This window comes from Collinsella aerofaciens (assembly GCF_039758965.1).
GTDB classification, from domain to species: domain Bacteria; phylum Actinomycetota; class Coriobacteriia; order Coriobacteriales; family Coriobacteriaceae; genus Collinsella; species Collinsella aerofaciens_BR.
Genome location: NZ_JBDMSL010000008.1, coordinates 1 through 57,671, shown reverse-complemented (window position 1 = coordinate 57,671; position 57,671 = coordinate 1). Strand labels below are relative to the sequence as shown.

General features: G+C 60.7%; 45 protein-coding genes and 1 tRNA gene (1 of these 46 running past the window's edge). 13 read left to right on the top strand and 33 right to left on the bottom strand.

From position 1 onward, the window contains the following. The 6 genes from ABHU32_RS03720 to ABHU32_RS03695 form a co-directional block, all read right to left on the bottom strand. On the bottom strand, positions 1-217 hold the 5' portion of the coding sequence (locus tag ABHU32_RS03720; protein WP_346979009.1) for a type II secretion system F family protein. Its footprint begins 632 nt before the window's first position; 217 of the gene's 849 nt are visible here — the first part of the coding sequence; its start codon is at positions 215-217; its stop codon lies off the left edge, out of view. A gap of 50 nt (positions 218-267) precedes the next feature. Beyond that, positions 268-1,596 (bottom strand): TadA family conjugal transfer-associated ATPase, encoded by a 1,329-nt coding sequence (locus ABHU32_RS03715; protein WP_346979008.1) that lies wholly within the window; start codon positions 1,594-1,596, stop codon positions 268-270. Positions 1,597-1,598: 2 nt separating this feature from the next. Then, positions 1,599-3,242 carry a CpaE/TadZ family protein gene (locus ABHU32_RS03710; RefSeq protein WP_346979006.1) on the bottom strand — a complete coding sequence of 548 codons (1,644 nt, stop codon included), beginning with the start codon at positions 3,240-3,242 and terminating at the stop codon, positions 1,599-1,601. Further along, positions 3,242-3,901, bottom strand: a complete 660-nt coding sequence (gene cpaB / locus ABHU32_RS03705) for a Flp pilus assembly protein CpaB (RefSeq protein WP_342995957.1) — start codon at positions 3,899-3,901, stop codon at positions 3,242-3,244. The genes ABHU32_RS03710 and cpaB overlap by 1 nt, the downstream gene beginning before the upstream one ends. Before the next feature lie 252 nt (positions 3,902-4,153). Then, entirely contained in the window at positions 4,154-5,107 is a 954-nt protein-coding gene (gene rsgA / locus ABHU32_RS03700) for a ribosome small subunit-dependent GTPase A (protein ID WP_430393427.1), read from the bottom strand. A gap of 478 nt (positions 5,108-5,585) precedes the next feature. After that, positions 5,586-8,267, bottom strand: coding sequence for a cation-translocating P-type ATPase (locus tag ABHU32_RS03695; protein ID WP_346979004.1), 2,682 nt, complete (start codon positions 8,265-8,267; stop codon positions 5,586-5,588). 441 nt (positions 8,268-8,708) lie between these two features. On the opposite strand from ABHU32_RS03695, the gene pyk reads away from it, so the two are divergent. After that, entirely contained in the window at positions 8,709-10,169 is a 1,461-nt protein-coding gene (gene pyk / locus ABHU32_RS03690) for a pyruvate kinase (protein ID WP_138374409.1), read from the top strand. A 758-nt stretch (positions 10,170-10,927) separates the two neighbouring features. Continuing rightward, complete coding sequence (locus ABHU32_RS03685; RefSeq protein WP_138374408.1) at positions 10,928-11,665, top strand: hypothetical protein; 738 nt, start codon at positions 10,928-10,930, stop codon at positions 11,663-11,665. Here ABHU32_RS03685 and ABHU32_RS03680 read toward each other — a convergent pair. From ABHU32_RS03680 to pheS, 6 genes are all read right to left on the bottom strand, one after another. Further along, positions 11,662-12,510, bottom strand: coding sequence for a hypothetical protein (locus ABHU32_RS03680; protein ID WP_052044001.1), 849 nt, complete (start codon positions 12,508-12,510; stop codon positions 11,662-11,664). The genes ABHU32_RS03685 and ABHU32_RS03680 overlap by 4 nt on opposite strands. 79 nt (positions 12,511-12,589) lie before the next feature. Beyond that, on the bottom strand, positions 12,590-13,360 hold the full coding sequence (locus ABHU32_RS03675; RefSeq protein WP_052044000.1) for an energy-coupling factor ABC transporter ATP-binding protein: 771 nt from the start codon (positions 13,358-13,360) through the stop codon (positions 12,590-12,592). 44 nt (positions 13,361-13,404) lie between these two features. After that, complete coding sequence (locus ABHU32_RS03670) at positions 13,405-14,241, bottom strand: energy-coupling factor transporter transmembrane component T family protein (RefSeq protein WP_035136805.1); 837 nt, start codon at positions 14,239-14,241, stop codon at positions 13,405-13,407. Further along, positions 14,219-15,304: a cobalt transporter CbiM gene (gene cbiM, locus ABHU32_RS03665; RefSeq protein WP_035136804.1), complete on the bottom strand. Its 1,086-nt coding sequence runs from the start codon at positions 15,302-15,304 to the stop codon at positions 14,219-14,221. Before cbiM ends, ABHU32_RS03670 begins: the two co-directional genes overlap by 23 nt. A gap of 246 nt (positions 15,305-15,550) precedes the next feature. Beyond that, positions 15,551-18,004 carry a phenylalanine--tRNA ligase subunit beta gene (gene pheT, locus ABHU32_RS03660; RefSeq protein WP_346979003.1) on the bottom strand — a complete coding sequence of 818 codons (2,454 nt, stop codon included), beginning with the start codon at positions 18,002-18,004 and terminating at the stop codon, positions 15,551-15,553. Positions 18,005-18,188: 184 nt separating this feature from the next. Further along, positions 18,189-19,265, bottom strand: a complete 1,077-nt coding sequence (gene pheS / locus ABHU32_RS03655) for a phenylalanine--tRNA ligase subunit alpha (protein WP_035136801.1) — start codon at positions 19,263-19,265, stop codon at positions 18,189-18,191. Between the two features lie 502 nt (positions 19,266-19,767). On the opposite strand from pheS, the gene ABHU32_RS03650 reads away from it, so the two are divergent. Continuing rightward, positions 19,768-21,342: a carboxypeptidase M32 gene (locus tag ABHU32_RS03650; protein WP_346979002.1), complete on the top strand. Its 1,575-nt coding sequence runs from the start codon at positions 19,768-19,770 to the stop codon at positions 21,340-21,342. Between the two features lie 97 nt (positions 21,343-21,439). Here ABHU32_RS03650 and glmM read toward each other — a convergent pair whose 3' ends face one another. From glmM to ABHU32_RS03635, 3 genes are all read right to left on the bottom strand, one after another. Then, positions 21,440-22,771, bottom strand: coding sequence for a phosphoglucosamine mutase (gene glmM / locus ABHU32_RS03645; protein WP_346979001.1), 1,332 nt, complete (start codon positions 22,769-22,771; stop codon positions 21,440-21,442). An 83-nt stretch (positions 22,772-22,854) separates the two neighbouring features. Next, on the bottom strand, positions 22,855-25,167 hold the full coding sequence (locus ABHU32_RS03640) for a DUF4012 domain-containing protein (RefSeq protein ID WP_346979000.1): 2,313 nt from the start codon (positions 25,165-25,167) through the stop codon (positions 22,855-22,857). Between the two features lie 149 nt (positions 25,168-25,316). Further along, entirely contained in the window at positions 25,317-26,339 is a 1,023-nt protein-coding gene (locus ABHU32_RS03635) for a DMT family transporter (protein WP_346978999.1), read from the bottom strand. Positions 26,340-26,628: 289 nt separating this feature from the next. On the opposite strand from ABHU32_RS03635, the gene ABHU32_RS03630 reads away from it, so the two are divergent. Together ABHU32_RS03630 and ABHU32_RS03625 are read left to right on the top strand one after the other, a co-directional pair. Continuing rightward, positions 26,629-26,703 (top strand) — tRNA-Val (locus tag ABHU32_RS03630). 60 nt (positions 26,704-26,763) lie between these two features. Beyond that, complete coding sequence (locus ABHU32_RS03625; protein ID WP_346979024.1) at positions 26,764-27,105, top strand: ATP-binding protein; 342 nt, start codon at positions 26,764-26,766, stop codon at positions 27,103-27,105. Between the two features lie 228 nt (positions 27,106-27,333). On the opposite strand, the gene ABHU32_RS03620 is transcribed toward ABHU32_RS03625, so the two are convergent. Continuing rightward, complete coding sequence (locus ABHU32_RS03620) at positions 27,334-27,483, bottom strand: hypothetical protein (RefSeq protein WP_175406107.1); 150 nt, start codon at positions 27,481-27,483, stop codon at positions 27,334-27,336. A 224-nt stretch (positions 27,484-27,707) separates the two neighbouring features. Here ABHU32_RS03620 and ABHU32_RS03615 point away from each other — a divergent pair, with 224 nt between their 5' ends. Together ABHU32_RS03615 and ABHU32_RS03610 are read left to right on the top strand one after the other, a co-directional pair. Then, positions 27,708-28,766 carry a GmrSD restriction endonuclease domain-containing protein gene (locus ABHU32_RS03615; protein WP_346978998.1) on the top strand — a complete coding sequence of 353 codons (1,059 nt, stop codon included), beginning with the start codon at positions 27,708-27,710 and terminating at the stop codon, positions 28,764-28,766. A 5-nt stretch (positions 28,767-28,771) separates the two neighbouring features. Beyond that, positions 28,772-29,578 carry an MAE_28990/MAE_18760 family HEPN-like nuclease gene (locus ABHU32_RS03610; protein WP_138113936.1) on the top strand — a complete coding sequence of 269 codons (807 nt, stop codon included), beginning with the start codon at positions 28,772-28,774 and terminating at the stop codon, positions 29,576-29,578. On the opposite strand, the gene ABHU32_RS03605 is transcribed toward ABHU32_RS03610, so the two are convergent. From ABHU32_RS03605 to ABHU32_RS03595, 3 genes are all read right to left on the bottom strand, one after another. Then, the gene (locus ABHU32_RS03605; RefSeq protein ID WP_117765512.1) at positions 29,575-30,651 is read right to left on the bottom strand and encodes a DNA cytosine methyltransferase; all 1,077 of its coding nucleotides are present in this window, start codon (positions 30,649-30,651) and stop codon (positions 29,575-29,577) included. The genes ABHU32_RS03610 and ABHU32_RS03605 overlap by 4 nt on opposite strands. 285 nt (positions 30,652-30,936) lie before the next feature. Continuing rightward, the gene (locus ABHU32_RS03600) at positions 30,937-31,185 is read right to left on the bottom strand and encodes a PriCT-2 domain-containing protein (protein WP_117765514.1); all 249 of its coding nucleotides are present in this window, start codon (positions 31,183-31,185) and stop codon (positions 30,937-30,939) included. Between the two features lie 162 nt (positions 31,186-31,347). Continuing rightward, positions 31,348-31,485, bottom strand: a complete 138-nt coding sequence (locus tag ABHU32_RS03595) for a helix-turn-helix domain-containing protein (RefSeq protein WP_138113932.1) — start codon at positions 31,483-31,485, stop codon at positions 31,348-31,350. Positions 31,486-31,915: 430 nt separating this feature from the next. Here ABHU32_RS03595 and ABHU32_RS03590 point away from each other — a divergent pair, with 430 nt between their 5' ends. Then, positions 31,916-32,614, top strand: coding sequence for a DUF5710 domain-containing protein (locus ABHU32_RS03590; RefSeq protein WP_346978997.1), 699 nt, complete (start codon positions 31,916-31,918; stop codon positions 32,612-32,614). A gap of 155 nt (positions 32,615-32,769) precedes the next feature. On the opposite strand, the gene ABHU32_RS03585 is transcribed toward ABHU32_RS03590, so the two are convergent. Next, on the bottom strand, positions 32,770-34,275 hold the full coding sequence (locus tag ABHU32_RS03585; protein ID WP_346978996.1) for a Sau3AI family type II restriction endonuclease: 1,506 nt from the start codon (positions 34,273-34,275) through the stop codon (positions 32,770-32,772). Positions 34,276-34,424: 149 nt separating this feature from the next. Here ABHU32_RS03585 and dcm point away from each other — a divergent pair, with 149 nt between their 5' ends. Beyond that, on the top strand, positions 34,425-35,687 hold the full coding sequence (gene dcm / locus ABHU32_RS03580; protein ID WP_346978995.1) for a DNA (cytosine-5-)-methyltransferase: 1,263 nt from the start codon (positions 34,425-34,427) through the stop codon (positions 35,685-35,687). A 126-nt stretch (positions 35,688-35,813) separates the two neighbouring features. Next, complete coding sequence (locus ABHU32_RS03575; protein ID WP_316365714.1) at positions 35,814-36,305, top strand: hypothetical protein; 492 nt, start codon at positions 35,814-35,816, stop codon at positions 36,303-36,305. 100 nt (positions 36,306-36,405) lie between these two features. On the opposite strand, the gene ABHU32_RS03570 is transcribed toward ABHU32_RS03575, so the two are convergent. Then, positions 36,406-37,872: an ATP-binding protein gene (locus ABHU32_RS03570; protein ID WP_148332381.1), complete on the bottom strand. Its 1,467-nt coding sequence runs from the start codon at positions 37,870-37,872 to the stop codon at positions 36,406-36,408. Between the two features lie 621 nt (positions 37,873-38,493). Between ABHU32_RS03570 and ABHU32_RS03565 the strand changes: the two genes are divergently transcribed. After that, a complete protein-coding gene (locus ABHU32_RS03565) occupies positions 38,494-41,532 on the top strand; it encodes an insulinase family protein (protein ID WP_346978994.1) in 3,039 nt (1,012 codons plus the stop codon). A 350-nt stretch (positions 41,533-41,882) separates the two neighbouring features. Then, entirely contained in the window at positions 41,883-42,479 is a 597-nt protein-coding gene (locus tag ABHU32_RS03560; RefSeq protein WP_346978993.1) for a 5-formyltetrahydrofolate cyclo-ligase, read from the top strand. A gap of 42 nt (positions 42,480-42,521) precedes the next feature. Here the strand turns inward: ABHU32_RS03560 and metA are convergent, their stop codons facing one another. Beyond that, positions 42,522-43,448 (bottom strand): homoserine O-acetyltransferase MetA, encoded by a 927-nt coding sequence (gene metA, locus ABHU32_RS03555; protein WP_117773265.1) that lies wholly within the window; start codon positions 43,446-43,448, stop codon positions 42,522-42,524. A 211-nt stretch (positions 43,449-43,659) separates the two neighbouring features. Here metA and ABHU32_RS03550 point away from each other — a divergent pair, with 211 nt between their 5' ends. Beyond that, the gene (locus ABHU32_RS03550; protein WP_346978992.1) at positions 43,660-44,637 is read left to right on the top strand and encodes an L-lactate dehydrogenase; all 978 of its coding nucleotides are present in this window, start codon (positions 43,660-43,662) and stop codon (positions 44,635-44,637) included. A gap of 379 nt (positions 44,638-45,016) precedes the next feature. Here ABHU32_RS03550 and ABHU32_RS03545 read toward each other — a convergent pair whose 3' ends face one another. From ABHU32_RS03545 to ABHU32_RS03495, 11 genes are all read right to left on the bottom strand, one after another. Continuing rightward, positions 45,017-45,985, bottom strand: coding sequence for an SIS domain-containing protein (locus ABHU32_RS03545; RefSeq protein ID WP_346978991.1), 969 nt, complete (start codon positions 45,983-45,985; stop codon positions 45,017-45,019). A gap of 144 nt (positions 45,986-46,129) precedes the next feature. After that, a complete protein-coding gene (locus tag ABHU32_RS03540) occupies positions 46,130-46,885 on the bottom strand; it encodes a GntR family transcriptional regulator (protein WP_346978990.1) in 756 nt (251 codons plus the stop codon). 2 nt (positions 46,886-46,887) lie between these two features. Continuing rightward, on the bottom strand, positions 46,888-48,870 hold the full coding sequence (locus tag ABHU32_RS03535; RefSeq protein ID WP_346978989.1) for a RecQ family ATP-dependent DNA helicase: 1,983 nt from the start codon (positions 48,868-48,870) through the stop codon (positions 46,888-46,890). Positions 48,871-49,203: 333 nt separating this feature from the next. After that, positions 49,204-49,923, bottom strand: coding sequence for a GntR family transcriptional regulator (locus ABHU32_RS03530; protein ID WP_346978988.1), 720 nt, complete (start codon positions 49,921-49,923; stop codon positions 49,204-49,206). A 219-nt stretch (positions 49,924-50,142) separates the two neighbouring features. Further along, a complete protein-coding gene (locus ABHU32_RS03525) occupies positions 50,143-51,150 on the bottom strand; it encodes a YitT family protein (RefSeq protein ID WP_346978987.1) in 1,008 nt (335 codons plus the stop codon). Between the two features lie 355 nt (positions 51,151-51,505). Next, positions 51,506-52,135 (bottom strand): HAD family hydrolase, encoded by a 630-nt coding sequence (locus tag ABHU32_RS03520; protein ID WP_346978986.1) that lies wholly within the window; start codon positions 52,133-52,135, stop codon positions 51,506-51,508. Between the two features lie 156 nt (positions 52,136-52,291). Beyond that, complete coding sequence (locus tag ABHU32_RS03515; RefSeq protein WP_346978984.1) at positions 52,292-53,284, bottom strand: SIS domain-containing protein; 993 nt, start codon at positions 53,282-53,284, stop codon at positions 52,292-52,294. A 190-nt stretch (positions 53,285-53,474) separates the two neighbouring features. Next, a complete protein-coding gene (locus tag ABHU32_RS03510; RefSeq protein ID WP_161115155.1) occupies positions 53,475-54,308 on the bottom strand; it encodes a PTS system mannose/fructose/sorbose family transporter subunit IID in 834 nt (277 codons plus the stop codon). A gap of 13 nt (positions 54,309-54,321) precedes the next feature. After that, entirely contained in the window at positions 54,322-55,116 is a 795-nt protein-coding gene (locus tag ABHU32_RS03505; protein ID WP_195246997.1) for a PTS mannose/fructose/sorbose/N-acetylgalactosamine transporter subunit IIC, read from the bottom strand. A gap of 36 nt (positions 55,117-55,152) precedes the next feature. Continuing rightward, positions 55,153-56,076: a PTS sugar transporter subunit IIAB gene (locus ABHU32_RS03500; RefSeq protein WP_346978983.1), complete on the bottom strand. Its 924-nt coding sequence runs from the start codon at positions 56,074-56,076 to the stop codon at positions 55,153-55,155. 183 nt (positions 56,077-56,259) lie between these two features. Further along, on the bottom strand, positions 56,260-57,342 hold the full coding sequence (locus ABHU32_RS03495) for a DMT family transporter (RefSeq protein WP_346978982.1): 1,083 nt from the start codon (positions 57,340-57,342) through the stop codon (positions 56,260-56,262). Between the last annotated feature and the right edge of the window lie 329 nt (positions 57,343-57,671).

The following is a 57,671-nucleotide window of genomic DNA, read 5'->3' as shown; positions in this document are numbered from 1 at the left end:
TTAGCAAAACGCAGCAGACACCGCTCGATAGCAGCAGAAACGCCAAACGCCCCGAAGCATCCTCGATCGCGAGGCCAAGGCGACGCGCCGGAGCCAGCGATGCCCACGAACGGGCGATCTTTTTCAGCAGATCGTTTTCCACCAGCTCACGCGGCAGCTTCTCTGCCACCGTCTCGAGCGCCTGACGCGCCAGCTCCGCCGGCGGTACCTGCGGCACACGAGGTTCCGCCCCGCACGCCGTCGCAACAGAAAACCCTGCCAAACCCCCTACGACGAGGGGCACAGCGACCTCCATTCGTCCACCTCCTCTTGTGTGAGCGTCCCCGACCGCAGGCCTTCTGCGATAAACGGCGGCTCGCGGTCAAGCTTCCAGGTGCGCTCGGCGGCATCGAAAGTCACATAGCGCTCGAGCTCTACGCCGCCCGACGCGGCGCGACGCACCCCCGAATACGAGGAGACGAAACGCCTGCCATCGGCGTGGCGCTCGGACATCACGATGCCGTCGAGCGCCATGGCAATCTGCTCCTCGATGAGCTCGCTCGGCAGATCGATGCCATAACGTGCAAGCAACGTCAGACGCACCACGGTCTCCTGCTCGGAACCCGCATGAAGCGTGGTGAGCGACCCGTCGTGGCCCGTGTTCATGGCCTGCAACATGTCGCAGCACTCGGCACCGCGCACCTCGCCCACCACGATGCGGTCGGGGCGCATGCGCAGGGCATTGGTCACCAGGTCGCGGATCGTCACCGCGCCCTCGCCCTCAATTGAAGCCTCGCGCGCCTCTAGGCGCACCACGTGCGGATGATGCGCAAACTTGAGCTCAGCAGAGTCCTCGATCGTCACGATGCGCTCGCCGGTGGAGATCTCGCATGACAACGCGTTGAGCAGGGTGGTCTTACCAGATCCCGTGCCTCCCGCAACCGCCAGGTCCTGTCGCAGCGACACCGCGCACGACAGCAGCTGCGCATACCAAAGCGGCAGCGACCCCAGCCCCACAAGCTCGTCCAGCGAGCAGATACGGTCCGAGAACTTTCGGATGGTGAGAATCGGTCCGTCAATCGCCACAGGCGGAATCACCGCGTTGACGCGATAGCCCGTTTTGAGGCGGGCGTTGACGATGGGGCTGCGCTCGTCGATACGGCGGCCAAGTGGCGAGATGATGCGGTCGATAAGCACCCGGATCTGCTCATCATCCTCAAACGCATGCTCGATGGGGTACAAGACGCCGCCGCGTTCAAAGAAAGCCGAGCGGCAGCCGTTGATCATGATTTCGGTAACGGTGTCGTCCTCGATGAGCGGCTGCAACGGCCCCAAGCCCACCACGTCATCCAAAATCTCGTCGATGATGGTCTCGCGCTCGGGCGTCGCGAGATCGGTCGGCTCCTCAACATTGAGCGCCGCCTCCACCGCGGGACGCAATTCCGAGCGGGCAAGTACCGGGTCGACATAGGCGCTGATACGCGCCACTTCGTCGTAACCCATGCGGTCCATCACGGCGCGCTTAGTGCGTCGTTTCACCGCGCGGCGACGCCCCGCATCTACAGGCGCTGCCGCCGCTGCAGCGCCGGCAGTCTTAATCCTCGTTTGCAGGCTCATCGCTAATCACCCTCGCGCGACCAGGGAAGGCGGATACGCGGGCGTTCGGTGCGCGTTGCACGGTCGGCGACCATATCGCTCCAAGGGCCGACGGCGCACCCCAGTTCCACGAGCATCTCGCGCGTGGCCTCGCGCACGCTGGTCGCAAAAGCGCTGGTCTGCCCCACTGCCTCGTCAGCGCGCCCAAACGCCATGAGCGCGGCGAGATCCTGCCCGCCATCGGCGATACGAATCTTGGAGCTCAACGCACAGGCAATCTCAAAGCGCATGGCGACGTCCTCGTCTGCCCCGCGCGCACCGAACCGGTTGAACACGGCGCTCATGCGCGTGCGCGGCACACCTACTCGACTTGCCAGTTCAATGACGCGCGATGCCGATGTCGCGGACGACACCGCAGCATCGCCAACGATCAGGCAACGGTCGCTCGCCGCCACCGCAGCCGCCATGGCGTCGCCCCAAAAGACCGAGGTATCGATAAAGACCACGTCGGATTCGCGACGCAGGACATCAAGCAGTAGCTCCACCGGACGTGCCATGAGCTCGGCTTGCTCGGGCGCCGCGACGGGACCCCAGAGCGTAACGCCCGGGGCGACGCGCATCGATGCGGCTACGATATCCGGCTCGGTGAGCGTGCCCGCCGCCGACGGCTCGATAAGTGCCGCCATATCGCGCGGAGCATCGACGCCTAACAAGTCGTAAAGGTTTCCAAACATCAGGTCCAGGTCGAGCACGGCGGCACGCAAGCCCAACAGCGACGATGCGTGTGCCATGGTGGCAACGATCGTCGACTTGCCGCAACCGCCCGAGCCCGAAATGACGCAGACGACCGGAGCTCGATGCGGCGAAGCGGCAGCGTCTGCCGGCGGCATCGGAGGCGGCGGGGCGGGCGTCGGTGACAGCGTCCCCGTCTCCCCCGCCGCAACTACACGCTGCGTCCAAGCCGGCATGTCAGCTTGTTCGGTCTGCGAGGCAGGCTCGTTCTGCGCAATCTGCTCATGCTGCATCAGCGACAACTCGCCGCACCCGGCAAAGCCCTCAACTTCGTCGAGTTCATCCGCCAGATTCACGCCGTGCACGTATCCCATATCTACAGCCGGGGAGTCGCCAGCATGCTGCGCCGGCCCTCCAGCGTCATCGCATACAAGGGGGTTCCGGGGGCGCCGACCATGCTCGGCTTCCGCTTTTCCATAATCATCAACACGCGGGCCTCTTGTAGCGCGAGGCGCCCCGGGTTCCCTATCAACAAAAGCATCGGGCTCAATCGTCATGCGCCGATCGGAATCAACCGCTCCCTCGCCCGCGCGCCCGTTGCCGCATATACTGTGCGCAGCGATGACCTCGGTCGCCCCCGCGCGAAACAACCCCTCGATATCCGACGGATCGAGCGCTTCTATCAAGACGACCACGCGACTCACGCGGCCTTCGGCCGTCAGGCGCGCAACAGTCTTGCGCACATCTTCGGTATCAAACAGAGACGCTGCGATGATGGCAGCCCCGCGGCGCGACGGAAACGCCCGAGCCATGGAAACCAGCCCGTCCAGGTCACCCACGCGAAGCACCTGTGCACCCGCATCACGGCCCTCGACTTCCCGCTGCAACAGCCCGTAATCGCCGCACGCGCAGCACGCAAGCCAGATCGCCTTCATCACTCGTCGCCTCCGCTCTTTTTGCCGCGCGCCGTGGCGGGAATCGTCAAGCTGACCGTTCCCTTGCCCGAGGCTCCCAGCAGTTCCTTGACGTCTTCGGGGTCAGCTGCCAGCGTCACCCATTCGATCTTGCCCTCGCGCGTAGCACCAGAATCCTCACTGGTATCGATCACGTGCGCGCCGCACAGTCGATCGGTTACGCCGTCTTTTTGCACATACACATCCACGTAGCTGCCCACGCCCGTAGCACCGCCGACCGAGTGCTCGGCATCGACCGCCACCGAAACGGCGACCTTGCCCTTAGGCACCTCGAGCTTGTGGCTCTCGGCCTTGGTGTAGACATTGCAGATCACGGCGTTTTTGGGAATACGCGAAGTCGTCACGTCGCCGCGCACCTGGCGCAGCTCGGTCGCCGCGTCACGCGGCAGCAGACTCGTCAGCCATTCCTGGGTTATGACATTGGTCTCATCGAGGGTCTCGCCCACATCGATATCGCGCGCCGCGACGCATACCTCGACGCGATCGCCACCGTACTTGGCCAAGGTCTCAGCCTGGACCTGTTCGGCTTGCGAGCGGATCGACGAGCCGTAAACCATGCAGAGCAGAGCAGCGAGCACGCCCGCGACCAGACTGATGGCGATGCGCTTGCTCTTGTTCACGGCCGCTCCTCTCATGGCAGTGCCGGGCGAATGCCCGTACCACCATTGTCTGGGCGGTCAGAGTGCAAAGCGGTGCAATCGCGATCTTGGTTTTCGATGTCAAACCAATCGCTGACCAAAAGCTGACCAGCCCGTCAAGCTCGTGGCAAAGTTTTGGTCAGCACGTCAGCAAACTGCATGTTTCGAGGCTTTTCCGCAGCAAAAAAGCCGTCTCCCGACCAGTTGGGAGACGGCTGTCATAGGAAAAATCAATTACAGATGGACATCGGGATCGAGCATTTGAGCGCTCACGCGCATGGATGACGCCAAGTTTTGGAACGTTTCCAGACGCAGACTGTCGATCTGCCCGGCGTCCTCGGCCTCGCGAACGGCGCAACCCGGCTCATGGGTATGTGTGCAATCGCCAAACCGGCACGCGCGCGATGCCTCGACAATCTCGGGGAAGGCGCGCGCCAGACCCCGCTCGTGACCCACGAGCGGTAGGCTGCGCAGGCCCGGGGCATCGGCGATCACACCGGCGTCGCCCGGCAGCGCCACCATCACGCGCGCGACGGTAGTGTGACGGCCCTGGTCGTCGCGTTCGCGCACACCGCCGGTCGCCAACGTATCGTGGCCCAGCAGTGCATTGAGCAGCGTCGACTTGCCGGCACCCGACTCGCCCAGAATCATGGCGCAGCTCCCGGCAGGCACGCAGACACGGACCTCGTCCAGGCCGCGGCCCTCAGCAGAGGACGTCACGATCACGCGCACGTCCGGACCCACCAGGCGGCGCACGCGGTCCAGATCGCGCTCGAGCTCCTCGGCATCGCAGCGGTCAGCTTTGGTGAGTACCACCACCGGCTCGGCATCGCAGTCGAGCGCCAACACCAGCGAGCGCGCCACGCGGTCGAGCAGCACCTCACCGGCACCGAGCGCCTGCACGATTAGCACGCTATCCACGTTGGAGCAGAGCACCTGACGCTCTCCGCGGGCACGGCCGCGCCAACGCTCAAAGCTCGTACGGCGCGGCAGAACGCACTCAATCACGCCCATATCGTGCCCGGGAGCGCGGCGCACCGCCGCACGGTCGCCCACGGCGGGCAGCAGCACCTCGTCCTCGCCGCGCGACTTGGCAAACCCCACGGCATGCTCGGCACGAAAGGTATCGTCGGCCGTCACCACCAGCGGAAACCCGCGATCTAAGCGCACCACGGCGCCAAGCTGCATCTGCTCGGGCTCCTCAGCATGTGCGCAGAAATCATCAAAGGCAGTCTGCTGGGTTTCATCGACTGGCAGGTCATCAAACGCCGGAACGTCCTGCAGCGCGTCAAGCCCCGGCACGCTTGCCAGCAGCTCCTCAGCAGATACGGGAGCCTCGGTCGCGAGCTTCCGACGACGATCGCGCTTAGCCCGCGCCCCCGTTGTCTTTTTCTTCGCCTTAGCCTTAGCCTTGCCCACAAGCGCCTCCCAGCACCACAAATCACAACTGAGCAGGTATTTTAAATCAAAAAGAACTGGCCGGGCAAAGCCCGACCAGCTCACAAACTTTCCCTCAGCCCTTTTCATCCGCACGGGAGAAAAGCCAGCAAGGATACCGCAGGGCCCGCCCGCCGGGAGGGGTTTCCTAAGGGCACATCCCGCAGCCGCAAAGCGGCGAGGACGTGCCCGTGGAAACCCCGCAGGCGGTAGGGCCCGGACAGGTACGTTACTCCTTCTCGACCGCGCGCATGATCGCCTTGTAGATCTCCATCAGCGGGATGATCAGGAAGGCCAGGCCCAGCGCGGCAAGAACGCCCTTGAGCTCAAGCGTCACGGGGCCAAAGAACATCTCGGCAAGCGTCGGCTGCACGGTCACGATCACCGTCAGCACCAGTGCCAGCGCGGCGGAAGCCCACAGCCACTTGTTCTGCTTCTTCATGGTGAACAGCGACGCACGACGGCTGCGCATATTGAAGCAGTGGAAAATCTCGACCATGTTGAGCGTGATGAACGCCATCATCACGCCTTCCTCGTCGGCATTGCCGGCGATCATATCGGCGATGTGGATGTAGCCCATGTCAAAGTACACGCCCACAAAGAAGCTCGCCAGCACCAGCACGGTGATGATCAGGCCCTGGACCACGCAGTCCAGACCCATATTGCCGGCAAAGACGCCATCCTTGGCGTTGCGCGGCTTGCGCTTCATGATGTCGCCCTCGGCATCCTCCATGCCCAGCGCAAGCGCGGGGAAGCAGTCGGTAACCAGGTTCACCCACAGCAGCTGCACCGGCTGGAAGATGGTAAAGCCGATGAGCGTGGCGATAAACACCGAGAACACCTCGGCAAGGTTGGCCGAAAGCAGGAACTGGATGACCTTGCGGATGTTGTCGTAGATGCGGCGACCCTCTTCGCAGGCACCGATGATGGTGGCGAAATTGTCGTCGGCGAGCACCATGTCGGCGACGTTCTTGGTGACGTCGGTGCCGGTGATGCCCATACCGACGCCGATGTCGGCGCGCTTGATGGACGGGGCGTCGTTGACGCCGTCGCCGGTCATGGCGACGATCTGATCGCGCGACTTCCAGGCCTCGACGATGCGCGTCTTGTGCTCGGGCTGGACGCGGGCGTACACGCCGTAGTCCTCGATGTGCGCGTCGAGTTCCTCGTCGCTCATGCGATCGAGGTCGGCACCGGTGATGGCATGGCTGCGATCGGTGACGATGCCCAGCTGCTTGGCGATGGCCACAGCGGTGTCGATGTGGTCGCCCGTGATCATGACGGTGCGGATACCGGCGTCGTGCGCCTCGCGGATGGCGTCGGCGACCTCGGGGCGGACCGGGTCAATCATGCCGGACAGGCCGCAGAAGACCAGGTCGTGCTCGAGCGCAGCGGGGCTGCAGTCGGCCGGGACCTCGGTGTAGGTGCGGCTTGCCAGCGCCAGCACGCGCAGGGCCTCGTCGGCCATGGCCTTGTTGGCGGCCACGAGCTCGGCGCGACGCTCCTCGGTCAGCGGAACGACCCTGTCGCCGTCGTAGATATGGGTGCACAGGCCGATCACCACGTCGGGCGCGCCCTTGGTGTACTGCTCATACTCGCCGTCCAGGGTCTCGACGACCACGGACATCATCTTGCGGCCCGAGTCGAACGGGGCCTCGCCCACGCGCGGGTGCTCGGCAGTCAGGCCAGTGAGGCCCGCCTTGCCGGCGTCGTTGACGAGCGCGCACTCAGTCGGCTCGCCCACGGCCTCGCCCAGCTCCTCGTCCCACTGGGCATCGGAGCACAGAGCCATGCCGGCCAGGAACTTCTCCTTAGGTGCGGCGAGCTCGTGCTTGACGACGGTCATCTTGTTTTGGGTAAGGGTACCGGTCTTGTCGGAGCAGATGGTCTGCGTGCAGCCGAGAGTCTCGACGGCAGAGAGCTTGCGGATGATTGCCTGGCGCTTGGCCATCTTGGTCACGCCAAGCGACAGCACGATGGTCACGACGGCGACCAGGCCCTCGGGGATGGCAGCGACGGCGAGCGAGACGGCAACCATAAAGGTATCGAGCAGGGCGGTCGGGTCGGTAAGAACGTTGCCCACGCCGTGGCGGATGATATCAACGCCAAAGATGACGACGCAGATAACGATAACCATGATAGTGAGGATGCGGCTGAGCTCGGCAAGCTTCACCTGCAGCGGCGTGAGCTCTTCCTTGGCCTCGGCCAGGGCGCCGGCGATCTTACCCATCTCGGTGTTCATACCGGTACCGACTACGACGGCGCGGCCACGGCCGTACACCACGGTGGAGCCCATGTAGCACATGTTCTTGCGGTCGCCGAGCGGCACGTCGTCGGTGCCGGCGGCGAGCTCGATCACGTTGGCATGCTTCTCGACGGGCACGGACTCGCCGGTAAGGGCGGCCTCCTCGATCTTCATCGTGGCGCTCTCGAGCACGCGGCAGTCGGCCGGGACGGAGTCGCCCGCCTCGAGCATGATCACGTCACCGGGCACGAGCTCGGCGCTCGGCAGGTGCACGAGCTTGCCGTCGCGCAGCACCTTGGACTGCGCCGCGCTCATCTCCTGCAGGGCCTCGAGAGCCTCCTCGCTTTTAGCCTCCTGGACCACGCCCAGCACCGAGTTGACGATAACGACGAACATGATGATGGCGACATCGGCAAAGTCCGCCTCGCCCTTGACCATGCCCGTGAGCGCGCTGATGACGGCGGCAACGATCAGCATGATGACCATGGGGTCGGCCATCTGCTCAAAGAAGCGCTTCCACAGCGGCGTCTTCTCGGCTTCCTCGAGCTTGTTAGGGCCTGTCTTAGCGAGGCGCGACGACGCCTCGTCGTCGCTCAGGCCGAGGTTCTCATCGACACCTTGGTCGCTGAGCACCTCCGCCGCGGCGGACAGGTATTCCTTTTGCATATAGAGTCCCCTCCTGGGATTCGGGCCACTCAGCAGATTGATGCCCGATCATAATTCCCAGGAGAAGGGCAAGGGCTCATCAAGGCTGCCGTGCTGAGCGGCAGTTGATAGTGGAGCTATGGTACCCCAAAGCAACGCGTCTAGCCAAAACAATCCATTTGGAAATATGGTCCATAAGCAACGGTGCAGACCGTGTGATGCTCAATACTGATAAAACGTTTTTTCTTCGGCGCATCATCAAATTGAAATATCGCCCAGATAGCAGCGGTTAGAACGGTTGGTAAAGTTTTTGCATATACCGTTTTTCCGCAAAAAATGAACTTCTAATTCGGCATACGGTCGATTTTTTGGGGTATTCGGACGCCATTTCGTTATAATCAACTCGGTTTTATTTCTTATGGTTTATCTATCAGCGCAAGACGATGTCAGATGGAGGTCTGAATGTACAAGCGCACCAAGATTGTATGCACCATGGGTCCCGCCTGCGATAGCGACGAGACCATCCGCGAGATGATCAAGGCGGGCATGAACGTCGCCCGTTTTAACTTCTCGCACGGCTCCTACGACGAGCACCACGGTCGCATCGAGCGCGTCCGTCGTATTTCCAAGGAGCTCGGTATGCCCGTCGGCATCCTGCTCGACACCAAGGGCCCCGAGGTCCGCACCGGCCTTCTGGTCGACGGCAAGAAGGTTGCCGTCAAGACCGGCGACAAGATCGTCGTCACCGCTCAGCCCACGACCGAGGATTTCCACGGCACCTCTGAGCACATCTCCCTCGACTACCTGGCTCTGCCCTCCGAGGTCGAGAAGGGCTCCCTCATCCTGATCGATGACGGCCTGGTTGCCCTCGAGGTCGAGTCCGTCGACGGCCAGGACATGACCTGCGTCGTTAAGAACGACGGCCTGATCGGCGAGCGCAAGGGCGTCAACATGCCCAACGTCAACATCTCGCTGCCCGCCATCACCGAGCGCGATCGTCAGGACATCCTCTTTGGCCTGACCGAGAACATCGACTACATCGCCGCTTCCTTCATCCGCGACGGCGAGTCCGTCCGCGGCATCCGCGAGCTTTGCCGCGAGAACGGCGGCGAGCACGTGACGATCTTCCCGAAGATCGAGTGCGCCCTGGGCGTCGAGAACTTCGACGAGATCCTCGAGGCTTCCGACGGCATCATGGTCGCCCGTGGCGACCTGGGCATCGAGATCAAGCCCGAGCTCGTTCCGCACATCCAGAAGGAGATCATCGCCAAGTGCAACGCGGCCTACAAGCCCGTTATCACCGCTACGCAGATGCTCGACTCCATGCAGCAGAACCCGCGCCCGACGCGCGCCGAGGTTGCCGACGTTGCTAACGCCATTTACGACGGCACCGACGCCGTTATGCTGTCCGGCGAGTCCGCTGCCGGTAAGTACCCGGTCGAGGCCGTCAAGATGCAGGCCAGCATTGCTCTCGAGACCGAGAAGTACCTCCCGGCTCACGCTCCGCTCGAGGTTCCGGCTGACGCTCACGGCACCCGCGTTGTCAACAACGTTGTGGGTATGTCCGCTGTGAACATGGCCACCACCGTTGGCGCCAAGTGCATCACCGTGCCGACGACCACCGGCCGTACTGCTCGCCTGATCTCGCACTTCCGTCCCAACATGCCGATCTGCGCGTTCTCCCGCCACGAGTGGGCCGTCCAGCAGATGATCATGTACTGGGGCGTTATCCCGCACCAGGCCGAGATTACCCAGGGCACCGTCAACGGCACGATCGTCAAGGCGATCGAGACCGCTAAGGAGCTCGGCTACGTCGAGGCCGGCGACCTGACCGTCGCCACCGCTGGCGATCCCCGCATGAGCGTCCAGCTCGAGGACAAGGTCTCCTCGACCAACGTCGCTTACGTCGCTCAGGTGCGCTAAGTCGTACTTGCAAGCACACTTGCATCGCAAAGGGCCCGGAAGGCGAAGCCTTCCGGGCCCTTTTTCTGTGCCAATGCCGGCGCACGGCAAAACACACACTCATTTCTTTACCAAAAGCGCGAAATCCACCCTTCGAGACCCAATGAATAAAGTCCCAAGCGCTAAAAGTGTTCGCCCGGTGGCAAACCCACACCTTAACCGACGCTGCTAAATCGTTTTAGCAAGAGCCGGATTGACCTGCTTTTCGGAAGTATGCGGCAAATTCTGATACCTCCGAGCACACCCCGTTTTTTCGCAACAAAATGCCTGATAAACTAGCCTCAAAAGCCAGGTCTGCTCACAAGGTTTAGATTTTGCCGCATACTTCCGAATTGACACTGGCATCGCACGGTCCAAAAGCATATTTCGACCAGGAGGACGTCATGGACCTGACGCTATGCGGTCAATCCGCTTTTTACTATCACCGTATCCCGCCACAGATATTAGGCCTTTACCCTGCCATTAGCCTTGGCAATATGGATCGCAGATGTTGCGGCCTCGGAAGTCATGCAGTTGTAAAAGACCTGCTTCACGCACCGCTTCACAGGATTGTATTCACTCGGGCACAATCCGGGTCGCGAAGCCTGTTTAAATCGCACCTCCTGACCCAAGAGCCGCCTCCCGGGTCGTTTAGGCAAACCGAGCATGGGTTTGATGTCACATCGCCCGAGTTCACACTGCTCAACCTTGCTACGCAGGTCTCACGCAACCAGCTGCTTATGGCGTGTTATGAGATGTGCAGCTCGTTTGCTGTGTATACACCCTGCAAACGAGCGCAGCGGCAACTTGATGAAGCTATTTCGCTTAAGCTCATTCCACCCAACTGCGGCTGGGAGCGGGTTATCGACGTCAACGGCAAGGATACCAACCTGTGGAAGCGCACGCCGCTTCTTTCCGCAGCGGATATCGCCGCGTTCGCCAAGCAGGCCGCAGGCCTGCGCGGTGTTAAGCAGCTCCGCTGGGCCGCCGAACGCATGACAGGACAGACCGCCTCGCCCTTCGAAGTACAGACCTCCATGCTTATCTCGCTCCCCCGCGACGAGGGCGGCATGGGCATCAACATCGCAAACAACGTGCGCATCCCACTCAGCGACGCCGCGCGCTCGCTGTATGACAAAACCTGCTGCTACGCCGATATCCTCATCGAAAGCGCCACCGACAGCATGGGTGTCATTCTGGAATGCCAAGGCCGCTCTGCCCACGACAGCGAAGCCGCGAGCCTCTCCGATGCCGAGCGCGCCACCGCACTCACAAGCATGGGCTACGACGTCATCCAAATTACCTTTGGCCAGATTAAGGATAAGAAGAGCTTCGACCACATAGCCGAGCTCATCCATAAAAAGGCTGGACTTTCCTACACCCCAAAGACCAAACAGGAGCGCGCCGCCGAAGTCACCCTGCGGCAAGAGCTACTTGTCAATTGGGTTGAGCTATTCACCGCCAAGCCGGCCAGCTAGCAGCTAGCAATCAGGGGAAGCGCAGGCATATCGGGCGATTCGACGCGAGCCGCAAATCCCGCCTCGGTTAGCTCGATGACCTCGGTAAACGTTGTATCGAAAAACTCCTCGGTTAGCAGGCGATACGGCGGATGATCGGACTCGCCGGGGTTTTCGCGTACAATCTCGTGCATAACGCCGATGGTCTTGAGCACATACTCCTTATGGATGGGATACTGACCAAAACGGGTCGCCGCAGTATACAGGCGATCGGTCGCGCGCGGTATCGAAACGATGCCGAGTGTCTTGCCAAACCAGTCAAAGTCGCCTTGCTTTTTAATGCGGAATTCCTCGCACGGCTTGCCGCCGTGCGCCTCCAGGTACTGATTCACACGCGTATTCCATACGGTATCGGCCACCAGATGCGACCAAACGCCCAGCGTCAGATCGAGCAGCGACTGCGCCACGTCATCGGGCGCGAGCGAAAGCTCGCTAGCACCGGGACCGGCGACCGGCTCGGCGTCCTTGTAACGTTGGGGATAATGCACCCGATTGAGTCGCTCGCGCTCCTCGACAATCGAGGTCGCGGCAGCTGGCGCACCGGTGGGCGAACTTTTAAGCAACGGTGCCACATAGGTATCCCAGAACTCATGCTCACGAGGCTTAGGGATAGGCTCGGGCTTTGCAAAGTGCGTAATGCGGTACGGGATGGGATCGGCGATGCCAGGGACCATATAGCCCACGAAGATATCCGGAACCACGCAGCCAAACAAAAAGGCATTGCGGTCGCGCACGCTATTGGCAAGCGCACCGGTGCGCTCCAGCAAACGCTCCGTCTGAGCGATATGAATGTTCCAGCTTGGCATAGCCACCCCCATAAAAACCTGGATAACTATACCATCACGGCAAAGCCGCGCGGGCGGCTACGCACGCTCCACGCAGCAACTATTCCACAACGCCGCTCTCGGTTCCATACGACGATACCGGCGCCTCGACCACATGGTGATATCGATCGATAAAGATTGCACGGGCACCCAGGCGTCGTACCAAATCCTGATGGTGCGTGCTCATCAAGACCGTCTTACCGGCAGCAACATAGGCCAGTAGAAAGTTGACCACGATGTCGCAAGAGTCCTCGTCAAGTCCGTTGGTAGGCTCGTCGAGCACCAGGATATCCGGGTTCATCGACACGACGGCAGCCAGCGCCACGCGCTTCTTTTGCCCGCCCGAAAGCTGATAGGGCGAGGCATCGACCAGATCGGCAACCTGGAACAGCTCCATGGCGTCGCGGACGCGACGCTCGAGCTCGTCTGCCGGCAGCCCCATTTGAGCCGGGCCAAACGCGACCTCCTCGCCCACCGTGGCGCAAAAGAGCTGCGCATCGGCATTCTGGAACACAAAGCCCACGCGCTGATGGAACCGCTGGGCCGTCGCGGAATCCTTGAGATATGCCGCATCGACCGCATGCCCGTCAAACAGATACGCACCCGCGTCCACAAGTTCAAGGCCGTTGATAAGGCGCATGATCGTCGTCTTGCCGCAGCCGTTGGGACCGAGCAGAGCAACGAGCTCCCCACGGTTCACCTGCAATGAAATGCCGTCGATCACCGTATGACCCGCATAGGAAAACAGCACGTCGCGAAACTCGATGATCGGCGTGACCTCGGTGCCGGCAGCACCGCTCGCACCCATCGCGTTATTCGTATCGTTTGCCAAAACGTCGCCCTTCCCTACTCACATCGACGGTTCGACCGTCCGCGCTACAGCACCGCGCACAACACGGCGAGCAACGCAACGCCGGCCGCGTAAACCGCATCGCGCCAGCCAAAGCCGCTCCGTGCAGGCGCCGGATACACGCCGGCGAAGCCGCGGCACAGCATGGCCTCGTCCATCGCGCGGCTGCATTCCATCGCCTTGATAAACGTCATGCCCATGATACCCGCCAGCGAGTCGGTACGCGAAAAACCCGCGGGCGCGGAACCGACGCTGCGCAGCATGACCGATTCGCACAGATCGTGCGCCGTGCGTCCCAGCACCTCGATATGCTTGAGTGCCATATCAAACGTAAAGATAACCTCGTCGGGCAGGTGCAGCATTTTGAGCGCCGCCGACATGCGGCTCCAGGTAAGCGTCCACGAAACACCCAGCACCAGCGACACATTAATAAACGTCTTGAGCGCGATCTTGAGCATGGCGCCCGTGGCAGACGCGCCCAGCAGCAGGGCAGGCAGTGCCAGAACCACGGCAAGCCCCGTGGCGCCGAGCGCCGGTACAAAGGTCGCACGCAGCCCGCGTGCGGGGCGCACCGCGACCAGCACCAACGCGATTGCCGCCATCAGCATCAGGTACAGCGGACTCTGCGTCAGGCACACGCACAGGACGCAGACGAACATCCCCACCAGGCGCACCGGAGCCGAAACGCAAGAAAGGGCGCGGTCGACCATCGACCCGCCCTCGTGCGCGCCTCCACCCAGGCGAACCCGCTCAAGCAGGCTCGCCAGGTGCAGGACATTCTTTTGCATCACACGATGCCGAGCCCCCGCGGGCTCGTAACGCTGCTCGGTCGCAAGCCAGCTAGGCAGCTCGGCTATTGCCATGAGCACCGCTTTCCTTGACCGTCAGCGAGATCAGACGGAATGCGATGGTGAGCACCGCCACGCCAATCACGCCGGACAGGATATACATGGCAGCCTGACCGGCAAAGCCAAGACCCTGCTCCTCGGAATAAGCCTGCAGGTAATCACCCGTGGGCAGCGCGTCGGCAAAGGTCGGGGTATCGAGGCCGACCGAAGCCTGCAGGCTGTCGTCGCCAGCCTCCTGAACGGCGGTCGCGGCGCCCTCGGCGTCCCACTCACCCCAGGCGTCACCGGTGGCAAGCAAGCCCAGCGGCGTGGCCACCACGAGCACGGCGACCAAAATGAGCGTGGGGACCAGTGAGGTCTTCTTGGCAGCAGCGCCCTCGGCAGCAAGCTGGCCATCGACGGCCTCGGGCCCGACGATAATGCTCGGCGCCGTCTTCTTAATGAAACCGTAGATGGCGGCCGTCGCCACGCCCTCGATCACACCGGCAACCAGCATATGCGGGATCAACATGGCCGGAATAGCCACGGACAGCGGGAAGGGGCAGTACAGCGGAGCGCCCGAAGCGTTGGTGAAGAGCATCGGCTGAATACCGAACTCGACCGCCGCGCACAGGGCCGCCAGGCACAGGCCAACCCAGCCGCTCACGATGGCAGAAACCGAGGTGCCCCAGCTCTTGTCGTGCAGACGGCTGTTGAGCGCACGAAACACGATAGCAGCGACAAACGGCAGCACAAAGGCCATGTTAAAGCAGTTGGCGCCAAACGACAGAACGCCGCCGTCGCCAAATAGCAGCGCCTGCAGCGCCAGCGCGACCGAGACAGCGATAGCCGCGGCCTCGGGGCCCAGCAGCAGCGCGATGAGCGCGCCGCCGACGGCGTGACCTGTGGTGCCGCCGGGCAGCGGCACGTTGAACATCATGAGCAAGAAGGAGAATGCGGCGCAGATGCCCAGGAACGCCATATGCTCGCGATCGAGCGTGGCACGCACCTTCTTGATGCAGTGAACCCAAACGGGCACCATCGCCACCGCCATGACGGCATCGGTCTGCGGGGACAGATAGTTATCTGGAATGTGCATGTACGCCTCCCGGTTGTCGGCGCACAGAATTGCAACGCCGCTTAAATCACCTTGACAGTGTTACGTATTGTCAAATTCGTAACACGACGCGGGCTATCATAGCAAAACGGCGCACTGCCGACAAAGCAGCACGCCGTTATGTAATGCGCGTGTCATATATACAGGCTCAACGGTGCCTCATACCGAGCATAGCGGTCACGTAGGACTCGGCGGCAGCCACCGCCGACCCATATCCCAGTGCAGGACCTATCCGCGGACCTCGCCGTTTACGCCCTTGCACACCTTGGTGACGATCTTCTGGTGTGCTTTTTCGACCTCTTCGCTGGTGAGTGTGTGGTCGTCGGAGCGATACGTAAGCGCAAAGGCCATGGACTTCTTGCCCACGCCCACGCGGACCGGGTCGCGGTAGACGTCGAACAGGCGCACGCCCTCGAGCAGCTTGCCACCGGCGCTGGTAATGCGGCGCTCAAGATCCTCGCAGGTCACGGAGTTATCGACCACGATAGCCAGGTCGTGCTCAACAGCCGGATACTGCGAGAACTCGCGGTAGTTCTCCTGGTTGCGAGCGCCCTTGATCAGCTTGTCCAGATCGAGCTCAAAGGCAACGACGACCTCATCGATGCCCATCGCCTCGCGCGCCTCGGGGTGAATCTCGCCGACCCAGCCCAGCACGGTGCCGCCGGACAGGACCTCGGCGGCGCGACCCGGCTGCAGGAAGGCATAGCCCTCGCCCTCGACGGGACGGAAGCGAACCTTCTCGATGCGCAGCTGGGCGAGCAGCTCCTCGACGATGCCCTTGCCAAAGAAGAAACGCAGCTTACGGTACTTCATGCTCCAAGACTGCTCGCTCCACTGGCCCGAGAGCACACCCGCCACGGACTTGGTCTCCTTGGGTAGGCTGGCGTTCTCGCGGCCGTGGAACAGGCTGCCGACCTCGTACAGGTGCACGTTGGGCGTGCCGTGGGCCTCGTTATAGGCCACAGACTGCAGCAGGCCCGGCAGCAGCGAGCGGCGCATCTCGGTCTGCTCGGCCACCAGCGGGTTCATGAGCACCACGGGGCAGCCGCGGCCCTCGGTGGACATGCCGATCTTCTCCAGGTCGCCCGGGGCGGCAAAGCCAAAGGTCGTGGTCTCGTTGAGGCCACAGGCGCGCAGGATCTCGCCGACCTTGCGGGTAAGCTTCTGCTCGCGCGTCAGACCGCCGATGTGGTTCTTGGCAGCCGGGATGGTCGCCGTGACGCGACCCATGCCCCACAGGCGCAGGACCTCCTCGATCAGGTCGATCTCACGCGGCAGGTCGGGACGGAAGCTCGGCGGCGTGACCATAAAGTCCTCGCCGTCGCGCTCGACGGTGCAGCCCAGGCGGGTGAGCGAGCACTCGATAAAGTCGGACTCGATGTCGGCACCGCAGATGGCGTGCACGCGGGCCAGGCGCAGCTTGATGCTGTCGATGGTTTTGGGCGCGGGGAACACGTCCACATAGCCGGGGGCGACCTCGCCGCCGGCGATCTCCTCGATAAGCGCGCACGTCACATTGGCGACGTCCACGCAGCCGGTCTCGTCGACCTGGCGCTCAAAGCGGATGGAGGCGTCGGAGATCAGCGACAGGTCACGGCTGGTGTGCGAGGTGCGGCCGGCGTTGAAGCAGGCGCTCTCGACCATCACGTCAACGGTATCGTCCTCGATCTCGGAATCCATGCCGCCCATGACGCCGGCCAACGCCACAGGGCGCTCGCCGTCGGTGATGAGGCCCATGCCGGCGTCGAGCACACGCTCCTCGCCATCGAGCGTCGTGAACTTCTCGTCCTGCTGGGCGGCGCGAACCACCACGCGACGGTGGCCATCGCGCTCGGCAAAGGTGTCGAGGTCAAAGGCGTGCAGCGGCTGGCCGGTGAGCATCATCACGTAGTTGGTGATATCGACGATGTTGTTGTGCGGGCGCACGCCCAGGGCGTTGAGGCGCTTGACCATCCAGTCGGGCGAGGGGCCGACCTTCACGTTGCGCACGATGCGGGCGACGTAGCGGTCGCACAGGCCCTCGTCGGCAATCTCGACCGAAAGCTCGTCGTCGGTCGCGCGGCCGGTCTCGACCTTGATGGCGGGCAGCTCAACGTGGAAATCGCGGTCGAAGATGGCACCGGTTTCGCGGGCCATGCCGATCATGGACAGGCAGTCGGGGCGGTTGGGCGTGATCTCGCAGTCGAGCACGGTGTCGCTCGAGCCCACGTACTCGGCAAACGGCATGCCGCAGGGCGTATCCTCGGGCAGGATCATAATGCCGGAGTGGTCGCCGCCCAGACCGAGCTCGCGCGCGGAGCAGTTCATGCCCATGGACACGACACCGCGAAGCTTGCTCTTCTTGATCTTGACGTCGCCGGGGAGCACAGCGCCGATCATGGCCGTGACGATGTGGTCGCCGGCCTCGAAGTTCTGCGCGCCGCAGACGATCTGCAGCGGGGCGGGGTTGCCGTCGGCGTCGAGATTCTTGTCGCCCACATCGACCGAGCACACATACATGTGGTCGCTATCGGGGTGCGGGGTCTTGGTGAGCACCTTGGCGGTCACCACGTGGTCGAAGGACTCGCCCACGGTGTCGATCGCCTCGACCTCGGTGCCGGTACGGATATATTCGTCCGAAAGGGTCTTGGGATCCTCCGGAATATCGATCATGGTCTTGAGCCAGTCGTAAGAAACACGCATCTAGCTCTCCTTTCATACTGAAAGCCTGCGAAGAGATGCAGGTGGAAACTTCAACTTTGTGAACATTCCTTACAAAGCGAGGGTTGTCCAAGTGCGGCAGATCGGCCCGAAAGAGGAGCGCCGCGTACTTTGGTACGCAAGCGACGAATGAGCGCCGAGGTGCCGTGCTTGGGCAAGCCGCAGCCTAGAACTGATTCAGAAAACGCATATCGCCCGTCATGAGCGTTCTGAGGTCCGGCAGATCGTAGCGCAGTGCCGCGACGCGCTCGGCGCCAATACCAAAGGCGAAGCCGGTGTACTTCTCGGGGTCGATGCCGCAGTTGATCAGGACGTTGGGGTCGACCATGCCGCAGCCCAGAATCTCGATCCAGCCGCTGTGCTTGCAGAAGTTGCAGCCCTTGCCGCCGCACACGTGGCAGCTCACGTCCACCTCGCAGGAAGGCTCGGTGAAGGGGAAGAAGTGCGGGCGATAGCGCGTCTTGCGGTCCTCGCCAAACATGCACTTAACAAAGTAGTCGAGCGTGCCCTTAAGATCGCCAAAGGTGATACCCTCGTCGACGACCAGGCCCTCGATCTGGTTGAACTGCGGCAGGTGGCAGGCGTCGGCCGTGTCGGGACGGTAGACGGTGCCCGGGCAGATCATGTAGATGGGCGGCTTCTGCGACTCCATGGTGTGGATCTGCACGCCCGAGGTCTGGGTGCGCAGCAGCACGTCGGACTCGCCGTGAGCGTGAGCCTCGGGATGCGCGACGCTGCCGGGGTTGTTGTCGACCACATAGAACGTGTCGCGAGCCGAGCGGCTCGGATGATCCATGGGCGCGTTGAGCGCGGTGAAGTTGTAGTAGGAGGTATCGACCATGGGGCCGGACTCGACGGTGTAGCCGATGCCGCAGAAGATGTCCTCGGCCTCCTCGATGATCTGCTTGATCAGGTGCTGGTGACCGATCTGCGGACGGATGCCCGGCAGCGTGATGTCGACGGCCTCGTGCTCGAGTGCGTGCTTGAGGGCGGCGGCCTTCATCTCGGTGGTGCGCTCGTCGAGCATGCCCTCGATCAGCTGGCGCATCTCGTTGGCGCGCTTGCCCATCATGGGACGATCCTCGGGGGCGAGTTTGCCCATCATGCGCATCAGGCCGGTGATACGGCCTTTGCGACCGAGCAGCTCAACGCGCGCAGCCTCGAGCTTGGCGGCGTCATCGGCGCCTGCGACGAGCTCCTTGGCCTCTTCCTCGAGTTTGACCAGATCATCAATCAGACTCATGTCTTCCCTTTCGTCTCTCGCGCATCTCGCTTGCCGGGGCGGCTAGCACCCGATAGCTGCGGATGTGCGGCCCGGTTCGGTAACAAAAAACCGCCCTCGGGCATGTACATTGCCCAAGGACGGTTGAATTCCGCGGTACCACCTTGTTTGACCCGGCGGATGTCTGGCCCGCCGTGCCCACTCTGCGCCCCTTGTCGCGAGGCTCACGGCTTCCCTACTGGGGCTTCGCTGCCACCGGCCGCGCGCCCGTTGAGGTCGCTGCTCGGGAGTGAACGCTTGGCCCTTGCCACCGCAGGAAGGCTTGCAGCCCATGACCTTCCCTCTCTTGCCGGCGACACGGCGGGCAAAACCCTCTCCGTCAACGCATTGGGCTATAGGATAACACATTTCGCGAGCGCATCGCCGCGTTCCGTTTTGTTCGCGCTGGGTACAAGGCAAGTAGCTGTGCAAACTGGCCGTGCGCCCATCCGTGGCGCTCGGCTCGCGAGATCAAGGATATGGTATGGGAAAGAAACTCGATAAGAAGGCCAAGCCCGCAGCGGGCAAGACGCCCAAAGGCATGAAGGTCGATAAGGCCGTTAAAAAATTCCGCAAGCTCGAGGACAAGCTGTGGACTCGCGAGTACCTGCTCAAGATTGCCGAGTTTGACGGCGCGACCATTGCTCCCGCCAACGGTGCCGCCGCCCGTGCCGACGCCATGGGTACCCTTGCCGGCGAGCACCATAAGCTCCTGACCAGCGAAAAGTCTGTCGAACTCGTGCACTCGCTGGCACGCGAGACCGTCGCCGGCGGAAAGATCGACGACCCGCAGCTGCTTGACGAGATTCGCGTGCTCGGCCGCGACCAGCGCGAGGCAAGCGTCATCCCCACCGAGGAGGCCGAGGCCTGGACCAGGCTCACCTGCGAGGCCGACGCCGTGTGGCACAAGGCCAAAGCGGCCAACGACTGGGCGAGCTTTGAGCCCTATGTGGACAAGATTGTGGGCCAGCTCAAGCATCAGGCCGAGCTTATGGACCCCAAGCGCGACCCATACGACGTTTGGCTCGACCAGTACGAGCGCGGTCTTTCCGCCAAGAGCTTCGATGCGTTTTGTGACGAGGTCAAGGCAACGGTCGTGCCACTCGTGCACGCCATCGGCGAGCGCGGCCAGCAGCCCGATGCCGACTTTTTGCACGCCCGCGTGCCCGAGGCCGCCCAGCGCGCCATGAGCTTCGACCTGATGAAGCTCGTCGGCCTGAACCTGGACGACACCACGCTTGCCTTTACCGAGCACCCGTTTAGCGAGGGCTTTGCCGTGGGTGACGCGCGCATCGCGACACACATCTACGAGGACGATTGCATCTCCAACGTCTACAGCATCATCCACGAGGCGGGGCACACCATGTACGAGCTGGGCGTCAATCCCGCCTATGCGCGCACCTGTCTGGAGGGCGGCACCTCCATGGGCATCCACGAAAGCCAGAGCCGTTTCTTTGAGAACACCGTGGGCCGCAGCCGTGCCTTTATGGGACCGCTGCTCGAGGTGCTGCGCCGCCACGCACCCGAGGTCTACGGCGACGTCGACGAGGACACGCTCTACCACGCCGTGAACATCGCGCAGCCTTCGCTGATCCGCACCGAGGCCGACGAGCTCACCTATCCGCTGCACGTTATGGTGCGCTACGAGATCGAGCGCATGCTGTTTGCCGGCGAGGCCACAGCCAAGGATATCCCCGCGCTTTGGAATCGCTTCATGGATGAGTACCTGGGCATTCCCGTTCCCGACGACACGCACGGCTGCCTACAGGATACGCACTGGAGCGGCGGCTCGTTTGGCTACTTCCCCACGTATGCGCTGGGCAGTGCCTACGATGCCATGTTTGTGCCGGCCATGTGCCGCGACGGTGTCGACCTTAACGGCGCCTGCGCGAGCGGCGACCTGACACCTGTCCGCGCCTGGCTGGGCGAGCACATTTGGCAGTGGGGCCGCGCCAAGGACGCGCCGGAGCTCATCAAGGGCGCGTGCGGCATGGCGTTCGATGCCCGCTACTACTGCAGCTACCTGCAGGACAAGTTCACCACGCTCTACGAGCTGTAAGGCATAACCGACACGCCAACGCAAAGGGGACGCCGCGGAACCAATCCGCAGCGTCCCCTTTCCACCTAGTTGTTTAAGAACGTCCCCAATGACTACCTTACAGAGCTTCCAGCGCGGCGGCGATGCGCTTCATGGCGGCATCGGCGGATGCTTGGTCGGGCGCCTCGGCCAGCACGCGGATAACCGACTCGGTTCCGCTCTTGCGCACGAGCACGCGGCCCTCGCCTGCCAGCGCAACCTCGGCCTCGGCGATGGCGTTCTGCACGCCCATGTTCTCGAGCGCGGCGTCCTTGTCCGCCACGCGCACGGCCACCTGCGCCTGCGGCAGCAGCTTGCACGGAGCCGTGAGCTGCGAGAGCGTCTCGCGCTCGGCACGAATCACTTCCATCACGCGCAGCGAGGTCATAATGCCGTCGCCCGTGCGCTCGATATCGCCAAAGATCGTATGGCCCGTCTGCTCGCCGCCCAGGCTGTAGCCCCCCTCGCGCATCTTGGCATACACGTGACGGTCGCCCACGCCGCTGGTCACGGCGCTCAGGCCGGCAAGCTCCAACGACTTGATCAGGCCAAAGTTGCTGGCAATCGTCGGCACCACGGTACCGCCCGAAAGGCGACCGTGCTTGTTCAGATACACGCCGCACACGTACAGGATCTGGTCGCCGTCTACCACGCGACCGCGCTCATCCACGGCCAGGCAGCGGTCGGCATCGCCATCGTAGGCAAAGCCCACATCCAGGCCCTGCTCCACCACGTGGCGCTGCAGGCGCTCAATATGCGTAGAGCCGCAGTCGACATTGATGTTAAAGCCGTCGGGCGCGGCATTGATCACGCGCACATCGGCGCCCAGTGCGTCGAACACCGGCTTGGCCACCGAGGATGCCGAGCCGTTGGCGCAATCGATACCGATCTTGACGCCCTGCAGCGAAAAGTTCGCGCTGGCGATGAGCGAAGCAATGTAGCGGTTGCGACCCTGCATGTAGTCCACCGTGGCGCCGATGTGGTTGCCCGTTGCCAGCGGCACCTCGCTCTTGCCATCGATGTAGTCCTCAATGAGCTCCAGCACGTCCTCGTCCATTTTAAAGCCGTCGCTGTTGACGAGCTTAATGCCGTTATCGCAAAACGGGTTGTGGCTCGCGCTGATCATGATGCCGCAATCGAAGCAGCCTTCCACAGTCTGATGCGCTACGCCCGGCGTGGGGATCACGTGCAGCATATAGGCGTCCGCACCGCTCGCGACCAGGCCGCTCACCAGCGCCGCCTCGAACATATAACTCGAGCGACGCGTGTCCTTGCCCACGATCACGCGTGCCTTGCGCTCGCGGTTGGCGCCGTAATACCAGCCCACAAAACGGCCAATCTTATAAGCGTGCTCTACCGTCAGCCCAACGTTGGCCTCACCGCGAAAGCCGTCGGTGCCAAAGTACTTCATGCGCTCTCCTTACAAAATAGGGGCGAACAGATTGCCTGTCCGCCCCAAAATGGTACTCGATTATCTGCGCTACCAGAAAAACCCTACGCCGACGCGCTGTCGCGAGCCGCCTGGCATGTAGGAGTCTGACGCAGCGTAAGCGGCTTGTCCCCCGCCTCGGCCGACGTGGTCAGCGTATACGTGATCGTCGTCGTCTCGCCAGCATGCAGGTCAACGGTGCCCGAATAGAAGGGGATTCCATGCCACGTGGCGGCGCCAAGACCAAACTGGGTGCCCTCGACGGTCAGATCAGTAATGTTGCCGCCCGTCGGGGCAAACAACGAGACATTCAGACGCTCGTCGTCACGCGCGGCATCGGGTGCGCCCGCCGCTACGTAGTCGGGCAGCTTACCTGCCTCCTCCTGCGTCATGATGTTCGTCAGGGTAACGGTGATGCGATACGAGCAAGCGCCGTCGCCGTTCTTCACGCCCTGACCAATCTGCGTATCGGCGTTCAGATACCAGTCGAGCTTGGAGAAGCTCAGGTTGTTAAAGTAGACACCAGCAACGGGATCTTCACTCGGGTCATCCGGATCGGGCAGTGAGGCGTCGATGTTCATCTCCTTGATAGCGTTCTGCTCGTCATCGTTTTTCATCCACGCGATCAGGCGGCCCTCTTCGGCACCGCGCTCAACGGCGCTGACAAGGTTCGCGACATCGACGTCGCCGATACCGCCAAGGATCTTGTCAAAGGCAGCGCTGGCGACGGATGCAAAGATGCCGTCCGACTCCTCGACCGGATAGTTCCAGTACACATCATGCATAAGCACCTTCGCCGCGTTAGTACCGTCAACGACTGTACCGTCGGGCAGTGAAACATTACCCACGAGGCCCAACAGATACTGCAGGAATACCGGATCGATACCAATGACGCCATCGACGTCCTGACCATATTCAGACTTCCACAGCGCGGCGACACGCTGCGAATTACGGGGCCAGTCGGGCGAATAGGTGTTGCCCGAGATGTATAGGTTGCTGTGGTCACCAAACAGCGTCTCATCTTCTTCGTCGACGCTCTCAACCGCCTCGTCTTTGCTGCGCGCAATGCAGGGAACAAACTCGCCAATCGACATCTGGCCGTCGGTGACCGAAATCAGACCCTGCGAACCGCCAAAGCCGCCGCAGGCACGAATCTCGACGTTGTTCATGGCGTACATAAGGTAGTTGCGCGTCTGGCCGTTGGCGCCGAGCATCTGGGGAAGGACGGGGGCGACCTTCTCCGCCGCGTCAACCGCGCCGTTGAGGGTGGCAAAGCCGTCCTTGGCCTTATCGACCAGCTCGGTCACCTGGGAAATATGAGTATCGCCAATGCCCTGGACCTTCTCGTTGGCGCTCTTGAACACCTTCGAGCTGCTGGAAAGCGAATCGGCGACCGCCTGCAGCGCGGACACGTTAATCATGCCGTCCTGGAACAGCTTGCCGGGCGTGGCCTGCGAAAGGTTGTCGGCCATGGGAACCAGCGCGTTGCTCGAGACATCGGACAGGGCGTCGATCATGGTGCGGGCTGCGTTGATGTCACTGCCATACACCGGGATAAACGATGCCGCCGTCCACAGCGGGCTCGAGGTCTCCGCCTTCATGCTGTCGCAGAGCTCATCGATCTTCTTCGCGTCGTCAGGCAGCGTCGAAAAATCGCCCGACGTGACCTTGTCCTTAAGGCCACCGACGATCTCGACAGCCTCCTTCGCTTCGCTCTTTACGGTCTTTGCCGAGTTAAGCAGCATAAAGCCGCTTGCGCCAAGCGCAACGAGAAGCACCGCGACTACAACGGCAATAATGGCGCCGGTGTGACGCTTTTTGCGCTCGCCCTTGCGATGGCGATGACGGACCAGACCGTCAGAGGTCGAACTCGGCGAAGCGTCGCCACCGTAGTTCAAGCCAAAATCGTAATAATCTTCCTTGGAACCCGAGCCCGCAAACTCGGCACCGCTATCATCCAGGCGGGCGAACGTGCCAGTCTCGGAGGCGCCGGTGTAAATCGTGCCAAGGTTACCCGTAAGCCCCGCGCCACCGGCAGAGGGAGTATTGTTGGCGGCCTTGTCGGCATTAACGTTGCCGGCGGCATTCGCGGCGTTGGCAGCACCTGCGTTGTTCGCGGGTACCGAAGGAGCCCCGCTCGGCTGCGACGTGGAGGTTGCACCGCCCGCAAAGACATTCCCTCTTGCACGGCCGGTCTTTTTTGCCTTTTGAGACTGCTCGTACAGAGCGGTAAACATCGCCGTCTCGCCCGGGGACACGCGCTTACCGGAACCGCCCTGTCCAGCGCCGCCCGGCGTGCCGGCCTTACCAGCCCCGTTCGGACGCGGCGGAACTGCAGGACGGCCGCTATCGCTGCCCTTAAAGTGATTACCAGCCATAAAGAAATCCTCGCAATTGAGTCGCAATGAAAAAGTCCATAACGTTACTAGTTTATGGCATTTTGAGCATCGACAGCTAAACTCCAGACACGGACATCAATTGGCGAAAATGCGGCACAACACCTTTTCTGTCTTGGCGGCGGCGCTAGCTACACCGTAAGGAACATCATCACGATGATCATGACAAAGCCGATAAGGTCGGTCGGCAAAAACACCGTCCCCAGCATAACGGCGCTGGTGATGGTCGCCGAAACCGGCTCCACAGTTCCGATGAGGCTCGCACGTACCGAGCCGATGTCCTTAACGCCCTGCATATAGAGCATGTAAGCAAAAAACGAGCCGATAACCACGAACACCGCGAGCGCCTCGACGCCGGCAGCGTCGAGCGCCGGCATATGCGCCCAGGGCTGCACGAAGACGCACGAGACCACGCCCGCCGTGAGCATTGCCGAACCCGTGACGATGGGGCTGCCGTATTCGGGCAGGATCTTGGCGGGAATCACCGCCATACACGCGGCGCTGACCGCACACATAAGACCTGCTGCCAGGCCAAGCGGCGAAATATTCAGGCTGGTGGGGTCGCCGCCGGTGGCGATTAAAAAGGTTCCACCCAGAGCCAGGCCAATGCCGATGACTTCGCGAGTACGCGGCATGCGGCGATCGATCACGCAGGTGTAGCCCATGATGATAACGAGCTGCAGGCACTGGAGCACCGTCGCGGTTCCGGCGTTCGTCAGGCGCACGGCCGAAAGATAGCAAAACTGGTTGAACAGCAGGCCAAAGGCGGTAAAGAGCAGCAGCTGCTTGCGATCGGCGGGTGTGGTCCAGAGCTTAATCAGGCGCTCGCGGTCGCGCGTAACAACCACGGCCATAAAGAGTAGACCGGCGAGAATCTGACGCACGCTCATAAGCCACAAGGTGTCGACGTGGTAGGTATCGAACAGAAAGCTCGCGCTGGTGCCCGAGAAGCCCCAAAACGAACCGCCCACCAGCGTAGCCAAGACGCCCGTGATCATCTTGCGCGACGACGCATCGTTAAGGCGGTCGCGCCAGGCGCGGCGGGTGCTACGGCTGAGCTCGTCGGTGCCCTCGGGCACATCAATGTTCGATATATCGGTCATCGGCACCGAAGCCCCTGCGCCTTCGACCTGCTCGACACACTCTTTGCTCATTCCACTCCCCCGAAACAGCCTGGAAACAATTCGGCTTACCTTACCACGGCGAAGGCACCAGCCGGAGGCTTGTCCGCTTATCGGTAGGACAATTCCGCAGGCGTCTTTCTATAGCTCGATACCGCAATGGCCCTGCATTATGCGACAGCCAAATCGCGGCAGCAGACTCTTTTGAAATGGATATGACAAAGCCCTCGAATTCCACAATGTAAGCGATTTTTAAAAATGTTCTTGCCACCGAGTTCAGGCTCCGTTATATTATCCCTTGCGCACTTGCGCACCCTTGATCGGGCGTTTAGCTCAGGGGGAGAGCGCTTCCCTGACACGGAAGAGGTCAGAAGTTCAAATCTTCTAACGCCCACCAATTGTTCAACCGGTCTACCTGCGGAAATGCGGTAGACCGGTTTCTTGTATATAGCGCTGTATCCCAAATGTATCCCAAAAGGCGGCGCGCGAGCACTCGCTGGAGGCGGCGATGAGGGACATCGCCAGAAACGACCTGGTCATCCTGGACGAGTTCGGCTACGTGCCGCTGGACCTCGACAGCGCGAGGCTGCTGTTCCAGGGGGTGTCGGACTGCTACGAGAGGCACAGCCTGGTCATCACCACAAACATTGAGTTCAGCAAGTGGGGCACGGTCCTGGGGGACGACAAGATGGCGGCGGCGATGATCGACCGCATCGTCCACCACGGCCGCCTGGTCGAGTTCACCGGCGCGAGTCACCGTATGGAGGCGACGCTCATACTCGGCAAGGCGGTGGGATAGGTTAACGCGGCGTGTTTGCCAAAGTGCTCAATTTGGTCGCGCCACAATGTTCAGCTTGTCGTCGACACAAACAGCGGCTCCCGCGTTTGGCAGCCCCGTGGTCCCAGCGGACGCGGGGAGACCGAGAAGAGTCAGGGCTCCGCCTCCTTGAGCGCGCCCACGTCGCCCCCGTGTTCGTCGAGAAGGGCACGCGCGGCCTTGACGCTCCGCGCCCCAGCGAGCCTGAGCTCAGTACTCCACGCGCTCGTCGGCTGCTGCGCCCTCCACCGCTTCGATCCCCGAGCGAAGGGCGTCCGCCACCTCTGCCGACCTCGCGTCCTCTTGCCCTTCCGCGAGCTCGACCTTCGCCGCCTCGTCGCCATGAGTCTCACCGTCCATGTATCCTGCTTTCAAATCGCGGCAGGCACAACAAGGCGCCCGCCCAGTTACTCGATACGAGCAGCCTAGACGGGCGTCACAAAGTGGCAGAGGGGCACGACTCTAATGCCAGGCATCTGCTGGTATCATTAGAGTGCAGCATTGGTTATGGGAGAGGGCTTCACATCCCACAGCCAGTCAGACCTAAGTTGGCTTCGTCCTGCTATAGATTGAGGTGAAGGCGATTGACTGATCAACAAAGTGAGACGATCGAGATTTCCGAACAGATTCGCGACAAGAAAAAGGATGTGCGATTCAGCACTCGCGAATACGTTGCGGAATACCTCATCAATAAGTTCAATGCTGATGCATTCTACATTCCGCTTGACTATCAACGGAACTTCGTCTGGACGGACGTTGACTGCAGCTACTTTATTGAGTCTGTGCTAATTGGCCTGCCCATTCCCTACATGTTCTTTGCCGATGCTGAAGATGGCAGAACGGAAATCGTTGATGGAGCGCAAAGGATGAACGCCTTGGTGAACTTTGCCAGAGGCGATTTAACCTTGTGCAATCTAGACATCCTTACATCTGTCAACGGAAAGACCTATTCAGAACTTCCCATAGAAGTACAAAGAAGATTCGATAACGCGAGCTTTCGAGTGGTTTACCTTGAGGAAGGGACCACCTTTGACGTCCGACAGGAGATTTTTCGTCGTATCAATTCATCGGGCAAGCAGCTCAAATCGCAAGAAATTCGCCGTGGCTCCATGGGCGGCGATTTTACAAAACTAGTAAGCGAGCTCTCCAAAGATCCGCTCTTTATAAAACTTGCCCCGTTAAGCGAGACGGCGCGCAAACACTACGATGACATGGAACTTGTCACTCGTTTCTTCGCCTATGCAGACGGCTACCCAGATTTCGAGGGTTACAAAGACCGCGTTGCTAGTTACCTGGATGAATACACGAATCGCATGAACATCGAGCTTGCCGAGTCACCTGACAAGCGCAATGAACTCGTCGCTCGCTTCAAAGAAATGTTGGAATACGTTGAGAAGTGCTTGGGAGACAGGGGTTTCAAAAAGACACCGACAGGAAAAACGACTCCTCATGCGCGTTTCGAAGCTATTGCGGTCGGCGTTGCCGTGGCGTTGTCGGAGGACAAGGACCTTTCGCGCAAAGACATGTCTTGGATTGATTGCGAAGAGTTCCAGACCCTTGTGCGGTCAGACTCGGCAAACGTAAAGGCCAAGTTGAAAGCTCGCATTGATTTCGTTGCCAACAAGCTGAAGGCGGAGCGGTAAACCTTATGGATTCCAATGACTTTAACTTGGGGTACGAAGAGGTCTACAACGACCGCCTTGGTGAGACCAAGAGCATGATTACGCTCGCGACCCTGCTCGATTCGCTTGACCAAGGTGCAGAGGGCGTGCGCTACAATGCTGTAATGCGAGGAGCGTACGAAATCGCTGAAAAGGCAAATCCCAGTGGCCTGCCCTCATCGACACCAGATGTGACCCTCGTTTCCAGTGTCATCCGCTCCAACGTCAAGCTTATGATCTACAACATCATTGAGTACTCAGTCACTAATCTCATGCAGGCGATTTACGACAGAGTAAAGGACGAGGGTTGCGGCTACGCTGAGGTTTCCGAAAAGCTTCAATCGATTTGGCACCATACCCAAATGTATAACGGGTTGAGCGACCCAAAAGCCAGCAATAGTACTGCCGAGTCCATAAGCAAGAGGTTGCTTGATCATGCTGTTAAAAATAACGTACTTCAATTCAGCGTTCGGAACACCATCGCCGGTGGAAATCTAGATGCAGACAAAATCCTCAAGCTCTTTGATGACCACGGAATATCGATTCATGATGATATAGCGAACTGCAAGAGGGATGAGATTAAGAGCGAGCTTAAAGACATCAAGAATCGACGGAATGACCTAGCTCATGGATCAATTTCGTTTGCAGAAGCAAGCAATCAGGTGACAACATCGGAGCTTGCGGAGCTAGTCAATCATGTTGACTCATTTTTGATGCAGCTCCGCAAGGATGTTTCGACCTACCTCAACGCCGGTGAATATCGGCGCGGTATGACCGAATCAGAAGAGGGCTAGTGTACGCAAGCGGCAATTATGCTTTTGCCAACCGCTTCGCCGAGCTTTGGTGGCACGGCGTTTCCAATATGCCGTGCCACAGCTTTCTTGCTGATCTTCTCGCCAGGCCTAATGAACTTGTAATCCTGCGGGAAGCTCTGCAAGACGGCACCCTCACGCAAGGTTAGGGCTCGATTTTGCTCTGGATGCCCAAACCGGCCCGTACCGTACATATAGAACTGCGTAGTTATAGTTGGGGACGTCTCGTCCCAAGCCATCCTCCCGTAGACCGCAGGGTACGTTTGGCCAGCAGCCTTTTTATGACAATCAAGCCTCAGATCCTCAGGCCAATCTCGCCACGTGCCATTAGGCGTCGAAGCCTTAATGCGCTTCAAGTTTAGTTCTGATAGCGCCGACGCCGTTTGCAGAGAGTCCCCCCTGCAAGAGCCGCCAGCGCTCACGGCAGGCAGCGCACCTATTGCCTGCCGAACCGTAACAGCATGAGCGTTATCATTCGTAGGGTCAATCAAGCTGATGGACCCATTTCTAGAAGCTAGCAGAATCAATCGCCGCCGATGCTGGGGCACACCGTACTCCTCAGCCTTTACGACGCTGTATTCCACCGAGTATCCGGACTCCTTAAGCGTGTTCAAGAAACCAGAGAAGATGCTCTCCTTCTCGAGCTCGGGCACGTTCTCCATGGACACGTAATCTGGCTGCACTTCACGTACAAGCCTCCCAAACTGCGCAAGCAACCCCCAGTCCTTGTGCTTCTCGCGATGCTTCTTGTCCTTGCGGTGCTTCGAGAAGGGCTGGCAAGGAGCGCACCCTACCAAGACTTTGATGTCAAAGTCCTTCAGGAGCTCCTTGACTTCCTCCCCGGTGACCTCGGCGATGTTCTTGCAGATGAACTTGTCCTTGCCGTTGTTCGCATCGTAGGCGTACTGGCAAGAGGAATCGAGGTCAAACCCAGCCACCACATCGATGCCAGCGGTGCGTAAACCGTAGGTCAGGCCCCCGACCCCGCAAAACAAATCCACAGCACCAATGGAGGCGCTCTGAGCCTTATCCTCCGTGGAACTATCAACGCTCATCGCAATCACCCCTTCGGCGTCCTAGAATGACCGTATGCGAGCGTCACAAACTCGAAAAGAATTCAACTCGCTAACTTTATAGATTAGCAGCAATCAGAGGGATTGGAGACCTGAGCTTGAAAACGTCACCGAACGGCTGTTTGCTTCCCGTAAACAGCAGAAGTGCAGGTAAAACGCCTTGGCCTCGATTTGCTTGATCGCCTGCTCCAAGTACGGCAATCCGGAGAGGTCCTGGCCGCCGGAGGCCGTGCAAAGCGCTCCGCTTGTATGGTCGCCCGTGCTCTTTCAGCCTGCGTTCGCCGCATGCCAGAAGAGCGTGCCCGCCGTGATCCTACCGCCCTCGTCCACATGCTCGAAGAGCTTGCGGGTAACGGCCTCGTCGTACTTCTCGGGGTCGTGGGAGCACCAGCTAAGGAACGTGTCGTGGTCGCCTCCAGCGGCCTCGTAGCTGATGCCGATGTTCTTCCAAGTCTCGTAGTTCTTGGGCGGCTCCATAGAGAGGAACGCCAAGTCGGCCTTCTCCTTATCGTTCATGCTGGCTCACCCCGCAATCGAGCTGCGAGGCGGCGCTCCCCGTGACCGAGCTGTAAGATGCAGCCACGACAGGCCCCCGGCCTGTCCACTCGCCGCCGGTGGCCCCGCCGCCAAGTATACGGCCACCGGTGTCATTTTCCTTGAATGCTTCCATAGGCATCGCTAGTCCTCAATGCCGAGCATGTCGCAGATTTTCTGCCCGCTGATCGCCCAGGTGCCGCCGATCATCATCGCGGGGAGCGTCCCGTCCGCGCACCACTTCTGGACTTGGCGCAGGCTCCACCCGCCAATCTCGGCCACGTGCTTAGGGGGTCTCGCACACCTTCACGTCCGCGCGCCGGATTTGCGAGCAGCCGAGCGGCTCCTTCCCATGCCCTATTCTCGCCTTTGTACCGAGCCATTCAGTCACCGCCCTAACCTCTGAGCTACTAATGACGTGTGATCACGGTTAAGACTGTACAAGAGCGAATTGCCGCGTTTAACTGTGGTTATGTAGTGCAGCAGTGGCAAAACTGCTTGACGGCGCGGGACTTCCATTTTGCTTTGCGACTGCTTGGACGGCCAAATTGCTCATTTGCTGACTTATAGCAATGCCCCAACGGCACCGTCGCGTTCGCAAACAGCCGCGGCCAACAGCAAGAACATCAGCAATTCCGTCGGCATGCATCGGACGTCCGCCGCTGGGGTATCCTTGGAGCACATGCACCGCAAGCCGCACAAAGGAGCCGCCATGCGCACCGAGCTCGATGCTCCCTTTTCGCACAAAGACCAGGCCAAGGCCCTGGGCGCCAAGTGGGACCGGGTCAAGAAGATCTGGTACGTGCCCGATGGCGTCAACCCCGAGCCCTTTGCCGCGTGGCTGCCCGGCGTGGATCGTTCCGACCCCAGCGCGCCCTACATCTATCTGGTGCTTGGCAAGCGCGAATGTTGGAAGTGCCACGAGCAGACGACGGTCGCGGCCTTTGGCATTCCGTATCGGTTGGCCGAGGACTCGGGCAGCAAGGCCGCGCCCGGCGCTGCGCCCGCCATGGACGACGCGGGCCACATCGCGATCGACACCGCCCGCGCCAACGCCATAGCCATCGTTCCCGCGCTGGGCTGCGTGCCGGCCGAGATCCGCGACTACCTGCGCGAGCGCTGCGGCTACAAGCCCGTAACGTCGCGCACCACCAAAACCGTATCGCTCGCCAGCACCTGCACCGCCTGTGGCGCGCTGCAAGGCAGCCATTACCTGTTCGAGGAGCCCATGTCGCCGTTTGCGCTCACGGCTATCAACAAGCTGCCCGCGCTGGAGTTCGTGCGCGTGGAAGTCGCCGGCGTCTTTGGCATCCACGCCAGACAGGGCAACTTTGACCAGGCACTTTTTACCTGGGCACGCGACCACCACACCCAGTTCCACAAGCCCCTGTGCGAGGGGATCTACCTGTAAGATATCTTAGGTACCGGCGAGCGCTCCTGGCGGCAAGGTATCGCCCAAAGGCAGAAGCACCCGACAGACAATTAGGTGTCCGCATCGTCATACACGACATCGATACCACAGCCGTGACAGCGTCCGGGGCGCACCAGCATGTGAAGACGGTCTTGTTACAGTCCCAAAATATGCTCCAAATAGCCCTTGTTAAACCAGAACGATTGCCTGGTCATCCAACGTCCGTCGGGCAACTCGTAGGCGTTCCTCGCAATATCGCCGATTTCGGTTCCGTCGGCGAATCTGTACGCAGCTTTTGAGGTATGCGGGCGGACGTGAACGATCGGGTTGTCTGCCATACCGGGCAGGTTGTTGGTCACTTTGAGCTTTCCGCTTGCATCCCGATACGGATTGAGCTCAACGCCCTCGCGAATGACCTTTCGTGTCTCATCCCAACAAGCCTTTGCGGGGCCTTCGATTTCGTTTGCCGGCATTGCCCAGAATAGGCAGCGGTCAAGGCGCCACTCCCCCTCGTGGTCCTCACGGAACACGACAAAGAAGAAACGACTGGTCTCAAGGCGCGCACGGAAGGAAGACGTTTCCCAATCCTCATTGATTAGCTGCTTAAACTCAAACGGAGGGAAGGACATTGCTTGCTCGATGTGCCCCCTCTTATTAACGCGACAAGCGCGGACGTTAATCCCAGCCTTAACGAACTCCTCGGCAGCATTGTTTTTTATGCCGAGCATGCGATAAACGAGTGTCGTCCATTGCGCCTTGTTTCCTGTGTATTCCAAGCCGTACTGCTCCGCAATCTGGCGATCAGTTTCGCCATAGTGTTGCTCGATCAGTCCAGTTACGTAGCTTTCGAAATCAATGGACTCGTCGTCGCCTCGAACGATGCTCTCGCCGATACGCGGGGCACCGAGAACATAGGCGTGAAGCACATAGTCCATGTACGAGCGTTTGAGAGAAAAGGCGCGACGCTTCGCGCGACGGCGTTCGATCTCGCCCGTATCGGTATTGAAGTACTCGTAGTACTGGTCGACCCACATTGTCGCTTCGGTTGCGCCCTTTGTGCAGGCGCCCAAGTAGGTGGTCATGCCCTCCGACAGCTCGTCTGCGCGACCATCCTGAATGTACGAAATGGTTTTCTCGTAGTCGGCGCGAATGATCTTCATATCCTCTTCGGGCAGACGAACCATGACTGCACGCTCAATGCGCTGGTCGTATTTGTCGATGGAGCGGTCACGGCCGTAATAAATCAGCAGGATATTGCTGAGCTTGGTCTTGAGATGCGAGCTGTCGTAGTCGAGCGAAACGGGACGGTCGTAGGGAATCATCGTCAAGACAAGACGTTCACCGGCAGATTTACGACCGTCTTTAAGTACGTCAAAACACGTTGCCTTGAGCTCGACACCCGCCTCGGGAAAGTCCGGCCGGTCGTCGCTGTTGGCCTTGTAGCCAAAGTAACGCTCCTCGATCAGGGTTCCCATACCGCCCTTGTACTTCTTGGATCCAAAGTCCTTAGGCGCGCTCTCCCCCTCCGGCGCAATGCCAAGCTCCAGAATGTCGCGAAACGTCATCCCGTCGAGATTGGCAGCATACCGCTCGATGCTAGAGGGGTCAGAAAAATCAGTATCGTCAAGCATGCGCTTGAAATCGAGGTGCTTCTTGGACATGGCAAATCCTCTCGAAATAAGACATGATCTAATACGTATGCTACTGTAAATTCGGGTTATACCGTGAAGATCCCCTAAGGGATCTTCCATTTGCAACCCGATTTCTGTACCCTTGATCTTTGCATTTGCAGCGATTTGGGGGAGTGAGTATGTCAGAGGTCAAAATCGCCGAGCTTTTTGCTGGCGTCGGCGGATTTCGTTTGGGCCTCGAAGGCTATGCTGACCCTCGTTATCCAGATTTCTACATGAAGCCCGCCGGACCCTTTCGCACCATTTGGGCCAATCAGTGGGAACCGCCCGGAACCAAGGCTCGTCAGTTCGCGGCACGCTGCTATATGGACCGCTTTGGCGAGGATTCCGTAGTCAACGAAGATATCAATAAAGTCCTGGAACAGGCTGAAGCCGGAGAGGTTGAAATCCCCGACGTCCAGATGGTTGTCGGCGGCTTCCCTTGCCAGGATTACTCCGTCGCTCGCCCGCTTAACCAGGCACATGGCATCGAGGGCAAGAAGGGTGTCCTTTGGTGGGACATCTACCACTTCCTCGAGATGAAGAAGCCGCGCTTCGGTCTCTTTGAGAATGTCGATCGTCTGCTCAAGTCGCCCGCGTCTCAGCGCGGTCGCGACTTCGCCATCATCCTAAGCTGCCTTGCCGACCTCGATTACACGGTCGAATGGCGCGTGGTCAACTCCGCGGAATATGGTTTTCCCCAGCGTCGCAAGCGTGTTTATATCTTCTGCGAAAAGGACGCTGGCAAGGTTGATCTCGTTGATCGCATGCACAACGGCGTCATGGCTAAAGCCTTCCCCGCCATCTATCCCGACGAGATGTCCGAGCTCGATGTTTTACCCGACCCCTACGAGAACTCAACTCGTTTTGGCGTCGGCCAAAAGACCTCTCAATTCAAGAATGCTGGCGTCATGCAGGGCTGTCATGTTCTGACCTGCGACTTTGCCGAGAACTATCACGGTGAGCGCCACGTGCTTGGCGACGTGCTTGTCGGCGAGGCTTATGTCCCGGAGCAGTTCTACATCTCCGACGAAAAGCTTCCCGACTGGCGCTACCTTAAGGGCAGCAAGCGCGAAGAGCGCACTAACAAAAAGACAGGCTTTACGTACACGTATTCCGAAGGAGCCATGAGCTTCCCGGATGCCACCGACAAGCCGAGCCGCACCATCCTCACAGGAGAAGGCGGCACGGGAGCGAGCCGCTTCAAGCACGTCATCGAATGTCCCGATGGCCGTTTCCGCCGTCTTGTTCCCGACGAGCTCGATCAGCTTCAGGGATTCCCGAAAGGCTGGACCGATACGGGCATGACTGACGGCCATCGAGCCTTCTGCATGGGCAACGCACTCGTCACCGGCGTGCCCCATCGCATTGGCGAAGCTATGGTCGAAGTGTACAGCCTCTAAGGCAAGCAATCAGGAGCCGGCAGTTCACGCTGTCGACTCCGTTTTTTCCATCCCACTTCCCTGTATACTGATGTAGCACGTGTTTCATCCGGGCTTGTTGGGCCGGGTCGTTCATGGGAGGTTCTTGTGGCTGTTTCGAATCCGCCTAAGGGAAGCGTTTCTTCTTCGTCCATCAAGCCGGTTACGCGCAAGGCCGTGCGTTGCCAGCGCGAGGTCGCTTGGCTTGTCACGCAGGCAGCAGGCAGACTCGTGGCGAGCACGGAGGACGTCAATGCTCCCACACCGAGCTTTGTGCTGGCAGCGGCGCTGAATCGAGTACGCCAGCTGGAACTCGTCGCACAAGAAGACGGCAGCCATCTTGGCTACCAGGACGCTATGGCGCCCGACCTGTTGACCTTTTGTCGCATGACCAAATTGCCCGCCGCGCCCAATACGCTTTCGGACGCAGGCTACATGTTTACGCTCTCGGGCGCGGACCTTATCCGCGACATCTATGCATACTGCAGCGAGCTCGCCGAGCGCCACGTCTTTGACGCGGCAGAAGTCAAACCGGGAAATGTCATCAAGCTGGTTCTTAGGCTGTTCTTGATGGACGGGTTCGGGGCCATGCCGGCGTAAGCCGAGTCTTTAGCATCACCGTCGACTGAGCAACAACCGCTTTACCTTAGTGGACGCCAATTGAGGGTCGATTATTGGGTCGCCTCGTCCACTAACGCATTTATTCCACGCGCTCTGACAGTCGATACTTGCGGTTGCGGCTCGTCGCCGGCGCCGTGGGCTCAAGCTCGCCTTGAGCAATGAGCGCGTTGACGCGCGACCTAACCTGGGAAATTGTAAGCCCCGTGCGTTCTGCCAGCTCACGCGTCCCCAGCTCGCCGTAGTGTTTGAGTGCCGCCACAATTAAGCCCCCGCCATGATCGACCGGCTCGATCTTTGAACGGTAAAGTACGACCTTGAACCGATCGAACCCCGGGCAGAACAGGGGCTCGGCCAGACCATGCGCGCGCATGGCATCGATCATCATCGGGATGCCCGAGCCATTGCCCTCAGCCGGCGAACCTGCGCCATCCGGCAGCGGGACAATCGACATGAGTTTCACGAGCGTCGCGTTACGGCATCGGGAGCTGCCGTCAAACAAGTTCTCGCGAGTCTTTCCCCCGTAAAGGCCGCCAGGATTCGTCACCTCGACACGATCGTCAAAGACGTCGACGGCAATCGATTGTCCACAGAACCGATCCCCGTATTCTCGATGGATTACGGCGTTGGCGATTGCCTCGCGCAGAACCTCCTCGGGAATCTCAAGCGAGTCGACACGCGAGACACCTTGGACGGTCGAGGTTCGCCGCAAATTCTTGGCGACGGCTGCGACGGCATCCGAGATCATCTCGCCCAACGTTCCCTCACAGATTGTGCGGTCCATGAATCTCAGCGACCCCGCCATGCCCTTCTGAGTTCCCGCATGGACAGCCACGTCAATGAAGAGCTTGGGATAGAACTGCTGAGGGTAGGTGCCCACAACTAGGAGTCCAGCCTTGGTGACATTGCCCTGGGAATCAAGGATATTTAGGCGCTCCAGCTTCGTTTGTTTGTCCGGCGCGCCGCGCATTGCCCGGGGCGTCAACGAGAAAGCCCGATCTATCGTACGGTCGACCAGCGTCTCGTCGAGATTGTCCGCGCCCGCACCCGCCACCGCGTCGCGATCGCTCGGAGTCGCTCGACCGTATGACGCCAATGCGAGCACCTCGGTCGATGAAAGCGGCACATCTTTGTCATCGATGCGCTTGTAGCTGCCGCCCTGGGCGCCCCGCTCTATGACATAACAAGGCTTGCTCGACGGGTCGAGCTCCTCAATCGTGATGACCAGAACCACGGTGCCCTGGAGCTCCACGCGCTCAATGGTGTATTTGGGCGGATTGGCCAGCTTTCCGCGACCGCCGGCATCGCCCATGCCCGCCACGAATTGGTTGAGCACTTTCTCGGTCTCGAAGTTCTCAACCGGGACAAAACCTGCGCGCTCACTCACTCCGAGCACGATGGTTCCGCCGGCAGTGTTCGCGAATGCGCTCACCGTTTCCCACACGTCGCGGGAAAGCGTCGTGGCGCTCTCCTTCGCTTCGACGTTAAGATCATCCGAGCCCATACGCCTTAAAGACTCAAGCAGACCGGTCAGCTCGTTTTCGTTCATCTGCACGTCCTTTCGCTCGGTCCTGCAGAGAATGCCGCGGATAGATTTCCCTCGTCTCTCAGTTATCTCTCGTAATTATCTCTCATTTATCTCTCTATCTCTCGGCTTAGAGATAAGAGATAGATAGAGATGGAATGTCTACCATTTGCTTCATCTATACATATTTTTGCTGGTAGAACAATCGGTATTGAGACAATACCATGATTGCCTGTCTCTTTGCTGCTCAGTTATCTCTCATATTTTTCTCTCATCTTCCTGTCATCTTTCATATTAGAGACGAATGAGAGACGAGAGATACGCAAGTGATGGACGAGCGAGGATTTTCGGACGGTCGGATATCGAGAGTGGATATTTGGACGGTTTTTGGGGCTTTTGCGGCAAATTCCGTCCAAATATCCACTCTCGTTCGATAGGTATCCGGAAATCCTCGCTCGTCCGTCCGAATATCCACTCTCGTTTGGCGAGTGTCCAATTTTCCACGCTCGTGCGGCGGGCACGCGGGACCTATGCCCAATCCGGCTGCATCGTCTCCAGTTCGCCGCAGGGTCGCGGCCCCATATGGGTATACTCTCGAGGATTCGACTCGATTCGCTCCCGCTGGGGCGTCAAAGGAGACTGCATATGCCCACCACCTCAACCGACCCGCGCGCCGCAGCCGCTACACTGCTGGTGCCCGGCACTACCTGCCACGGCTTTGCCGTCGAGCGCCGCGAGACCGTGCCCGAGCTCGACTCGGACGCTTACGTGCTGCGACACACTGCCTCGGGCGCTCGCCTGCTGTACCTGGCATGCGACGACGAAAACAAGGCCTTTGCCATTGGCTTTAAGACGCCGCCGGCCGATTCCACCGGCGTGTTCCATATTCTTGAGCACTCGGTGCTGTGCGGATCGGCTAAGTTCCCCGTCAAGGAGCCGTTTGTCGATCTGATCAAGAGCTCCATGCAGACGTTTCTCAACGCCATGACCTACCCCGACAAGACCATCTACCCCGTTGCCACCACCAACGAGCAGGATCTGTACAACCTGATGGACGTGTACCTGGACGCGGTGTTCAACCCGGCCATCTATACCAAGCCCACCATTTTTGAGCAGGAGGGCTGGCACTACGAGCTGGACCTGCCGGAGAGCGTCGAGGGCGAGGGCGACGGCGGCTCCGCGAGCCTGCGCGAGGGCACGCTGCGCTATAACGGCGTGGTGTTCAACGAGATGAAGGGTGCGCTGTCCGACCCCATGAGTGTGCTGGACGACGCCGTCAACGCCGCGCTCTACCCCGACACCGCCTATGCACACGAGAGCGGTGGCGACCCGCGCGCGATTCCCGCGCTCACCTACGAGCAGTTCCTGGACACGCACGCGCGCCACTACAATCCTTCCAACTCTTATATAACGCTCTACGGCGACCTGGACGTGGACCGCGCCCTGGCCTTTTTGGACGAGCGCTATCTGTCGCAGCCGAGTGCCGCGAGCCGCCGCATGGACGCTGCCGTCGCCGCCGGCGAGGACCCGTCCACGATGGCGCCCAATCCGCTGGGCGTGCAGGCGCCCGTGACCTGCGAGTACAAGCGCGTTGAGATGGCTACCACGCCCGAGAACGCCCTGGTGGGCCTGGGTCTTGTGCTGGGCAGCGCGCTCGACCGCAAACGCACGATCGCAGCAGATATCCTGTTTGAGGCACTGCTGGGCTCCAACGAAGCGCCAGTTAAGAAGGCCATTCTGGCCGCCGGCATGGGCGGCAACGTGGTGAGCTACACCGCGGCCGAGAGCCTGCAGCCCTACGAGCTCATCATGCTGCAAAACGCACAGCCCGGCGTGGCGCGCGAGCTGCGCCGCGTGTTCCAGGACGCCTGCCGCGACCTATGCGAGCATGGCGTTCCGCGCGAGCGCCTGGAAGCCATCATCAGCAGCAACGAATACGACCTGCGTCAGCGCGACTACGGCATCGCCGACGGCGTGGCCATTGCGTGCGACGCGCTGAGCACGTGGCTCTACGATGACGACGCCGCGACGCTGGCGCTCAAGTACGGCCCGGTGTACGAGGAGCTGCGCAGCGAGCTGGACGGCAGCTATTTTGAGGACCTGCTGCGCGAGCTGGTGCTGGAAAACGACCACATGGCACTGGTCGAGCTGGTGCCGGTGGACGCCGCCGAGGGTGCGGAGGGTGCCGAAGCCGCCGAGCTGGCAGCCAAGCGCGATGCCATGACCGATGCCGAGCTGGCCGACGTGGTCGAGCGCACGGCCGCGCTGCGTGCCGCGCAGGAGGCAGAAGACACGCCCGAGGCCAAGGCCACGCTGCCGCGCCTGCGCGTGTCCGACATTGGCGAGGCGCGCCCCGAGCCGCCGCTGGTCGTAGACACGACCACGCCCATCCCCTGCCTGCGCCACGACATCCCCACCAACCGTCTGGCCTACGCCATGCAGTATTTCGACCTGAGCTGCGTCGCGTTTGAGGACCTGCCCTATGTGACACTGCTCTGCCGCCTGCTTAAGCAGCTGCCCACGCGCGAGCACTCGGCCGAGGAACTCGACAACTTGCTCGCTGGCAAGCTCGGCTTTTTGAGCTTTACGACCGAAGTCATGACGCAGCCCGAAGTAGACGGCGTGCGCCCCTACCTGCTGGTGAGCGCCGGCGCCCTGTCCGAGAAGATCGATGCACTGGCGAGTCTGCCGCGCGAGGTATGGTCGAGCACGCTTTTGGCAGACGCCGACGCCGACCGCATGCGCGACGTGCTCACGCAAATTCGCATTGGGCTTGAGCAGGGCTTTATCAACAACGGCCACTCGGCGGCGCTCGGTCGCGCGATGAGCTACAGCTCGCCTTCGGCCGTGGTGCGTGAGCAGCTCTCGGGCGTAGACTTCTACCTGTTCCTGCGCGATTTGCTCGAGCACTTTGACGAGCGCGTGGACGGGCTGCGTACCAAGCTTGCCGAGCTGGCAGGCCGCATCTTTGTGGCCGACGGCTGCATGGCGAGCTTTACCGGCAGCGACGAGGACTTTGACGCGTACTGGGATGCCGCGGGTGACCTGGGGCTGGGTGCGGGCGATGGTGCCGACCGCGGCGCGCTCGCGGTGCCGACGCCGTGCGACCGCCACGAGGCTTTCGTGATCCCCAGCGACATCTGCTTTGCCGCGCGTGCGTGCGATCCGCGTCGCCTGGGCATTGACGTGACAGGCGCTTGGGCCGTGGCTGCCAACGCGCTCTCCTACGATTACCTGTGGAACGAGATTCGCGTGAAGGGCGGTGCGTACGGCTGCGGATTCCGCGCAGCCGGCGAGCGCCAGACGGCGTTCTACACCTACCGCGACCCGGCGATCGATCCTTCGATTGAGCGCGTGGCGCGCGCGGGCGCATGGCTTGGCAGCTTTGAGCCCGACGAGGCCGCCTTTGAGGGCTTTATTGTGAGCTGCGTGAGCGGCATGGACGCGCCGGTGAAGCCGTACGCGCTCACCAAGCGCCGCAACACGACCTACCTGGCCGGGCTCGATCCGCATGCGCGCGAGGAGCGTCGCGCCCAGATGCTCGCCGCCACGCCCGGTGAGCTGCGCTCGCTCGGCGCCGACGTGACGCGCATCGCAGCCGAGTCGCCCACCTGCGTCTTTGGCGGCCGAGACGTCATCGCCAAGAGCAACGTCGGCTTTAACGTCATCGACCTGCTGGGCTAACGCACTAAAGGTAGATTTTTGGGACATGCCCGAAAATCTACCTTTTTCTTTTGCCGCAGTCTGCCGATTTGTCTCGATCTGTAACGCTAAGGCGGCAATATCGGCTCCAGATGTTACAGATCGAGACGTTTCCAGACGACGCCGACCTTTTGTCTCAATCTGTAACATCTAAGTCCAATTTTGCCGAGTTACTGTTACAGATCGAGACAAACCGCCGCAGACGCCCATCACAGCACAGACCACCACGAAGGTGCGTGTGTCCCCTTCGTGGTTGTTTTTGCTGTTTACCCAGATAAAACCTGCCAAAATAAACCTGTCCCTTTTTGGCAGGTTTGCTAGAGGAGGTTGGGATGGACAAGGATGGATTGCGGCAGGCGGTGATTGCCCGGCGCGATGCGATTGATTTGGATGTGCGAGCAGCGAAGTCTGCCGTTATCTGTGCGCGGCTTGTTGAGCTGTTGGATCGCTTGGATGCCGCGGCGCCGCACACCGTTGCCATCTATGCCGCGATGGGCTCCGAGGTCGACCCAGCCGCGTTTGCCGCTGCGGCCGCCAAACGCGGCTGGCGCGTGGCCTATCCGTGCATGCTCTCGGCAACAGACGCCGCAGCTTGTGGCCAGCGCATGTGCATGCGGGCAGTTGCCGCCGGCGATGCGTCCGCGGCTCCGTTTATCGCCCACCCCACGCGGGCCTTCACGGCCATGGACATCGACAGCGATCGCTTCCCTATCGTGCCTGCCGATGTTCTCGACATGATTATCGTGCCGCTCGTGGCCTTCGACCAAACCGGCGCGCGTCTGGGCTACGGCGGCGGCTGCTATGACCGCTACCTGCCCATGCTCCCGCCCATATGTCAAATCGTCGGCATCGCCTTCGACGAACAACGCATCGACCACGTCCCCACCGATGCCCACGACCTGCCGCTACCCCACATCATCAGCGCCTAATCGCCGCCACATCAGCCACGGCTACAGCAGTACCATCGCAGCCTAGTGCTCCTCGCCGGCTCGGGCTAGGTCGTAGGGCGTGGTCTGGTAGACGTAGTAGTTGAGCCAGTTGGTGTAGAGCAGCTGAGCCTGGCTGCGCCAGACGTTGCGCGGCTCGGCGGTGGGGTCGTCACCTGGGAAGTAATGCGCCGGCACCTGGGGGTTGAGCCCGCGCTTCACGTCGCGCTCGTACTCCAGGCGCAACGTGTCGGTATCGTACTCGGGATGGCCAAAGACAAAGAAGCGGCGGCTGTCGGTCGACTTGACGATGTACAAGCCCACCTCGTCGGACACGGCCACGACCTCAAGCTGCGGCTCGGCCTCCACGTCCTCGCGGCGCACATCGGTGTTGCGCGAATGCACGGCATAGAAGCGGTCGTCGAAGCCGCGGACCAGCGGGCTTTGCGGCTTCACCAGATAATGCTCGAACACGCCGCTCGCCTTTGCCGGCAGGTCGTGCTTCTGGATGCCGTAATGATGGTACAGGCCCGCCTGCGCGCCCCAACAAATGTGCAGCGTAGAGTGCACATGCGTGGTGGACCAATCCATGATCTGGCAGAGCTCGGGCCAGTAGTCGACCTCTTCGAACGGCATCTGTTCCACCGGCGCGCCCGTGATGATCAGGCCGTCGTAGTGGATATCGCGGATGTCGTCGAACGTGCGATAGAACGTCTCCAAGTGACCGGCACTCACGTGCGTGGCCTCGTGCGTTTTGGTGCGCAGCAGATCCACCTCAACCTGCAGCGGCGTGTTGGAGAGCTTGCGCATGATTTGCGTCTCGGTGGCGATCTTGGTGGGCATGAGGTTGAGGATGAGCACGCGCAGCGGGCGGATGTCCTGGTGCAGCGCGCGGTACTCGGTCATGACAAAGATGTTCTCGCTCTCGAGCTGCGCGGCGGCAGGGAGGGCGTCGGGAATGCGAATGGGCATGGATGCTCCTTACGAGTCAGTTGCAGCTATGGTACAACGAGCAGCCCTATCCGCGCGAGCACATCGCCCAGCGATGCCGTCAGCGGCCCAAATCACTCCAAAAGTAGAGATTAAGGCATGTCCCAAAAATCTACGGCGCTTTAGTCTAGCAAAGTGACGGCAGGACGCTACAATGGTTCGACGCAAAAAACTCGGCCGGAAGGATACTCGTATGTACCAGACGCGTAAGATCGGTGTGGTCGGCCAGGGCCACGTAGGAGCACATGTCGCCAACAGCCTGCTCATGCAGGGCATTGCCGACGAGCTGTACCTGTGCGATATCAACGAGGCCAAGGTGACTTCCGAGGTCCAGGACCTGCGCGACTCCCTTTCGTTTGTCCCGTACAACACCAAGATCGTCAACTGCTACGACCACTACGAGGAGCTGGCCTGTTGCGACGTCATCGTCAACGCTGCCGGTAAGGTCGCGCTGGCCGCCGGCAACCGCGACGGCGAGCTGTTCTTTACCACCGACGCCGCCCGCACCTTTGCCAAGTGCATCGTCGACGCCGGCTTCGACGGCATCTTTGTGAGCATCTCCAACCCCTGCGACGTCGTGTGCACCGAGCTGTGGCACCTGACCGGCTACGATCCCAAGAAGATCATCGGCTCGGGCTGCGGCCTGGACTCCGCCCGCCTGCGCACCGAGATCTCCAAGAAGGTCGGCGTGAGCCCCAAGTCCATCGACGCCTACATGATCGGCGAGCACGGCTTTAGCCAGCTGGCTGCCTTTAAGTCGGCGACCATCGCCGGCAAGAGCCTCAACGAGCTTCAGGCCGAAAACCCCGACAAGTACGCCTTCGACCACATGGAGGTCGAGGAGCTCGCGCGCAAGGGCGGCTATGTGACCTACCAAGGCAAGCAGTGCACCGAGTACGCCGTCGCCAACTCCGCCGCGCGCGTCTGCGCCGCCGTGCTGCACAACGAGCACGCCGTGCTTTCCGCCTCCACGCTCATGACCGGCCAGTATGGCGAGGAGGGCATCTTCACATCCCTGCCGTGCGTGATCGGCGCCGAGGGCGTCGAGGAGGTCTACACGCTCGACCTGTCCGAGTACGAGCTCGAGGGCTTCCACAAGAGCTGCCAGCACATCCGCGACAACATTGCCCAGCTCGACTGGTGGGACGCCGAGGCCTACGACGCAAAGTAGGCCGCTGGCTGCCGCAACCTTGCGAATCTAAGCGCGATACCAAGCGGGCCGCGCCGGAAATCCCCGGCGCGGCCCGCCTTTTTGACTCACGCAGTGCCCTTGCGAATCGAAGGTGAATACTTTTCCGCGAAGTGAACGAGCAAAAACGAGCCCCCGAAGCATCGACACTTTTCAGACGCCGCTTCCTGCGGTTTCGCCAAGTTTTTCCTGCAGTTTTGGCGTCAAAAAGTGTGGATGCTTCGGGGGTCCAAAATAGGTCGTTCACTTCGCGGAAAAGTATTCACCTTCGTTTTCGCGCAGACACGAATCCGGCCGCCACAACGCAAAACGGGGCCTGCGCGCAGCGCAGACCCCGTCGTGAGAGGCTATTCCCGGTATATTAGTACTGCTCGATGCCCATGTAGCGACGAACCTCGGGGCTGTGGTCGAAGACCTTGCCGCGGGCGGCGCGCAGCTCGCAGCTCATGTTGTAGAAGAAGATCGGCTCCAGGTACGAACGCACGCTGGCAGGTACCTCGCCCACGCCGTACTCGAGCGCGTCGAGCACCATGATCGTGTCGGTGTGCGTGTTGAGGAACGCAAGAGCGCGCTCCTCCATGGGGCGGCACTCGCCCGCGCCAAGCTGCACAAAGTAGAACACGCCGGGCTCGGTGGCTTCGAACGGGCCGTGGAAGTACTCGCCGGAGTGGATGTAGCAGCAGTGCTGCCACTGCATCTCCATGAGCGAGCAGATGGCCATGGCGTAGGTCTGGCTAAAGTTGGGTCCGGAGCCCAGGATATAGAAGAACTTGTGCTGCTGGCAGAGCTCGGCAAAGCGGGCGCCCAGCTCGGCGTTGACCTTCTCGCGGGCGGCGGGCAGCAGCGCATCCATCTGCTTGAGGCCCTCGTACATGTCGGCGAGTGCCTCGTAGCCTTCCTGCTGGTCGAGCAGCTCGGCGGCGATCAGAGCGCCGATGCCCTGCGGCACCTCGGCCTGCGGCACGCCCTCGCCCCACGGGTAGACCCAGGTGACCCACTTGCCGTTGTCAATCTTGGAGCCCTCGCAGTCGGTCATGGCGACGACCTCGGCGCCGGCAGCCAACGCCATCTCGCAGCCATCGACGACCTCTTGCGTGTTGCCGCTGTGGCTGCAGGCAATAACGAGCGACTTCGGCCCTAGGCTCTTGGGGGCCATCAGGCAAAACTCGCGTGCCGTGTAGACCGTCGAGGTGAACGTGGTGGCCTCGCGCTTGAGCAGCTCGTTGGCCGGCATCAGGTCGATCATCGAACCGCCACAGGCGATCCAAAAGACGTTCTCAATCTTGCCCTTGCGCTCGATGATTTCCTGAATCAGATCGTGTGCGTTCATCCTGATGCTCCTCCTTGTGCGGCGGTTTTGAGCGACGGCAGCTCGTACCTGCTGTCGTTCTATGTTGTCCTATTTATAACACGTGCAACAACGCCCGTGAAGTCATCTTAGCAAATTTGTTCTATGTTGTTCTATCTGTGGACGTTAGATGTCGAAGACGTAGCGCGAGCCCACAATCTTTTGGCGACCGAGCAACAGAGGGTGCCCACCGGCGTCGGTAAAGTAGGCCTCCATATAGAAGAGCGGCTCACCGACCGGCACCTCCAGCAGCGGGGCCGTTTGGGCATCGGCAAGCGCAATCTCCACGGTGCAGGGGTCGGATTTGAGCGGCGCGCGACCCGAATGCTCGGCAACGAGCGCAAAGATGGAATTGTCCGTGAGGTCCTTGTCGGCAAGCGTCTGCAGGTAGGGATGGTCGGCGAGCACAAAGGCGTTGTTCTCGAGCATGACAGGGATGCCGTCGGCTGTGCGCACGCGTTCGACCACGATAAGCTCGCAGCCGGGCTCCACGCCAAAGAACGCCGCATCCTCGTGCGTCGCCGCGACCACCGTGCGCGACACCAGACGCGCACCCGGCACCATGTCGTTGGCAGCACAACCCTCAGTAAAGCTCTGGACGTCACCCTTCTGGCGAATCTTGCGCTTGAGCTTGGGCGCACACACAAAGGTGCCCCTCCCCTGCTGGCGGTTGAGATACCCCGCACGCGACAGCTCCTCGATGGCGCGACGCACGGTGACGCGTCCCACGCCATAGGACTTCGCGAGCTCCATCTCGGAAGGAATGCGCGAGCCGGCCACGTACACACCGCGCGCGATCTCGCCCTTTAGGTCGTCCATGACCTGCTGGTACAGCGGTACGGCGGACACGTCAGTACGGTCGGTCTTGCTATCGGCTACCATCGTTACGCTCCATCCCGCGCATGCTCGGACTCAAACTCTTCAATTGCCGCCATAAACTGCTCGCCAAAGGCGTCGGCCTTTTTCTCGCCAATGCCGTTGACCTGGATCAGCTCGTCGCGCGTCTGCGGGCGCAGGCGGCACAGGCCGCGCAGGGCCTTGTCGGAAAAGACCATGTACGGCGCCATCTCCAGCTCGGTCGAGATCTCCTTGCGGAGGGCACGCAGGCGCTCGAACAGCTCGGCATCGTCGCCCACGCGCGGGCGCTGATCCAGCTCGGCCTCCTCGCGCAGCAGATCGACGGCGCGGCGGGCGCGGGCCGAGGCCTTGCGCTTGGACGCGCGACGCTTAACGGTAAAGGCAAACGCCTCATCCTCGACCTCGGCGGCACGCGGGCCCAGCCCCACGACCGGGTATTGCCCCTGCGAAGTGGCCAAATAACCGCGGCCGCACAGCTGGCCGATGATGTCCTTGATGCGCCCGACCGATTCACTCGGCAGCTCACCGTAGCCGCGGTCCTCGTCCAGATGCATCTGGCGAATGCGCTCGGTGTTGCCGCCGTGGAGCACATCGGCGATCAGCGACTTGCCAAAGCGCATGGGACGCGTGGCCACATAGCGCACAGCGGCGCGAGCCATATCGGTGACGTCCTCGACCTCGAACTGCGTGAGACAGTTGCTGCAGTTGCCGCAGCCCTCGGCGTCGTCCGTGGCGGTGGCGCCCGCACCAGCCGCAGCAGCATGCTCGGCCGCGGCCTCATCGCCAAAGTAGCGCAGCATGTATTCGCGCAGACAGCCGGTGGTATTACAGTAGCCCTCCATCTGGCTGAGCAAGCGATAACGGTTCTGGAGCGCCCACGCGCGCTGCTCGTCATCGAGCGCCTCGTCGGCAGCATCGCCGCGATCGATCAGAAAGCGGCGCATGCGAAAATCGTTACCGTTCCACAGCAGATGGCAGCTGGCCGGATCGCCATCGCGGCCAGCGCGGCCCGCCTCCTGGTAGTAGGCCTCGATGCTCTCGGGCACGTTGTTGTGGATCACGTAGCGCACGTTGGGCTTGTCGATGCCCATGCCAAAGGCGTTGGTGGCAACCATCACCTGGATGTCGTCGTCGATAAAAGCGCGCTGGCTTTGCCGGCGGACGTCGTTGCCCATGCCGGCATGGTAGCGGCCCACGCGAATGCCGCTGGGGCCCAGTGCCTCGGCAAGCTCCGCGGCCAGCGCGTCGACCGTCTTGCGGGTCGAGCAATACACGATGCCGCTCTCGCTCGAATGCGCGATCACGTAGTCGCGCACCCAGGCGGTCTTGGCCTTGTCGCCCATCTCCTCGCAACCAAAGTAGAGGTTCTTGCGATCGAAGCCCGTCACTACCGTCGCGGGATTTTGCAGGCCGATCATCTGCTGAATGTCCGCGCGCACGCGCTCGGTCGCCGTGGCGGTAAACGCCGCCACGATGGGGCGCTGCGGCAGGGAATCGATGAACTCGCGAATCTGCAGGTAAGCGGGGCGAAAATCCTGGCCCCACTGGCTCACGCAGTGGGCCTCGTCAATGGCCACGAGCGGAACGCCAATGCCACCGTCCGCCGCGGCTTCCTGCGCAAAGGCTAAAAAGCGCGGCTCGAGCAGGCGCTCGGGCGCCACATACATAAGCTGGTAGCGCCCCTCGCGCGCCCGCTTGAGAACGGTATTTTGCTGGGCCGGAGTAAGACTGGAGTTGAGATAGCTGGGGCGCGCACCCGCCGCGAGCAGCGCGCGGGTCTGGTCCTCCATAAGCGACAGCAACGGACTCACCACAAAGGTGATGCCGGGCAGCATGAGCGCGGGCACCTGGTAGCAGATAGACTTGCCGGCGCCTGTGGGCATAACGCCGAGCGCATCGCGGCCAGCAAGAATCGCATCCACCATGCGGTCCTGCCCCGGGCGAAACGAGGTGTAGCCAAAATAGGCGCCGAGCGTGTCGAGCGCCATCTGCTGCATGCTATCGGTCATGGTTTCCTAACGTCTAAGTCATCTGCCGCCGATTATACGCCGCCACGCGGACCGGCGTCGCCCGGCTGTCAGCCACGCTCATTCTGCGGGTAGTCATTGGGGACGTTCTTGAATGACCAGTCGTTTAAGAACGTCCCCAACGACTAGTCTCTTGACAAGCGCGGAAATCCCGCAGGTTGAGCAAAAGTCAGCGAAAACGCCCCTAAGCGAGCAAGGTGACGTGAAAGAGGAGGGAAGCGTACTTTGGTACGCGACCGACGATTGAACGTCAGATTGCCGCTTAGGGGCGTTTGCAGCGTCGAGCCGTTACGCGGTTTGGCAAAACCGCGTAACTTACATCACCATAACGTAGCGCGATCCCACGTAGTACTGCTTACCCATCAGGACCGGCTCGCCATTGGGGCCGATAAAGCCGGCACGCAGGTTGAGCAGCGGATCGTGCGGAGCAATGCCCAACTCGGCCGCCTGCTCGGTATTGGCACGAACGGCCTCGACCGTGCGGTAGCCAACCGAGACAATTGGCGTTCCGCCAACACGCTCGACCTCGGCAAAAATCGACTTGTCCTCAAGATCGGCCGTCAACAGCTCACGGTAGGCGTCAAACGGCACAAAGATGTTCTCCTCAAAGATGGGCTCGCCGTCGGCTGTACGCACGCGCTTAATATGCAGCAGCAGCGCGTCCTTTTGCAGGCCAAAGAACTCCATCTCGTTTTGACGTGCCGGCACAATCTGGCGATCGACCACATGCGCGCCCGCCTTCATGCCATTATCGGCACACAGCGCGGTAAACGTCTGCAGCGTCGAAGCGTGGAACTGGCGGTTGATGTGCGGCGTGGAGACAAAGGTGCCACGGCCCTGCTGCTTAACCAGGTAGCCATCGGAGCACAGCTCCTCGACGGCGCGGCGCACCGTAATGCGGCTCACGTCGTACTGCTCGGCTAGCTCAAGCTCGGACGGAATACGCTCCTTGGGTGCATAAACACCTTTCTCGATCGCATCCTTGATTTCGTCGTAAATCTGCTGGTAAAGCGGTGCATTTTTGGGCGCAGGCATATCTAATCACTCTTATCGAAATATTGAAATAACTAATACGTATATAACGTCTAGTTTCATGTTACCTCATATTGATAAAACGATACACCCTCCCTACCAAAAAGCGACAGCTTCATTTTGGCAGGTTTTATCTGGGCAAACGAAAGTCCCTCGAAAGCAACGGGGCTTTCGTGGGGCTCATACGGAAGGGTTGCGCCGGGCCGGTAAAATGCCAAAACCCTACTTGCCGTCGTCCTGCTGCAGGCTGTCCTGCTCACTAAGGCGCGCCTGCCTGCTGGCCATGCGCGCGGGCTTGTCGGGATCGGGCACGGCCGTGGGCATGGGCTCGTCGACATGACCGCCCCACCAGCCGCCCACAAAGTTGAGCGTGTGGAACACATTGATCACGGCGCTGGGATCAATGTCGCACACCAGCTTGATAATGTCCTGGCTCTCGTAGGTCGAGACAACGGCGTGCAGCAGGTACATCTTTTCGCGGCTGTATCCGCCAATGACCTCGGCACAGCTAATGCCATGCTGAAAATGGTCAACATAGGCGGTCATGACCTCGTCCGCCTTGCGCGTCGTGATCTGCAGCGTCACGCGGTCGTAGCGACGATAGAAGCTGTCGATGGTCTTGGTCGAAATAAACTGGAACACGATGGAGTACGCCGCCTTGTCCCAGCCAAACATAAAACCAAAGATCGCCAAGATAAAGCAGTTGAAACCAAAGATGACGCCCCAGATGGTCTTGCCCGTGTGGTTGGAGACCCACAGCGCGATAAAGTCGGTGCCGCCGGTGGATGCGCCGGACTTAAGCGCGATGGCAGCGCCCAGACCCGAGACCACGCCGCCAAAAATGATGAGCATGATCTTGTCGCCCAAAAACGGGGCAAAGTGAAAGATGTTGAGGAACAGCGACGAGAGCACGACCTGCATCATCGAGAAGATGACGAAGCGCTTGCTAATGCCGCTCCAGCATAGGAGCGCCACGGGGATGTTGAGCGCGAGCATACCGAGCGAGATGTCGATGTGAACGCCGCCGAGCGAGGTAACGCGATCAAGCAGGACCGCGACACCGGTGAGACCGCTCGGAAGCAGGTCGGCGGGCTGAATGAACGCCTGGATCAGAAATGTCTGGAGAACGGCGGAAATTGTGACCGCCACGGCAGTAATGGCGCGGCGGACGATGGTAAGGCGGCCGAGCATGAGCACGCGGTCCGTGAGCTGATCGATGGCGTTCGCCACGTAGGCTCCTTTCGAAGGCAGATGTGGTTGTGGGGCATGCCCGCGATTGTAGCATGGAGCGTGCGGGGGCGCTTCAATTCACCCTCCCTCGACAACCAAAGCGGGACCAGCAACCCCCACGACCAAAGGCCCAAATTACAAGTGAGTAGACTTTTTACGATCTGCCGAGCACACCCAAAACCGCCACCCCTGTGACCTGCGGTTTTACAAAGGAAGATATGCATTGTGCTTGGCCTGCGCCAAAAAGTCTACTCACTTAGCCCGAATCGAAGCCAAACGGATCAAAATCGAAACCAAATTGAGCCAGTCCACCGCAAAAAACGTTTGAACCCGCGCTTCTCGCGGCGGATTGACACTACAAAGCGGCCAAAATGTCGGTCAGATTATCGATAACGGCATCGGCTCGCGATTGATCGAGGTTGACGCCCTCGTGCGGACGCAGCGCCAGGACTCGGGCGCCGGAGCGCTTGCCAGCCTCGATCCCCAAAGGCGAATCCTCGATAACCAGGCACTCGGCAGACTCCACCCCCAGCGCCTCCATGGCACGCAGGTAGATCTCGGGGTCGGGCTTAAACGCACTGCACTCGTGACCGCTGATGGTGTAGTCCAGCACGTCGGCGATACCGGCGATCTCCACCAGCTCGTCGATCAGCTCGCGATAGGACGAGCTCGCGATGGCGCACATCACGCCGCGCTCGTGCAGCTCACGCATCACCGGCTCCGTCTGCTCGTTGAGCAGCTCGGCATACGGAACGGGATGGTCCGGGCTGTAGACCTGCTTGTACTCCACGCGCAGACGCTCGCGCAGCTCAACATCGTCGGGCACCAGCGCCTCCCAAATGGCAGGCTCGTTAGACCCCGAAAGATCGGGGATCTCGTCAAAGTGGAACCCTTTCTCTTCCATAAACGCCACGCGACGACGGTTGTAGAACCACTCGGTATCGACCAGCACGCCGTCCATATCAAACAGCACCGCTTTGATCATACGCATCTCCTCCCACCTGCCAAAAAGGGACAGGTTTATTTTGGTAGGTTTTATCTGGGGTTTTGCGGCGCGACAGACACGCCCCCAAAGCAAAAAGGGGACGGGGCACAAACCCCATCCCCTCTCAATCAACCCGTAAGGTCTACTTACTTGTGATTAGTAGGAAAGCTTCCACATGTAGCGACGCATGGTCAGCGGGTGCTGGCGGGCCTCGGCGATCTGGTTGCCGTACTCACGCATAACGGCGAGGTGCAGCAGCGGGTTGAAGTAGGTGAGGACGCTAGCCGGCACAGCGTCGGCCAGGCCGTAGTCCTTGGAGTCAATCAGAGCGACCTTGGCACCCATACGCTGCAGGAAGGTGAGGGCACGAGCGTCCATCGGACGGGTAGCACCGTCGGACATGAGGAAGACGTAGGGCTTACCCTCGGTGGAAACCTCGAACGGGCCGTGGAAGTACTCGCCGGTGTTGTAGGAAGCAGCGTCGATCCACTGCATCTCGGTGAACAGGAAGGCGGCGTTAGAATAAGCCATCTTCTCGGAGGCACCGGAGGCCATGAAGTAGATCATCTTGTCGTCCTTGAAGTCCTGAGCGAACTGCTTGGCCAGGCCCTTGGCAGACTGAGCAGCGTTCTCGATCAGCTCGAAGATGTTGTTGAGGCCGGTGATCATGTCCTCGTAGTGATCATAGCCCTCGGTCTGCTGAAGGATCTCGAGAGCAAGAGCGATGGCGTAGGCGGGCTTCTCGGCCTTGGCAGCATAGTTGGCATGGAAGCCGTGGACGATGACGTAGTCAGCGTCGACGGTCAGAGCGGAGCCAGCCTTGTTGGTGAGGGAGACGACCGGGCAGTTGTGCTTCTTGGCGGTCTTGTTGGCCTCGACGGTCTCGGGCGTGGAGCCACCGAGGGAGCAGGTGATCACGAAGGTGTGCTCGTTGACCCAGGAAGGCGTGTCGTAGTTGAACTCGTTAGCGGTGAAGATCTGAACGTTCAGCTTGTCCGTGTTGTTGGCCAGGAAGTACTTGGCGGGGTAAAGGTCGGACATGGAGGCACCGCAGCCGACGAAGGCGACGCTGTGGATCTCGTGGTTGGACAGGACGTCAGCGACAATCTGCTTAGGGAGGTTAAGGTCGATCTCGTACATCTGACACATTCCTTTCAATTATTTGCGGCGCCACATTGCCGGGCGCTCGCAGGGTTACCGTGATTTGGACCGAGTCGCCGGTCCGTTGAGGATGTGTCAAAGGAACTGTCCCTTTGACACATTTAGGGATGGAAGCCTGCCTGGGGTATGGGATGCCAGGCAGGCCCCCGGGGGAAAGCGGTTAGGCGCTTAGTCGCGACTAGGCAAGGATGCCGACCGCGGAGAGGGCGATGCCGCCCACAATGGCGATCACGAGAAGCCAACCGGTGTTGACGTTCTTCTTGATGAGCCAGTACATAAGGCCGGTGAGGCCAAGGGAGATCATCTGGGGCATCATGCTGTCCAGGATGTCCTGGATCACGACGGTGCCGTCAGCGAACTGCAGCGGGGTGGTGGCGCCGATCAGCGTGGCGATCATGCCGCCCACGGACATAAGACCCACGATGCCGCAGACATACATGAGCTTCTCCATGAGGTCGCCGCCCTGAAGCTTGCTCAGGTACTCGTGGCCGCCCTGATATCCCATCTTGGCTGCGAACCAAGTAATCAGCACGGAGGGGACGATGGAGATGAGAAGGGCCAGGATCGGGCCCATGATGGAGCCCTGCTGAGCCAGCTGAACGCCCAAGCCAAAGGCGATAACGCGGATGGTGCCCTGGAAGAAGGAGTCACCGATGCCGGAAAGCGGGCCCATAAGGGAGGTCTTGACCGCGTTAATCGAATCGGGGTTGAAGTTCTCGGGATCCTTGGCGTACTCCTCCTCCATGGAGGCGGCGAGGCCCAGGATGAAAGCACTCGTCTGCGGGGTGCAGTTGTAGAACGCCATGTGACGGTGGTAAGCCTCTTTCTTAGCAGCAAGCTGCTTGGGGTCGGACTCGTCCGGATAGAGGCGATCGAGCGTGGGAACCATACCGTAGAGGAAGCCCATGTTCATCTGACGCTCGTAGTTCCAAGAGGCCTGGATGGCCCAGGAGCGCCAGAAGAACTGGCTGACCTTCTTGTTCAGGGACACGTCCTTGGTTGCGGTTGCCATAGTGTGTTCCTCCTTAGTCTTCGTCGTCTTCGAGCGGATCGTAGTCGGAATCGACACCGGCGGCTGCATGGGAACCGTTGAACTTGAAGCCCATGAAGACGACAGCCAGGCACACACCGATCAGAGCGACCGCGATGACGGACAGGTTGAGGTAAGCGGCGAGCAGGAAACCGATGAACAGGAACGGAGTCATACCCTTCTTGATCATCATGGTGAGCAGCAGAGCCAAGCCGTAGGCGGTCATGATCTTGGTCGAAACGTTAAGACCAGTGGACAGCCACTCGGGAACCATGTTGACGATGGCCTGAACCAGGTCGGTGCCAACAAAGACGGCGAGGAAAATCGGCAGGAAGTACATGATGGCGTACAAACCGGAGCCGGCGCAGATGTGCATACGGTAGGCGGTCTTGAACTTTCCGTTATCGATCGCGTTATCTGCCACATGGGTGAGGACGGCGATGATGGAACGGAACACGATGCCGAGGAGCTGACCCAGGACGGCGACCGGGATGGCGATCGTCATGGCGGTCTCGGCGGAAGCGTCGGTCAGGCACGCAAAGGCAGCGGCCACGATGCCGCCCAGGACCATATCGGGCGGAACGGCGGCGCCGACCTGCACCAGGCCCATGGACACGAGCTCGACGGCGGCACCGACGGCAAGGCCGGTGGGCACATCGCCCAGCAGCAGACCGACGAGCGTAGCGCCAACGAGGGGCTGCTCGAAGTTAAGACGACCGAGCAGGCGGGAGTCCCACATGCAGAACACGCCGACGAGGCCGACGAGCACCGCACTGATGAACGTATTCATACCCTTCTCCTTTCAGTCAGGCAAAAGCCTGGTTGATTACAGCTTGGCGTCGATGTCGACGCTCTGATACGTAGGGGTCTGCTGGACATAGAGCTTGATGCCCATGTCGAGCAGCTGGTTGACGTCGGCCTTCTGGGTGGCGTCGAGGAAGACGGAGCTGTCCTTGCCGCCAATCTGATCGGCACCGTCGTGGTTGGCGGTGGCGCCCAGGTTGATGGCGTCGAGCTTGTAGCCCTGGCAGAACTGCAGCATCTCGGCCGTGTTGCCAAAGACGAACATGACGCGCTCGCCGAGGGTGTTGAGCTTGTCCATCTTGGCGAGGGCACGCTCGACGGTGAAGACGTTCAGGCGCACGCCCTGGGGCTTGGCCAGCTTAAGAGCGCCCTTCTTGATGTCATCGTTGGCGGCAGCGTTGTCGACGACGATGATGCGCTCGGCCTGAACCTTGGTGGTCCAGGTAAAGACGACCTGGCCGTGCAGCAGACGGTAGTCAAGACGTGCGAGGACGATCTTGGCGGGACCGGAGCTGTGACGGGGCGCCTTGGCCTTCTTGGCGGGAGCCGCGGCAGCCTCGACCGGTGCGTTGGGGTTGGTCAGACCGGTACGGGCCTCGTTGATGAGGGCCGCGAGCTCGGCGCCCTTGATGGGGACGGGGCTCATAGCGAGCGTCAGTGCCAGCGGGATGTTGAAACCGCTGACAACCGTGAACTTCGTGCCGTTCTTGGAAAGCTCGACCATGTTGTTGTTGACCGAGCTGCCGAGCATATCGGTCAGCACATAGACGGTGTCGTCCGCGTTGAACGTGGCGATCATGGCGTCCACCTTATCGGTGATGGGCTCCTTGTCGTCACGAGCAAGCGACACGACGTGGACGTTCGACACGTCGCCGAGAACCATCTCGAGCGTGTCTTTGGCGCCTGCGGCCAGGCCGCCATGAGATGCGAGAATGATCTGATTCATCTTGCCTCCTCCTTTTCGTTATGGTCATTATAACGTCTTATACGTTGCTTATATTGCTAATTAGTATAAAGACCGTTCGCGGGTGAAAATCGACCGTTGACGGGTTTAACGTACTTGAAACGTTGGGGCCGGGTAGGCCGGCGCTGGCTGGATAACCCGAGGTCAGACCCTGCGCGCAATCCTCTATCGCACAAAGTACCAGGGGCTTTCCTGCACGGTGGGCTCCAGCGCGATGCCGGTGCGCTCCTTAAACAGATCCATGTCCTGCGATTTCTCCGTCCACCACGCGTTGGGCTTAAAGGTCATGCTCTCAACGACATGACCGACAAACACACTGTTGCGCAGCTTGGAGAAGTCGGTGTTCATGATCAGGATGGACGCGAGCACCAGCACGATGCCCAGGACCTTGATCGCGCCGGCGGGCTCGGCGTAGATGCCAATGCCCACCAGTACGGTGACGACCGTCTCGAATGACATTACGACGGGAACTTTCGATGTCTCGAGCCCCATGGACAGACCCTGCATATATAAGATGTAGGCCACAGCTGTGGGGATGAGTCCAAAGCCAAGGAACAGCAGCAGCAGCTGTGGCGACATTGCCGCGGCGACATCCGGCCACGGAGCCGCGATAGCCGCCATAACCGCACCGCCAAAAACAAAGCCCCAAAACGTGACAGCCAGCGGGTGGACCGTCTTGGTTGCTATCCGGCTAAACACCGCGAGCGACGCACCACAAAGGCCTGCAATCACGCCCGACGTGACGCCCCAAACCGAAAAATGGAAACCGGAAAGGTCGCCATTGGTCACTGCAAGCACGCACCCAACGATGTTAAAGACAATGGCAACGAGCTTGTTGGGGGTCACGTCCTCGCGATAAAGTACGCGGCCGAGCATGACACCAAACACCGGCGAGGTGTAAAGCAGCACCGAGGCCGTGGACATGCCGACCTCGCCCATGCACTCGTAATAGCAGGTGTTGGCGGCGGCCAGACCGACGATACCGACAAGCGCGCAGGGGACGAGCTCTTTGGGGCTTGCCTTGAACAGGGCCAGCGGACCCTGAGCCACGGTAGACCCCTCACCCGGACGGCAGCCCATAAACATCAGGACCGGTGCCAAGATAAGCGCTCCGACCAACAAGCGAAAGGCAGCCATGCTCTGGGATGAAACGCCCATGGCCGAGATGCCGTTTACAAAGATTCCGATGCTGCCCCACATAAGCGCGGCGACCAGCACCAGCACATAGCCCAGATTGCTTTTCTTCAACGCAGCCTCCTCGGTATTGTTTCCAATATGTTTCACACTACGTTATAGTCGTTATATACATTTTTCAAGACACAAATCGGCAGACGGGAAAATCTGCTCTACCGCTACAACCCATTGGTGCAAAGGGGTCAGGTTCATATGCGCCAACTTGGTGCAAAGTAACCTGTCCCCAATGACTAGGACTGTCCCCAAGTGCCGAACGTCTCCAAGTGCCGCATCTGGGCCAAGGCGACGCCGATGCTTTGGCAACGCCAGACACTATGACCCAATCCGAGGGCACTAAAAAGATAGGAGCCCCCGCTCGTGACCGCGGGTCGGGGCTGCGACAA

What these genes read in the sequence shown, in the direction of transcription:
- ABHU32_RS03715 (WP_346979008.1), bottom strand. Translation starts at nt 1,596, where the DNA reads ATGAGCCTGCAAACGAGGATTAAGACTGCCGGCGCTGCAGCGGCGGCA.
- ABHU32_RS03710 (WP_346979006.1), bottom strand. Translation starts at nt 3,242, where the DNA reads ATGAAGGCGATCTGGCTTGCGTGCTGCGCGTGCGGCGATTACGGGCTG.
- rsgA (WP_430393427.1), bottom strand. Translation starts at nt 5,107, where the DNA reads ATGCAGCTTGGCGCCGTGGTGCGCTTAGATCGCGGGTTTCCGCTGGTG.
- ABHU32_RS03695 (WP_346979004.1), bottom strand. Translation starts at nt 8,267, where the DNA reads ATGCAAAAGGAATACCTGTCCGCCGCGGCGGAGGTGCTCAGCGACCAA.
- pyk (WP_138374409.1), top strand. Translation starts at nt 8,709, where the DNA reads ATGTACAAGCGCACCAAGATTGTATGCACCATGGGTCCCGCCTGCGAT.
- ABHU32_RS03685 (WP_138374408.1), top strand. Translation starts at nt 10,928, where the DNA reads ATGGCGTGTTATGAGATGTGCAGCTCGTTTGCTGTGTATACACCCTGC.
- ABHU32_RS03680 (WP_052044001.1), bottom strand. Translation starts at nt 12,510, where the DNA reads ATGCCAAGCTGGAACATTCATATCGCTCAGACGGAGCGTTTGCTGGAG.
- ABHU32_RS03670 (WP_035136805.1), bottom strand. Translation starts at nt 14,241, where the DNA reads ATGGCAATAGCCGAGCTGCCTAGCTGGCTTGCGACCGAGCAGCGTTAC.
- cbiM (WP_035136804.1), bottom strand. Translation starts at nt 15,304, where the DNA reads ATGCACATTCCAGATAACTATCTGTCCCCGCAGACCGATGCCGTCATG.
- pheT (WP_346979003.1), bottom strand. Translation starts at nt 18,004, where the DNA reads ATGCGTGTTTCTTACGACTGGCTCAAGACCATGATCGATATTCCGGAG.
- pheS (WP_035136801.1), bottom strand. Translation starts at nt 19,265, where the DNA reads ATGAGTCTGATTGATGATCTGGTCAAACTCGAGGAAGAGGCCAAGGAG.
- ABHU32_RS03650 (WP_346979002.1), top strand. Translation starts at nt 19,768, where the DNA reads ATGGGAAAGAAACTCGATAAGAAGGCCAAGCCCGCAGCGGGCAAGACG.
- glmM (WP_346979001.1), bottom strand. Translation starts at nt 22,771, where the DNA reads ATGAAGTACTTTGGCACCGACGGCTTTCGCGGTGAGGCCAACGTTGGG.
- ABHU32_RS03640 (WP_346979000.1), bottom strand. Translation starts at nt 25,167, where the DNA reads ATGGCTGGTAATCACTTTAAGGGCAGCGATAGCGGCCGTCCTGCAGTT.
- ABHU32_RS03635 (WP_346978999.1), bottom strand. Translation starts at nt 26,339, where the DNA reads ATGAGCAAAGAGTGTGTCGAGCAGGTCGAAGGCGCAGGGGCTTCGGTG.
- ABHU32_RS03620 (WP_175406107.1), bottom strand. Translation starts at nt 27,483, where the DNA reads ATGGACGGTGAGACTCATGGCGACGAGGCGGCGAAGGTCGAGCTCGCG.
- ABHU32_RS03610 (WP_138113936.1), top strand. Translation starts at nt 28,772, where the DNA reads ATGGATTCCAATGACTTTAACTTGGGGTACGAAGAGGTCTACAACGAC.
- ABHU32_RS03605 (WP_117765512.1), bottom strand. Translation starts at nt 30,651, where the DNA reads ATGAGCGTTGATAGTTCCACGGAGGATAAGGCTCAGAGCGCCTCCATT.
- ABHU32_RS03600 (WP_117765514.1), bottom strand. Translation starts at nt 31,185, where the DNA reads ATGAACGATAAGGAGAAGGCCGACTTGGCGTTCCTCTCTATGGAGCCG.
- ABHU32_RS03590 (WP_346978997.1), top strand. Translation starts at nt 31,916, where the DNA reads ATGCGCACCGAGCTCGATGCTCCCTTTTCGCACAAAGACCAGGCCAAG.
- ABHU32_RS03585 (WP_346978996.1), bottom strand. Translation starts at nt 34,275, where the DNA reads ATGTCCAAGAAGCACCTCGATTTCAAGCGCATGCTTGACGATACTGAT.
- dcm (WP_346978995.1), top strand. Translation starts at nt 34,425, where the DNA reads ATGTCAGAGGTCAAAATCGCCGAGCTTTTTGCTGGCGTCGGCGGATTT.
- ABHU32_RS03570 (WP_148332381.1), bottom strand. Translation starts at nt 37,872, where the DNA reads ATGAACGAAAACGAGCTGACCGGTCTGCTTGAGTCTTTAAGGCGTATG.
- ABHU32_RS03565 (WP_346978994.1), top strand. Translation starts at nt 38,494, where the DNA reads ATGCCCACCACCTCAACCGACCCGCGCGCCGCAGCCGCTACACTGCTG.
- ABHU32_RS03560 (WP_346978993.1), top strand. Translation starts at nt 41,883, where the DNA reads ATGGACAAGGATGGATTGCGGCAGGCGGTGATTGCCCGGCGCGATGCG.
- metA (WP_117773265.1), bottom strand. Translation starts at nt 43,448, where the DNA reads ATGCCCATTCGCATTCCCGACGCCCTCCCTGCCGCCGCGCAGCTCGAG.
- ABHU32_RS03550 (WP_346978992.1), top strand. Translation starts at nt 43,660, where the DNA reads ATGTACCAGACGCGTAAGATCGGTGTGGTCGGCCAGGGCCACGTAGGA.
- ABHU32_RS03545 (WP_346978991.1), bottom strand. Translation starts at nt 45,985, where the DNA reads ATGAACGCACACGATCTGATTCAGGAAATCATCGAGCGCAAGGGCAAG.
- ABHU32_RS03540 (WP_346978990.1), bottom strand. Translation starts at nt 46,885, where the DNA reads ATGGTAGCCGATAGCAAGACCGACCGTACTGACGTGTCCGCCGTACCG.
- ABHU32_RS03535 (WP_346978989.1), bottom strand. Translation starts at nt 48,870, where the DNA reads ATGACCGATAGCATGCAGCAGATGGCGCTCGACACGCTCGGCGCCTAT.
- ABHU32_RS03530 (WP_346978988.1), bottom strand. Translation starts at nt 49,923, where the DNA reads ATGCCTGCGCCCAAAAATGCACCGCTTTACCAGCAGATTTACGACGAA.
- ABHU32_RS03520 (WP_346978986.1), bottom strand. Translation starts at nt 52,135, where the DNA reads ATGATCAAAGCGGTGCTGTTTGATATGGACGGCGTGCTGGTCGATACC.
- ABHU32_RS03515 (WP_346978984.1), bottom strand. Translation starts at nt 53,284, where the DNA reads ATGTGTCAGATGTACGAGATCGACCTTAACCTCCCTAAGCAGATTGTC.
- ABHU32_RS03510 (WP_161115155.1), bottom strand. Translation starts at nt 54,308, where the DNA reads ATGGCAACCGCAACCAAGGACGTGTCCCTGAACAAGAAGGTCAGCCAG.
- ABHU32_RS03505 (WP_195246997.1), bottom strand. Translation starts at nt 55,116, where the DNA reads ATGAATACGTTCATCAGTGCGGTGCTCGTCGGCCTCGTCGGCGTGTTC.
- ABHU32_RS03500 (WP_346978983.1), bottom strand. Translation starts at nt 56,076, where the DNA reads ATGAATCAGATCATTCTCGCATCTCATGGCGGCCTGGCCGCAGGCGCC.